This is a genomic window from Bacillus sp. G16, from assembly GCF_021282335.1.
GTDB classification, from domain to species: Bacteria; Bacillota; Bacilli; order Bacillales; family Bacillaceae; genus Bacillus; species Bacillus inaquosorum.
Genome location: NZ_JAJSOZ010000017.1, coordinates 1 through 56,995 on the forward strand (window position 1 = coordinate 1; position 56,995 = coordinate 56,995).

Here is a 56,995-nt window from a genome sequence, read left to right on the forward strand (position 1 = left end):
CACTTCAACCGGATAACTCACTCTTGTCCCCATAGAAAAAACACCTCCAAGTCTAATTTCGGATAACAATCATCCGTATTCAAACTTGAAGGTGTTTTTATTTGTCTCATCTTATGGGGTCAGTCCCTCCCAGCACCGCTTTTTTTATTTGCGCCCCCGCTGGACCGCTGAATACATAATGGATCGCTTTCCATTTGATGCCGTCCATTCGAACCGGTCTCCCGTCCCTTCGCTGCTGTAGTGATGCTGCACCGCGCATTGGGCGGTATCATTTGAAAAGTGATAAAAAGAAACACCCTGCTCCTCCGAAATATTCGAAAAAACGCCTTTATTATAAGAAAACACACAATCAAATACCGATAAGCCGAAGCTGTGCAAGTGCTGCAAAAATGCGAGAAAGGTTTCGTCATCAAGCGAATCTAAAAGCGCCATGAGCGGCCGCTTGACTGATTTTTCATAGCGGATGCGTTCCCCGCCGGAAAGGGAGATGTTTTCTTCACCGCATGCCAGAATCAATTGGTCCTGAAAGTCGGCCTGCTCCCACTTTCCTTTATGCTGTATCCAGATTGGGCTGTGATGGAGACTGTCCGCCAGCAGTATATCGCCTTCCTCGTTTTCGATTAAACAGTTGCCGTCTTCGATGAGGATGGTGCCGTACTCCCACTTTCGTTCCTCTGTATATATCAATTGTTTCCGTTTCATACATGCTGTCTCCTTTTCTTCTTTCCTCTCCTTTCTATCCAATTCAAGCCTGTCCCATACAACTCTTTTATGGACAAATCAACTATCTGCCTAAAGATGCATAAACTTACTAAGGTGCTGAAAGAAACGAAATTGTTACGAAAGAAACGGGATTGGAGCTGATATCACATGTGTGGAATTACGGGTTGGGTCGATTTTAAAAAGCAGCTCGTCCAGGAAAAACAAACGATCAACAGAATGACAGACACTCTTTCCAAACGGGGGCCTGATGATTCTAACGTTTGGGGAGAGCATCATGTTTTATTCGGACATAAAAGGCTTGCGGTCGTTGATATAGAAGGCGGGCGCCAGCCGATGGCATGCACCTTTAAAGGAAATACGTACACCATTATTTATAATGGCGAGCTGTATAACACGGAAGATCTGCGCAAAGAATTGCGGGCGCGGGGCCATCAGTTCGAGCGGACATCAGATACCGAGGTGCTGCTGCACAGCTACATTGAATGGCAGGAAGACTGTGTAGACCATCTCAATGGCATATTCGCTTTTGCTGTGTGGGATGAAAAGCGCGATCTGCTGTTTGCGGCGAGAGACCGTCTCGGTGTGAAGCCGTTTTTTTATACGAAGCAAGGCTCTTCTTTTCTCTTCGGGTCGGAAATCAAAGCGATCCTTGCACACCCTGATATAAAAGCGCGGGTGGACAGAACAGGACTTTCTGAAATTTTCGGGCTTGGGCCGTCCAGAACCCCGGGCACCGGCGTATTTAAAGGCATAAAAGAAGTCCGGCCGGCCCATGCGCTGACGTTTTCTAAAGACGGGCTGAACATTTGGCGTTATTGGAATGTCCAAAGCGAAAAACATACGGATGGCTTTGGTGATACTGTTGCCAATGTCAGATCGTTGTTTCAGGATGCGGTGACGCGGCAGCTTGTGTCGGATGTGCCGGTTTGCACATTCCTATCAGGCGGACTGGACTCAAGCGCCATTACTGCGATCGCGGCAGGCCATTTTGAAAAGGAAGGGAAAGCGCCGCTTCATACTTATTCGATTGATTACGAAGAGAACGATAAATTTTTTCAAGCGAGTGCCTTTCAGCCCAATGATGACGGACCATGGATTGAAAAAATGACAGAGGCCTTCGGCACGACGCATCACAAATGCGTGATCAGCCAAAAAGATCTCGTCGATCATTTGGAGGAAGCCGTACTGGTCAAAGACTTGCCGGGAATGGCTGATGTTGACTCGTCCCTGCTGTGGTTTTGCCGGGAAATCAAAAAGGACTTTGTCGTCAGCCTGTCGGGAGAGTGCGCGGATGAGATTTTCGGCGGGTATCCGTGGTTCCATATGGCTGACGTTGAGTCGGGCTTTCCATGGATGAGATCGACAGAGGAGCGGATCAAGCTGCTTTCTGATTCATGGCAGAACAAATTGAATCTCAAAGAATACGTAAATGCCAAATACGAAGAAACCTTGGCAGAAACGCCATTATTAGACGGAGAAACGGGTGTGGACAAAGCAAGAAGACAGCTGTTCTATTTAAATATGCTTTGGTTTATGACGAATCTTTTGGATCGCAAGGACCGGATGAGCATGGGGGCGAGCCTTGAAGTGCGGGTGCCGTTCGCCGATCACCGGCTCGTGGAATATGTCTGGAATATCCCGTGGGAAATGAAAATGCATGACAATCGGGAGAAAGGCATTTTTCGTAAAGCGCTCGAGGGCATTTTGCCTAATGACATTCTGTATCGCAAAAAAAGCCCATATCCGAAAACACACCACCCGGAATATACAAAAGGCGTCAGCGAATGGCTGAAAACGATCAGAAGCCAAAAGGACTCCGTGCTCCATACCCTGCTCGATAGAAAACAATTGGATCAGCTCTTAGAAACGGAAGGCTCCTCCTTCAAGGTTCCATGGTACGGGCAGCTCATGAAGGGGCCTCAGCTGATCGCCCACCTTGCTCAAATTCATACATGGTTTGAAGCGTATCGCATTGATATTGATGAGGGATAAAGAAAAAGCCGATTCTGCGCAAAGGAATCGGCTTTTTCTTCATATACAATTGCGAGAAAACATAATAGACTTGAAGAAGCAGTGATACATAGGAGTGAAAAGAAATGACAGAGATAAAAGAAGTCTATCAGCAATGCGGCCAGATCGTCAGCGCCCGCGAATCAGCCTGTTACAAAGCATTCTCGTTTCTCCCGCTGAAGCAAAGGCAGGCAGCTTGGGCGGTTATGGCGTTTTGCCATACGGCAGCCAATGCGGATGAGAAGGCGTTATCTGCCATTGAAGCTGAGGCTGAGCATGTTTTTTCCGGGACATATAACGGGAATCATGTTTTATGGAAGGCTTTCAGCCACGCGTATCAGACCTTTACATTGGACAGCGAGCCATTCCGTGAGTTCATTACCGCACAGAAAGCGGAAGATAAACCGTTCGAAAGCCTTGATGAACTGCTCATGCACGCATACCAGACGGGCGGCTCGGCCGGATTGATGCTTCTCCCGACTATGGCGCGCCGGAATCAGGAACAGCTTACACATGCAGCCGGCTCTCTCGGTTTAGCGATTCAGCTGATTCGGCTTCTGAGAGATATCGGCACGGACCAACAGCAAAAAAACCGCATCCCCCGGCAGGTGATGCAGCAATTTGGATATACAGAGGACGACCTTCAAAATGGCGTCGTGAATAAGGCGTTTACAATGACATGGGAGTATATCGCTTTTGAAGCGGAAGCCTATCTTGAGGAGTGTGTGGATGCATTGCCGCTATTTCCGTTATATTCACAAAAAACGGTGAAAGCCGCTCTTCATTTGTACCGGGCTGTTTTAGAAAAAATCCGGGCGGAGCAGTATGATGTATTTCAACATCAATACGCCCTCACAGAGAATGAAGTGAAGCGGATTCTGTCTGACATATAAAAAAACACCCGGCCTTATTGAGCCGGGTGTTACGCCATTCCTTTTTGAATCCAGATACGGGAGCGCCATCTTCTGTACATTAAGATTCCACGGACCCATTCGTCCGCAATAAAGGAAATCCAAACGCCGGCAAGACCGAAACCGAGGTGGATGCCGAATAGATAAGCAAGCGGGAGGCCGATGCCCCACATCGAAATCATTGCCATGTAAACCGGGAATTTCGCATCCCCCGCGGCACGCAGGGAGTTAATGATAATGACATTAAACGAGCGGCCCGGTTCAAGGATAATTGTCATGGCAATTAAAAGACTCGCAGTCGCAATAATATCAGGGCTTTGTGTAAAGATGCCGATCAGGTCTTTTGAAAAGATCGTCATCAAAACCGATGTAGCCGCAGCAATTCCGAGTGCCCAATATAAGCTCTTCATGCAGCGCTCATACGCGGCATCAAACTGTTTGCCGCCGATATAGCGGCCAATTAAAATTTGTGTGCCCTGGCTGATTGCAGTGCCGAACAGCAAAATAAACATCGTAATATTTTGCGTATACACTTTTGTTGTCAAAGCCTGTGCGCCCATGATGGCAATAAAATAAGTCACAATCATTTGCGAAAGGTTGTATGAAAGCTGTTCTCCCGCAGAAGGGATGCCGATTTTCAGCAGCTTGCGCAAATGCTCTTTATGCATATGAAAGACTTTTTTCAATGACATCTTCAGCTGGATGCGTTTGTTGACAATGACAATCATCGCGATTAATCCGATGACGCGGGCGATAGATGTGGACATGGCCACACCGGCGACGCCGAGAACAGGAAAGCCGAACAGACCGAAAATCACAACAAAGTTTCCGGCAATGTTTAAAATGTTCATGCCGATTGTGACAAACATTGTATCTTTTGTGTAGCCGTAGCTTTTTAAGATCGCGCTAAATGTCATGATTAAAGCCTGAATAAAGGACAGGCCTCCGACAACTTGTAAAAAGACCTTCGCATCAGGCATCAGCTCGTTTGATAATCCCATCATATGAAGCAGAGGGACAGCCGCGAAAAAGACGACGGCGCTGATGGCAAGGCTGATGAAGAAGTTGGCGCCGATTGACACATAAGCGACTTCCATGGCTTCTTTCTTTTGCCGTGACCCTAAAAATTGTGAAATGATCACAGTCGTTCCTGTTGCGATAAAGCTGAACATCACGATAATTAAATTCAAAATCTGGTTGCTGACACCGACCGCAGCCACGCTGTTATCTGAGTATTGGCTGAGCATGAGTGTATCGGCATTACCCATAAACATATATAATGAGACCTCAATAAAGATCGGCCAAGTAAGCGAAAATAATGAGAACGATTTGTCAGCGGGTTTTTTCAAAGCAGTTGATTTGAAGACAGCTTGTTTCATAGTGTCTAACCCCTTTCGTAAATAAAATCAACGTTTTAAAGTGTACCTCCATTTCCTTATAATAAAAAGGGAGAGAAACGATACTTCTTGCAAAAATCCGACTTAATAAGGAGGATGATCAAAATGCCTCGTATCCTGTTTACAGTCCCGCCTTTTCCGGTCTTTATCGCAGCCGGAGAAGGGGTTTTTAAAAGGGGAGAAACCCATGTGAAGCGCGTTTTTTCTGTATTTGATCTGATATACGTCAAGCAGGGAACGCTTTATATAACGGAAAATGAAAAATCATTCTCTGTTGAAGGCGGCGAGTACATCTTGCTTTCTCCCGGTCTTGAACACTATGGGACGAAGGGCAGTGATGAAGCAACCTCCTATTATTGGCTTCACTTTGATGAACATCGATATGAATTTACGGCAAAGGGAGGGAGCAACTGGTCTGAGCTTCAGCAGGAAAAAGGGAGCTTCGAGACGCCGGCCCGCTACGGCCTGGCTTTGCCGAGAAAAGGCAAGGTGCAGCGCCCGCAGTTTATGGCGCAGCAGTTTGAAAGGCTCATAGATTACTCTGCGGAAAACTCCGATTTGCCGCTTAGAAAGCAAATCTTATTTGAGGAGCTGATGCTGCATCTTCAAAAAGAGGCGTTTCAAATTCCGTCTGCGAAAGAGCGGGTTGCCTGGGAGGCGGCCCGGTACTTACAGGAGCATTTTAAGGAGAAGACGACAATCAAGGATCTCTCGCTCGCCCTTCACTATAATCAGGATTATGTGAGCCGCTGCATGCAGCAGGTGCTCGGCGTCACACCGGCGCAGTACACGAACCGGGTGAGAATGACGGAAGCGAAGCGCCTTTTATCCTCTACAAATGATAAAATGGGCGTCATTGCGGAAACGGTCGGAATGGAAGACCCGACATACTTTTCAAAACTCTTTAAGCAGATAGAAGGCATTTCACCAATTGAATACCGGAAAATTGTCAGCCGGAAAGTTCAATAACCAGACGAGGGATGAACATGAAAACAACAATCTACGATGTGGCAAGGGCGGCGGGGGTCTCGATCACAACTGTGTCGCGTGTCATTAACAATACTGGCAGAATCAGCGGCAAAACGCGGCAGAAGGTGATGAATGTCATGAAGGAAATGGCATACACGCCCAATGTCCACGCCGCGGCGTTAACGGGAAAACGGACGAATATGATCGCTCTCGTGGCGCCTGATATTTCAAATCCGTTTTACGGCGAACTTGCCAAAAGCATTGAGGAAAGAGCGGATGAGCTAGGTTTTCAAATGATGATTTGCAGCACCGATTACGATCCAAAAAAAGAAACGAAATATTTTTCAGTGCTGAAGCAGAAAAAGGTGGACGGGATTATTTTTGCGACAGGAATTGAGAATCATGGCAGCATGTCTGCTTTGGAGGAAATCGCCAGCGAGCAAATTCCGCTTGCCATGATTTCTCAGGATAAGCCGCTGCTTCCGATGGATATTGTCGTGATGGATGACGTTCGTGGCGGGTATGAGGCTGCCAAGCATCTTCTGTCACTCGGCCACACGAACATCGCCTGCATTGTGGGAGACGGGTCAACGACGGGTGAAAAAAACAGAATCAAAGGTTTCCGCCAGGCGATGGAGGAAGCGGGCGTGCCTGTCGATGAATCGCTTATCATCCCGACGCGATTTTCTTTGGAAAGCGGCAAGGAAGAAGCGGGAAAATTGCTGGACAGGAATGCCCCAACGGCTATTTTTGCCTTCAACGACGTATTGGCTTGCGCCGCCATACAAGCTGCGAGAATGAGAGGCATAAAAGTGCCCGATGACCTTTCCATCATCGGTTTTGATAACACGATACTTGCAGAAATGGCTGCCCCGCCCCTGACCACCGTGGCCCAGCCGATTAAAGATATGGGGCGGAGCGTCATCGAACTGCTGGCAGAAGCAATCGAAGGAAAACGAAATACGAAACAAAAAATAGTGCTGCCGCCTGAGCTTGTGGTCAGACATTCTACAGCACCACTCAAAACATGAGCCCGCAAATGAGCGGGTTCTTTTCATTTTGACAGTTGAAGCTAAAAAATATATTGCGTGTAAACAAGAGGCGGTGTAAAATGAAATCATCTTTTGAGAAAGCGCTTGCGCAATGTGTTAAAGCGGATTGAACCGCTGCTTTTTTAGCTGGTAAGAGAAAGCGCTTTCTCGAATCGATCCTGAAATGAGATAAAGGAGAGGATGGGACGTGGAACATCAAGTAAGATGCGCAGTATTGGGGTTAGGAAGGCTCGGTTATTATCATGCGAAAAATCTCGTCACCAGTGTTCCGGGGGCAAAACTGGTCATTGTCGGTGACCCGTTGAAAGGGAGAGCGGAGCAGGTGGCCAGAGAATTCGGTATCGAAGAATGGTCAGAGGACCCATACGAGTTGTTAGAAGATCCCGGCATTGACGCTGTCATTATCGTAACGCCGACAAGCACACATGGCGATATGATCATAAAAGCAGCGGAGAACGGTAAGCAAATCTTCGTTGAAAAACCGCTGACATTAAGCCTTGAGGAATCAAAAGCAGTTTCTGAAAAAGTGAAAGAGACAGGTGTCATTTGCCAAGTCGGCTTTATGAGGCGGTTCGATCCCGCGTACGCAGATGCCAAACGGCGGATCGACGCTGGGGAAATCGGCAAACCCATCTATTATAAAGGGTTTACGCGTGATCAAGGAGCGCCTCCCGCAGAGTTTATCAAACACAGCGGCGGGATCTTTATTGACTGCTCTATCCATGACTATGATATTGCCCGTTATTTGCTCGGTGCGGAGATCACTTCTGTTTCGGGACACGGCAGGATCTTGAACAACCCGTTTATGGAGCAGTACGGCGATGTGGATCAGGCGCTGACATATATAGAATTTGACTCCGGCGCAGCGGGGGATGTCGAGGCAAGCAGAACCTCTCCATACGGACATGACATCCGTGCGGAAGTTATCGGGACAGAGGGCAGTATTTTCATAGGGACATTGAGAAATCAACATGTGACCATCCTGTCGGCGAAAGGGAGCACCTATGATATTATCCCAGACTTTCAAACTCGTTTTCATGAAGCCTACTGCTTAGAGCTGCAGCACTTTGCCGAGTGTGTTCGGAATGGAACAACGCCGATCGTGACGGATGTCGATGCAACGATCAATTTAGAAGTCGGCATTGCCGCGACCAATTCGTATCGAAGCGGCAGGCCCGTACAGCTGGATGTGAAGCGTGCTTGCACCGGTTTGTAAGCGTTGTTAATTCTTATTCCGATCAAAAAAGCAAGGGCAGCTTAACCCTTGCTTTCTCTCTTTTCATATAAATAGTACATATAATCAGTAGGAACGCCTGAATGGCCAAGCTGTCTCAGCATTGCAGTCACGTTCCCTCTGTGATAAGTGCCGTGATTGACGACATGCAGGATGATGTCTGCATAGGTTGTTTCCAGTGTCCCGAGTTTCGGATGTTTCATTGAGAAGGTCTGTTCTAAGTCTATCTGTCGGCTGAAGAAATCATGATACTGTGCCTCCAACTCGGAAGCATGCTGTTTAATCGCTGCCATATCACCTTGCGCGGACTCGAATTTGCCTACGCTGTCTATGATCTCTTGGTAGGCAACTTCCGAAAGAACGTTCAGCCAAATGTAGTCAGCCCTGCACATATGAAGCAGCACGTCGCTGACAGAAGGGAATACGCTCTTTACTTCTTGATAAGCAGTTTCCTCCGGAAGTTTTTCGATATGGTTAAATATTCGCTTGTTTGCCCAAGAATGGTAGTCATAAAACTGTTTTGCATCAGTCATTAGCATTGCCTCCTTTTCTAAGACATTCGCTGTTTCAATTGTTTTTCCTTCAATTGCTGAAGAGCGATGCCCCGAAATATCCTGCTGCTGCCCACATCACCACAGCAGAGCATTTGTTTACAATCAGCATAAGCCTGCCGCTCGTATCTATCGTCTGAAACAGCCGGCCCGCTATCGCAAGACTGATAAACCAAAACCAAGAGACAGTGACACAGGCAGCCATAAAGAGCCATTTCTCAAGCCCAGAATATTGGAGTGAGCTTGCGCCGATGACACCGATCGTGTCCAGAATAGCGTGTGGATTTAATAGAGAAACGGCGGCCGCAAACGCAGCTTGTTTTTTAGCTGTGAACGTATTTTTCTCATTTTGGTTTGCTTTCGGACGGCTGTTCCATGTCACCCAGCCCATATAGAGAAGAAATAAAAATCCCCCGGCCATCATTACCGTTTCATACACAGGCACCTGCTGCACAATGACAGATACACCAGCAACCGCTGACACAATGAGCAGGGTATCGCAGACAGAAGCGCTGATGACGGCGGGGAGTGCCCGCCAAATATGCCTTTGCCACGCTCCTTGCTGAAAAATAAACACATTCTGCGCTCCCAGCGGCAAAATCAAGCCAAACGCTAGCACAACTCCGTGGATGATTGCATTCATGCTGAAAAAACTCCCCTCACATCTGTTGTTTCAATCATAAGGGAGATTTTCTATCAAGTCTCCGGCCATTTGGTTGGGTTTAGAACCAGCCAAATGTATAATGTGAAAAAAGGGGGCATGACTATGTTGCAATGGCAGCCAAGCCGAGATTCGGATATTCCGCTGCATCGGCAGATTGAACAATACATGAAAGACAAAATTCTTCACGGAGAGTGGGCTGTAGGGACGAAAATCCCTTCACAGAGAACGCTGGCCGACATGTTTCAAGTCAACCGCAGCACAGTGACAGCAGCCATTGATGAACTCACGTCTCAAGGCCTGTTAGAGGGGAGGAGAGGAGGCGGCACGAAGGTTGTAAACAGTACTTGGAGCGTGCTGGCCGCTGAGCCTCCGCTCGATTGGAGCGATTACGTCCGTTCAGGAATTCATCACCCTAATTCTTCTATCATTCAGGATATAAATGAAAACGAACCAAGAACGGATATCATCAGATTAGGCACAGGAGAGCTTTCACCGGATCTGCTGCCTGCTGATACAATGCGCCGGATGTTTCAGCAGATCAATCCGCACGCTCTGTCTTTAGGATACGAGCAGCCGAAAGGAAACCGTCAGCTGCGGGAGGCGGTGGCGGAGCATTTAAAAGGAAAGCAGATCCATGTGTCACCGTCAGCGATTTTAATTGTGTCCGGCGCGCTTCAGGCGCTTCAGCTCATCTCGATCGGGCTTCTGAAACGAGGTTCTGTCATTTTGACTGAAAAACCTTCTTATCTTCAATCTTTGCATGTGTTTCAATCAGCGGGGATGCGACTTCGCGGCTTGCCGATGGATGAAGCAGGTATCAAAGCGGGGCTTGTTTCTTCTTATCGAAAACAATACGGAGGACAGCTGCTTTACACGATTCCGTCGTTTCATAATCCGACAGGCATTGTCATGTCAGAACAGCGAAGGAAAGAGATCATCAGCCTTTCAAAAAAAGAGCAGCTGCCGATCATTGAGGATGATGCATACGGTGATATATGGTTTGAAGAAAAACCGCCGCAGCCCTTAAAAGCAATGGATCATGAAGGCAATATTCTGTATCTGGGCACTTTTTCAAAAACAGTGAGCCCCGGCCTTCGAATCGGCTGGCTTGTCGGACCGGAGCCGGTCATTGAAAGGCTGGCAGACATTAAAATGCAGACAGACTACGGATCGAGCGGCCTGTCCCAGTGGGCGGCTGCCGAGTGGCTGTCACAGGGGTATTATGAAGAGCATCTGACAAGGATACGGAGGGTGCTAAAACAAAGGAGAGACGCGGCGCTTCATTTTCTTAAGCAGTATGCAGGGGACATCGCGATGTGGCGAATTCCAGCCGGAGGCTTTTATATTTGGGTTACATTTCACAAAACCTTGCCTATCAGCCGTTTCTTTCATGAATTGCTGAAACAGCAGGTGCTGGTGAATCCCGGTTCCATTTATGACGGCGAAGACCGAAACAGCATCAGGCTGTCATATTCCTATGCATCCCTTGCGGATTTGGAAACAGGCATTAAAGCGGCAGCCGATACAGCCCGCCGCCTGATGTCCTAAGCTTTTGTTATACAATGGCAGCTCCCAGCGCCCTGGCGAAAGCAATCGCGTGCTCCGGCGCGATTTTGCAGCCTTTCAATTTGTCGAGGGAGACATGAAGCTGTTCAAAACGGCAGGTGCTGATGTCCATATTTTGAAGGGACGTGCCGGTAAAGCTGGCGCCTTCCAGTTCGCACCCGTCAAAGTGTGATTGCTGGAGCGCCATATTGCTGCACTCACTTTGCATAAGGGCACAGTGATCAAATCGAACTTGTTTCATATTTGAGTACGAAAATGAACTGAAATGTCCGTGGCATTCCTCGAATGAAACATTCCGCAGCGTTGATTCCGCCAAATTCATTCCAACCATTTTTGATTGCTTTACTGAAGTCCTGTGAATGACAGCCCCGCTGAAATCGGCGTTCGACAAATCACATTTTTCAAAGATCACATCGGTCAGTTCGATATGCTGGAAAGATACATCGATAAACACAACATTTCTGAATACCGTTTTTTCCACACAAAGTCTTTCAATATCTTCGCCACAGATTGTACAATCTTCAAACAAATGCATGCTGATCACATCATCCTTCGCCGCGGTTTCGTAAAAATCGGCGATTTGCAGGTTTTCCGGTATGTGCGGTTTTTGAATCACTGTTTTATTCATGTGATGACATCCTTTACTGCCCGGAAACCAGAGGCTTTCGGGATCAATTTAATAGATCGTTATGGAATTTGATACATATAGTAAATCGTGAAGAGCCTTTTCTTGGTACAGCAGCCCGCTTGTTTTGTAAGCATAAATGGAAAGCTTCCTGTACGTCAAGGCGGTTACAGGCCGGGAAAGAAAAGGGAACAGGAGGAATGCGGAATGGGGCATTACGTCAAAACCGAGGAGCATGTGACACTGTTTGTAGAGGATATCGGGCATGGAAGGCCGATCATCTTTTTGCACGGGTGGCCGCTGAATCATAAGATGTTTGAATATCAAATGAATGAGCTTCCGAAAAGAGGATTCCGTTTTATCGGCATTGATTTACGGGGATATGGGCAATCTGATCGTCCGTGGGAAGGCTACGATTATGACACGATGGCAGATGATGTGAAGGCAGTCATTTATACGTTGCAGCTTGAGAACGCGGTTCTTGCCGGTTTTTCGATGGGCGGCGCAATCGCCATCCGTTATATGACAAGGCATGACGGAGCTGATATTGGCAAGCTGATTTTATTGTCTGCAGCGGCGCCCGCATTTACAAAACGACCGGGTTATCCGTACGGGATGAGGAAGCAGGATATTGACGATATGATTGAACAATTCAAAACGGATCGGCCCAATACACTGGCTGATTTAGGGACACGGTTTTTTGAGAAAAACGTGTCTCCGGAGCTCAGACTTTGGTTTCTCAATCTGATGCTGGAGGCTTCCTCCTACGGGACGATTTACTCGGGCATTGCATTAAGAGACGAGGATCTCAGAAAGGATCTTGCATCAATCAAGGTGCCGGCACTGATCCTGCACGGGGGAAAGGATAAAATTGCGCCGTTTGATTTTGCGAAAGAATTGAAGCGCGGCATCAAACAGTCGGAATTGGTTCCGTTTGTAAACAGCGGGCACGGAGCTTTTAATGAAGAAAAAGAGAAGATCAACCGTTTGATTGCACAGTTTGCGGGAACATGAGAAAAAACCCGATATTGATCGGGTTTTTTTATATGATTCCTTTGCTTTGCAGTTCTGTAATGATCAGATCAGCTCCGTCGGAAATAGATGTCTGGTCTGTCTCAATGATGAAATCGGGTGAAAGCGGCGGTTCATACGGGGAATCGATCCCGGTGAAATGTTTGATCTCTCCGTTTCGCGCTTTTTTATAAAGACCTTTCGGATCGCGCTGTTCACAAACGTGCAGCGGGCACTTCACATAAATTTCAAAGAACTCTCCTTCAGGAAAGAGCGCTCTGACCATATCCCGGTCCTCTCTAAATGGAGAAATAAAAGCCGTTAAAATCATTTGCCCGCTGTCTACAAACAGCTTCGCCACTTCTCCGATCCGGCGAATGTTTTCAATCCTGTCTCCAGTCTGAAATCCAAGATCTTTGTTTAAGCCATGGCGGATATTATCGCCGTCAAGCACATAGCTCTGAATGCCCATGCGGTAAAGCTTTTCATCAACAGCATTGGCCAGCACCGACTTTCCTGAGCCAGACAGTCCGGTAAACCAGAGGGCGCAGCTTTTGTGTCCGTTTAAGGACTGTCTGTCAGACTTCGAGATTGCAGCGCGGTGCCAAATGATGTTTGGATTGTGTGTCATTGCAATCCCCCGCTGTTTTGCTGGATGGCAACGGGCTGTTGATGAAGACCCTTGATCAGCACGTTTGCGACCTCAGGTCGGCTGAATTCTTTAGGCGGCTTTTTGCCGTGGCGGAGAAGCTCTCTCACTTTTGTGCCTGATAAGTGGATGTGGTCTCTTGGGCTGTGCGGACATGTTTTCGAGGTGCCCATGTTTCCGCATTTCCGGCAGTAAAAGCTGTGCTCGAAAAACAGCGGCTTGATGCCCAGCTCCTCCTCTGTGAATGATTGAAAAATATTTTGCGCGTCGTATGTTCCGTAATAGCTGCCGACACCCGCGTGATCACGGCCTACAATAAAATGGGTGCAGCCGTAGTTTTTGCGGACGAGGGCATGGAAAATCGCTTCCCGCGGACCTGCATACCTCATGGCAGCAGGGAAAACCGATAACATGACCCGATCCTTTGGATAATAGTGATCAAGCAAAACTTGATAGCTCTCCATTCTGATATCGCTCGGAATATCGTCTGACTTCGTTTCTCCGACAAGCGGGTGAAGCAGCAGACCGTCGACCGTTTCTAACGCTGTTTTTTGAATGTATTCATGCGCTCTGTGAACAGGGTTCCTGGTTTGAAAACCGACAATCGTTTTCCAGCCGAGTTTGTTAAAGGCCGCTCTTGTTTCTGCGGGCGCTGCGTAAAACTGTTCGAAGGATTTGTCGGGAAGGCGGCTGACAACGATAGGCCCTCCGATATAGTAATCCGGACGCTCAAGCAATTTTTTTACGCCTGGGTGGGCAGGGTCGTTTGTTTTAAACACAGACAGTGCTTCCTGTGTTTTATCGGGCTGGTATATATCAATGACTGTGCTCATGCCGTAGGTGATGCCGTCTTTCACAAGCTTGACGCGATCTCCGGCGGACAGCTGTTTTGCTGTTTTTTCTCCGACAGGCAGCGTAATCGGCAGACTCCACGGTAAGCCGTTTGCCAGCCTCATCTCTTTCACAACAGAATGATAATCTTTTTCTCCCAAAAAACCTGTTAACGGGCTGTAGCCGCCGATCGCGATAAGCTCCAGGTCGCTCAGTGCAAGCTGATCCAGCTCCGCTTCGCACGTGCACCCTTCAAAATGGCATACGGGATCGCAGCGGTTGATTAACACCCCTCCGTGGGGCTCGTTTCCATTCAACGTGTTCAACCTCCATTTTTACGTTTCCTTTGTTTTCTTTTCTGCGCTGGCTGAAAACCTCGAGCAGCGCGTCAACATCATTCCATGGCAAGGGCATGCCGGACGCTATTCTTGATGCAGGCCGCATTCTGTTTTCTCCCGTCCGGCCCATCTTCCAGCTCTCTCATCGTTCGGGTCCGCGGAAGGCAATGTACACATTTCACAGCCTATGCTCGGGTAATGTTGATCGTGCAGTTTGTTATAAGGCAAATTGTGCAGGCGGATGTATGTCCAAACGTCATCCCATGTCCAGTGGATGAGCGGGCAAATTTTGATGAGCTTAAACTTTTGATCCAGATTCACGTATTGAATATGCTTTCTCGTAGGCGACTGCTCCCGGCGCAGCCCTGAAATCCAAGCTGACATGCCGGACAGGTGCTTTATCAGCGGTTCGATTTTCCGCAATTGGCAGCATAGATTCGGGTTATGCTTCCACAGCTCACCGCCGTATTGCGTCTCCTGTTCTTTTAAGCTCAGCTCGGGTTCGAGTAACTGGATTGTCAATCCCGGATATCGCTCTTTGACGGTCTCGATCAGCTCATATGTTTCTTGGAAATGCAGCCCTGTATCCAAAAATATGATGTGCGCGTTTTTGTTGATTTTTGATATGAGGTCGAGAAGTACCATCCCTTCTGCGCCAAAGCTGCACGCGTACACAATCTTTTCCCCATATGTTCGGTAAGCCCATTTCAACACATCGAGCTCATCGATCAATTGATCCGTTATCTGCTTGGACAGCGTGTCGTTCCATGTGTCATATGTGATGATTTGTTCGTTCAACGTTTTCCCCCCGTTTGCATCTGTCTGTTTTCTTATCTATTGATCGAGTTATAGGCAGACTATTCATTTTTCACATAAACGTTCAGGGTTTTTAGGGGCGGCGCCGCCTAAAATGAGGGAGCGGAACCATTAAGAGACCGGCTGAATATGCTTTTAAACAAAATGGTTTTATGCCCAAGGAGAGGTATTATGCCGATTACCATTTATCAGGGGCATCATCATTCGCTAGCCCCGGCGGATATTAACATCGTCATTGATGTCATCAGAGCCTTTACGGTCGCCCATTATGCGTTTATCGGCGGGGCGAAAGAGATATTATTGGCCGGAACAGCAGAGGAAGCCTTTGCGCTGAAAGAAACCTATCCGGATTACGTATTGACGGGAGAGGAAAAGGGGGTCGGTATCAGCGGATTTGATTTGGATAATTCTCCAAAACGGATGGCGATGCAGGGTATGGCGGATAAGCGCCTGATCCAGAAAACAACAAACGGCGTCACAGCGGCGTTAGGGGCGCTGAACGCCAAGCATCTGTTCGTGACCGGATTTTCCAACGCCAGAACAACAGCAGAGCATGTGAGAACGCTCGCCGCAAAGGATTGTGTCATGAACATTGTTGCTTCCCATCCGTCTGGTGATGACGACATGGCGTGTGCGGAGTATATCAAGGGCATCATTGAAGGGACAAATGCGGTAACCGCTGCGGAGACGATCGAAAGAATAAAACGCTCTTCTGTTGCGGAGAAATTTTTTGACCGCTGCCAGCCATTGTTTGATCCGGAAGACATCGCGTACTGTACAAAAGAATTAACAGGCGACTTCGTGATGAAAGTGAAACAAGAAAGAGAAGTTCCAACGATAGAGAGGGTCATGATATGAATGATTTTTCACTAGAATTGCCAGTGAGAACAAGCAAGCCGAGAGAAACCGGGCAGACCATTTTAATAGATAACGGCTATCCCTTGCAATTTTTCAAAGATGTGATAACCGCATCGGCCGACTATATTGATTTTGTGAAATTCGGCTGGGGCACATCATTACTTACGAAAGATCTTGAAGAAAAGATCAGCGCGCTGAAAGAGCATGACATTAAATTTTTCTTTGGCGGCACACTGTTTGAGAAGTATGTAAGCCAGAAAAAAGTGAATGAATTTCATCGGTATTGCACCTATTTCGGCTGTGAATATATCGAGATTTCAAACGGTACGCTCCCGATGACGAATAAAGAGAAAGCGGCTTACATTGCCGATTTTTCTGATGAATTTCTTGTGCTCAGTGAGGTGGGCAGCAAGGATGCGGAATTATCAAGCCGGCAAAGCTCTGAGGAATGGCTAGAGTATATCGTTGAGGATATGGAAGCGGGCGCGGAAAAAGTGATTACGGAGGCAAGGGAAAGCGGAACAGGAGGAATATGTTCCAGCAGCGGCGATGTCCGGTTTCAAATTGTCGATGACATCATTTCCTCGGATATTGATATCACCCGGCTGATTTTTGAAGCGCCGAACAAAACGCTCCAGCAAGGATTTATTCAAAGGATCGGGTCGAATGTGAATTTGGCCAATATCCCATTTCATGATGCGATCGCGTTAGAGACGCTGCGTTTAGGGCTAAGATCCGATACGTTTTATTTGTAAAACAGCGGCTGCGGGGCTCTCGTCGTGAAGAGAGCCTCTGCCTATTATTTTTTATGGCGGTACATAGGCGTGAGATAGGGGAGTGAAGTCAGACGGATGTTATAGATGAAGTCGATGACTCTTGTCGATATCACTTGGCATATCAGGGCTTGAATGACGATGCCCCATGCAATAATAGACGCGGTCACCATAAAAATGATGCAATTCATGATGAGCAGGATTGTTCCGGGATTCCCGCCGCGGTAAATGGAAATCATCAGCGCAAGAGCTCCAAATCCTCCGTTTGAAATTTTGTATTTGTATAAAAGTCCGATGCCGAGTCCCAATAACACAGCGCCGCTTGCCAGATCAAGCCACAGGTTTGATGTGATATCCGGAAAAATCGCATCAAAGATCAATACCGAGACAGAGGTGACGGTAATCGAAGCGAGGGTGCCGGTGAATGTTCTCATTTCCAGCCATTTTAAAGCGGTAAAAAGCATCGACACATTCACAGCCCACACTGAAAAACCATGGGGAATTTGAAACAGATAATGCAACAGCACCGCAATACCTGCTGCCCCGCCTGTCGGAATATCATGCGGAAATAAAAACAAGGACATGCCGAGTCCCTGCAGTACGCCTCCTACGACAATCATAAACGTGAGTTTTGCTTTCGTCAGCAGTTCAGCCATTAAGTCATTTACTCCTTTATGAAAAGACTTGTCCGCTGTTTCCATTTTATGAGGCTGTCCATTATTTATGTCTGCAAATAAAGAAATGGCCCAGTTTAATATGCTGAGCCATCCCACTTGTAGCGATTGACGATCTCCATATTGATTTCTGTTCCAATGCCTTTTCCTTTCGGGATGTGAACCGCTCCTTTTGAAGGCTGAAGGCTGACGAGATCTGTAAAAGGATTCTTCATGACGTCCCACTCGATCGGTTCAATTTGATCGTTCTCCATTTTAGACCACGGAGAAAGACAGGCTTGCGCAAATAAAGCATAGAGCCGTGAAAGAGAACCATCATATGCATGGGCGGACGCTCTAACGCCGAAATAACGTGCGAGCTGGAGGCAGTCCCGAAATTCATCAATTCCGTTGACATGCATGACATCGGGCTGAATGATATCCAAACACCGCTGTGAAAGGAGAGGCACAAATTGTGCCGCGCCTTTCATATTTTCTCCACCGGCAACAGGAACAGATAAACGGCTGCGCAGCAAAGCGTAATCCTGCTGCTGATCAAAGGGCAAAGGCTCTTCAAGCCAGCCGATGTTCGTCCATGTTGAGAAATAACGTTCCCATTTCAAAGCGGCTGCGGCGTCGTAGCTTTGGTTTGCGTCCAGAATCATCGTAATGGAGCTGCCGGCCGTATGCTGCAGGGCATTGATGTGACGGACATCTTCCTTAAATGAAGTCCCGCCGATTTTGACTTTAATTTGCTTAAAGCCCTTGTTTAATTGGGTTTCGACACTGGAAACCGAATGGCTGATCCATTGCGGCTGTTCAGAATACGATTGAAAAGAGGCGTATACAGGAATCTCTTCTCTGTACCGCCCGCCCCATAGTTCGCAAACCGAACAATCCGCAGCTTTGGCCGCAATCTCTGTCAGCGCCATGCTCACAGCAGAGGCCGCCCGCTGATGCCATTTTTGAATCGTGCGGACTAATGGCAGTCGGCTGCCGGCCTGTTTTCCTACAAGGTACGGGATGATCCGTTTGGTAAAACCGACATGGAGAGCCGGGAGCCAATCAACGCATTCTCCCCAGCCGTCAATCCCGCTTTCTGTGACAATTCTGATGAGATAGCAAGTTCGATATCGTTTAAACCCGTTTGCGTCGCCGTACGGCTCTTCTAATCGATGCAAAAGCGGAAAGGTCTCAACCCGTTCGATTTTCAAATGGGATGCTACCTTTCCTCAGCTGGCTGAAGCCGATTGCCAGCCATTTTAGGATCTTCTTTTTCTTTTGTTTCTTCTTTGTTTTGATTCACATGGATCAGCAACATCACGAGAATGCCGACAACAAGCGTCAATCCCGCAATGCTCAAAAACATGCCGGGTCTGGACCATTGCATCAGGCGGCCGAAAATCGGAGGCCCGATGGCAACCCCTAAGAAACGAACCGATCCGTACAGCGAGGTCACAAATCCCCGTCTTTCTTTGCCGACAGCTCCGGTAATAAAACTGTTCACACAAGGAAGGACAAGGCCGGAGCCTATACTGCTCAGCACGAGAACGCTGATAAAGAGCACAAGATTCTCAATGAAAGACAATGCCGCATAAGAAACAGTCATAAACGCCAATCCGAGTACGATCAGCTTTTTCATTAATGATTGCTTTTGGCCGATTTTGCTTCCGGTTGTATAAGACGTCACACACATAACCAAAAGCGGGATTGCCAAAATCAAGCCTTTTTTGACGCCGTCGGTATCGTATGTTTTTTCTAAGACATCTGATAGATAAAACAGGATGCCGAATAAAGTAAACAAACAAGTTGCCCCTGCTAAATAAGCTGTAAACAGCCATCTGCCTTCATGTTTAAAAACACTTAACAGCCCTTTCGCATATTTTCCGATCGGGGGCGGTTCTTTTTCCTTTTTCTTTTCTTTAATAAAAATCCACGTCAGCACGATCGAAATGATACAAAACACTGGGAAGGCAAAAAACGCGCCATACCAGACAAGCAGGGCGATAAGCGAGCCAATGATCGGCGAAAGCACTTTCCCCATGCCGTTTGAAGCTTCAACGAGGCCGAGCACCTTGCTTTCCTGGGCGCCTTTAAACAGATCCCCCGTCAGTGCCATCGCAATCGGGCCGGTCCCGGCTGCCCCGATTCCCTGAAGCGCCCGTCCTGCCATGATCCAAGGGTATGCATTATCAAAAAAACCCGCCGCAAACCCGGCTAATAAGCCGCCGGCACCGTACAAAATTAAGCAAGGGATAATGATGATTTTCCTTGAGAATCTGTCAGCGAGATAACCGACAATCGGAATGGCAAACGCCGCAATCAAGGAAAATACTGTGATCACGAGACTGACTTGAAATTGTGATAAATGAAGTTCAGATTTCATTTTTGGCAAAATCGGAATAAGCATCGAGTTTCCAAGTGTTAATATTAAAGGGATTGAACCGATTGCAACAATCGTCATTCCGTTATTTTGTTTTGATGATTCCATCTCAGAGCACACTCCTTTTCTTCTGCTTAGAATGTCCCTGCTGGCTTCGTTTATTCAACGTTCAGACAGCAAAAAACCGAACAGAAAATACCTGTTCGGGAAAAAGGAGGGTTAACCGAGTGCCTGTGAAATTAACGAATATAGGTGTCCATTTTGGTCAGGTAGCCTCTTTTTCTGGTAAAGCATAAGCGGCGGCTCTGCGTCTGCGTGAAATCCCATTTCAATCAGTCTGTCATGAAGAGATGTGTGTTCACCCGGTATATCGATTCGCATCGGACTTTGTTTCCCGGCGGCCAGCCTGTTGATTATTCGTGCAGCAATGTCTGATGACGGAGCGACGATGGGGCCGAATTTCAGATTGGCCGGTGTCTGTACAGACAGGCCGTAGCCAATCAGCTGTCCCTTCTTGTTTCTGATGATGACACATTCTTCCGAAGTGGAAATAAGCTGCTGAAGAAGGTTTGATCGATCTCCGCCAAAAGCTGCCAGATCCGCTGCTGCTAAGTCTTGAAAGTCTTGTTCTCTAAAGGATGTCAGTTCAGCGTCAAGGTGCTTTGCAAAAGGTTGAAAACTGTGGCAGCTGTACTTTCGGACTGAACCCGCTTTATGAAAACCTGCTTTTTCATAAAGCGGCAAACCTTCTTTTGTGGCGCAAAGCCTGATGGCGGTGCTTTCATCCGTTTGGGTGATACACGCGTTTACCATCCGCCGCCCGAGACCGAGCCGTTTGTATTCTTTGTCGACGATGACGAGGCCGATAGAAGCAAGACGGCCAAACAAAAACAAGCCGATGCAGGAGATGATCTCCCCGCGGATGTTTTGATAACCGAAAAAGCGCCCTTGCTGGACCAGCAGTGCCAGCTCTTGTTCACCATAATCCGGCCACCCGGCCTGCTTGCAAAGCCGCAATAAGCCGGGGACATGTTCTTCATGAAGCTCAATCAGCTCATCCATTACGTCCATAAGATCACCTGCTTGTTCCGAGTTTTTTGCACATGACGATATGAGTGCCAATGCCGGGAATCTCAAACGGTTCGCCGCGTTCTTCCCAGCCAAGCTTTGCGTAGTAGCCTTTGACATGTTGTCTTGCATTGCACCAGACCGCCTGCACGCCTTTCTCTACCAGTTTCTGCTCCGCGTGTTTGATCAGCATGCTCCCGGCTTTTTGATCGCGATATCCTTCAAGCGTCGCCATGCCTCTCAGCCGATACGCAGGGGATTCCGTTAATAATGGCTGATTTTGAGGGGAGAAAGAAGCAATGCTGATCAGCGTTCCTTCAAAAAACGCGCCGAGATGAAAAGAGCCTTTCGCATGATCCTGTTCATATTGGCATTGTTCGATGGATTGATGGGGGCGTAGGATACGGTGCCGGATTTCGTAAGTATCTTCCGCGGAAATGGTTTTAACTTTGAGCATGATGTTCCTCCTCATAAACCGATTTTTTATATCGTAACATGAATGCGGTAAAAAAAGACCGCCCGATTGGCTCAGGCAGTCATCTAGGTATTAATGCAAATAGATATTTTGGCGCTGCTCATCTTTTTGCTGGATATACGAAGTGAGCTCAGCGGTTAAGTCAGATCTGAGAAAAGGCGTAATCAAGTAGATGCCGTTAAACAGCTCGCATGCCGTGTCCAGCAGGGAGCGGGCAATCGCAAGGCCTTCCGCTTTTTGCTTCTCTTTATCTTCACCGGCGAGGGCCATTGTTTCGCGAATAGAGTCAGACAGCTTAATGCCCGGAATTTCATTGTGGATGAATTCAGCATTTCGGCTGCTTGTGAGCGGCATAATGCCGATATAGATCGGCGTCTTCAGATGCTTTGTTTCGTTATGGATATCGACAAGCTGCTGCTCGGAATAGACAGGCTGTGAAACAAAATAATCGGCCCCGCAATCTATTTTTTTCTCCAGCCGTTTTACCGCTTTATCCAGATGTCGGACGTTCGGATTAAATGCAGCGGCGACTGAGAAATTCGTTTTCTTGCCAAGCGGCTTTCCAGACAGGGACAGTCCTTCATTGAACTGTTTGATCAGCCTGATTAAATCAAAGGATGTTAAATCATAAACAGACGTTGCACCCGGAAAATCCCCGATTTTAGAAGGATCACCAGTAATGGCCAGCACGTCATTCAGCCCTAATGTATCAAGGCCCATTAAATGTGACTGTAAGCCGATAATATTTCGGTCACGGCATGTAATATGGACAAGGGACCGCATATCGAGCTGCTGCTTCACAAGGGCGCCGCAGGCAACATTGCTGATCCGCGGGGTAGCCAGTGAATTGTCAGCGAGCGTCAGGGCATCAATTCCCGCTTCTTTTAATTCAGCAGCAGCGGACAGAAATTTGTCAAAGCTCAATTTTTTCGGCGGGTCCAGCTCTACGATGATGGAGCGTTTTTCCGCCGCGATCTCATTCAGGCCGGGCTCTGTCCGCTCGTGCTGAACGGAAATGAATTCCTTCGCCCGGGTTTTGACTTCTTTTTCCGTAATCGGAGCCAGCCCGCCAACTGCTTCCGCCATCGCCCGGATGTGATTCGGTGTGGTGCCGCAGCAGCCGCCGATAATCCGTGCGCCTTGCTTGCGGAATTCTGATGCGCTGTTTTGAAAATACGTGTCATCTGTTTCATAGACGAGCCGTCCCTCTTCAAGCGAAGGAAGACTGCTGTTCGGATAAACTGATAAGAACACGTCGTCAAAAATAGGCACTTCGCTGAGCGCTTCAATCATATGATAAGGACCGAGCCGGCAGTTAATGCCGACGATATCAGCCCCGAGATCAGCAATCGATCGCAATGCTTCAGAAAGCGGCGTTCCGTCCTGCAGTACGCCTTGCTCGTGCATCGATACATTGAGCATAATCGGAAGGCTAGTCTCTTTGCGCGCGATTTTCAGCACTTCACGGGCTTCTTCCAAATCATAATACGTTTCTAACAGCAAGCCATCCGGTTCTTCATGCAGCAGCAGGTACAGCTGCTCGCGAAAGCTGCGTTTGATTTCGTCAAGGCTGTACGCGTTTTTATTAAATGTGCGGATGCCGCCCATCGTCCCAAGCACGTATGCATCGCCTGCTGAAGCCCGCGCGATTTTTACTGCCTCTTGATTCATTTTTTTAATGTCATCCTCAAGGCCGTGTCTCGATAATTTAATATAATTGGCCCCGTACGTATTCGTTTGAATAATGTTGGCTCCTGCCTCAACGTACGCTTTATGTATGCGCTGAATTTCCTCCGGCTTCGAAATGTTGAGCTCCTCAAAACACCTGTCAATGCCATAGGAGTAGAGGAGCGTCCCCATGGCGCCGTCACCGATTAACACCTGTTTTTGCAAATCTTCTAAAAGTCCCATTGTCTGCCTCCTTTATTCACATTCAGCAAGGAAAAAAAGAGAAATAAAAAAAGTCCTCTTAAGAAGAAGACTTTGTCAGTGATTTTGTCTCTTCTTATCTTCCAAGCTGTTCGAGCTTGCTGGATTTAGCACCTTGGTCATGGCTGATCGCCATTTACACCGGTTGCTGAAGCTTCGTCGGGCCAGTCCCTCTGCTTCTCTTGATAAGAACGGATATGAAGTTTTCGTATTCAGGAAATGCCAAAAGATGCCGGGCTTTTTCCCTTTCTCCAAATTTACCGAAAATAAAGACAATAATCAATAGGATTCAGAAAATTTATCTGAAATTTATAAATTGAACGTCAATCGGCAGATCTGCACCCCGCACAGCTGTAATAATCTGCTGCAGGTCATCCTTGTTTTTTCCAGTGACGCGCACTTGATCATCCTGCACCTGAGACTTTACTTTCAGTCCGGAGTTTTTGATGATCGTATTGATTTTTTTGGCGTTGTCTTTGTCAATGCCTTGAACAAGCTTTGCGCGCTGGCGTACCGTTCCCCCTGATGCGTTTTCAACCTTGCCGTAATCAATGTTTTTTGTCGGTACATTTCGTTTTATTAATTTACTGACCAGCACATCTTTCAGCTGGCTTAATTTGAATTCGTCATCAGAAACGAGGACAAGCTCCTCTTTATCTAAAGAAATGTCGCTTTTGCTTCCTTTAAAGTCATAGCGTGTGCTGATTTCCTTCAGTGCGATTTGGATCGCGTTTTGCACTTCAGGCAATTCCACCTTAGATACAATATCAAATGAACTTTCTTTTGCCATACGAAAACCTCCATAACATTTAACTTATGAGTTGATTATAGTAGAATAAAGAGAAACTTCCAACAGAACAAAGAATCAATTTGTGATGATTGGAAAAAATGTTAACAGAATCCGCAGAAAAATAAGCGGAACAGGAAGGACGATAGCATGAGACCAGGGCAGCAATTAACCTTGAGTATAGATCACCAAACTGACTTCGGTTACTTTTTAACCGACGGAGAAGACACGATTCTCTTACATAACAGTGAAATAACTGAGGATATCGAGGACAGAGACGAAGTAGAGGTCTTTATATACGTCGATCAGCAGGAAAGGCTTGCGGCCACGATGAAAATTCCGGTCATCAGCGCTGATGAGTATGGCTGGGTCGAAGTGGTGGATACAGTGGAAGATATGGGCGTTTTCGTTGATGTCGGTTTATCTAAGGACGCGCTTGTCGCAACCGAGCATTTGCCTCCGTACGAAGATGTCTGGCCGCAAAAAGGGGATAAGCTTTACTGTATGCTGAAGGTGACAAACCGGGGACGCATGTTCGCGAAACCAGCGCCGGAAGATATCATCAGCGACCTGTTTACCGACGCCACAGAAGATATGATGAATAAAGAGCTGACAGGTACGGTGTACAGACTGATCGCAACAGGTTCATTCGTCATCACGGACGACGGTATACGCGGTTTTATCCATCCTTCAGAAAGAAAAGAGGAGCCAAGACTCGGCTCAAGAGTCACGGGACGGGTGATTCAAGTCAAAGAAGACGGTTCAGTCAACATGTCGCTGCTTCCGAGAAAACAGGATGCAATGTCTGTTGATGCTGAGTACATTCTGACGTATATGAGAACAAGAAACGGCGCCATGCCGTACAGCGACAAAAGCCATCCTGACGATATCAGAGAACGTTTTAACATGAGCAAGGCCGCCTTTAAACGCGCGCTCGGCCATTTGATGAAAAACGGAAAAGTGTATCAGGAAGACGGATGGACATACGAGAAAAAATAGCATGAAAAAGGCTCGCCTGCAGCAGGACTGCAGAGCGAGCCTTTTTTTATTTCTAGTTTAATTCATCAACCAGCGTTCTGATTGCCATTTCGCGATCGACATTGTCTGAAATCGCAATCGGCGTAATATCAATGGCAAGAATGATCAGAATCAGGGCACCGGCTGCAGCAACATAAGAAACATAATAGAAATAGTTAGCGGTATCGACCGTGTTGACGAGCTCGGCCTGAACTCTGGACGTATCATCCTTGGAAGCGGCGATTTCCTTTGCGGCTTCCACTTTTTCTTCAACGATTTGACCCGCTTTTTTCAGCAGTTCATCCACTTTCAATGCATCTTTGCTGTAAACAGCTTTCTTCAGGTTATCAAAGAAGTCAGCATCCTCTTTTTTAATATCAGCGACAACCTGATTGGCAAATGCTTTTGCCTCTTTTGTGTTGAGTTTGTCAGTCATGGCTTTATTGAAGACCTCTGGAAGCTGTTTGCCTACTTCCCCCTGAGCAAATACAAACCCTTTAAAAATTTCCTCACCTGAATACTCGAGCTGCTTTGCCTGTGCCACACTTTCTTGCTGCTTCACCAAAAACACAGTCGTCACCAATACAACCGACAAAAACACTAGAAACGCCTTCTTCAAACTGAAACCTCTCCCTTCTTTTGTTTTTTATTCCACAACAGTCTTCGAATATATGTAAATTGAATCGTGGAATCGATAGGAGTGAGATACAATATCAAAATGCCGGCCATGATAAGCGAGAAACTGATGAGGCCCAGCATGACTGCAAAAATCTCATGCATAAAAACAGCGATGATCAAAATCAATCTCCAATGCTTCTTCGGCGCGAACAGCGCCGCAAAGATGACAATCTGAACCAACAGCGTCCCCCATGTCGGAATCACAACGAACGGACTTGTCACAAAAGGCTTCGTTAACGCCTGAAAAAAGCCGTTAAAGCCGATGGTTTTTTCCTGGGCGAAATAATAGACGGCTGTTCCGTCCACCCATTCCTGCTGAGACAGCTTAGCGACGGTAGAATGAAAATAAAGCACCGCCACTTGGATTCTGATCACAAAATAAGAAATAAAAGCTGTAATTTTTCCAAGTGTTCTTTTGCCCTCTAGAGGACTCGTGCTCCAATGCCATTTTCTCGGATCAGTCAGCGTGATGGGGAGCAATAAAAAGGTCATGACAGCTGCTGCCTGCTCGCCTCCATCGATGACGATTAACGATGACTGCAAGCTGTAACTGACATACCAATGGAGAACCCCGGTGATTCTAGGGCGCCAGCCAATGACGACAAGCACCAGAATGACAATGCAGACCCATCTGAGAAGATTTAACATCATATAGTTATTTTCGCCGAGGCAAAAGAGACTGAGATTCATTTTACAAGCAGGATAACTGCTGATTCCGCTGGCTGGCTTCATGATGAGACTCGGATGATTGACGAGCAGCGTCAGCAGGCTGGATAGCGCAATGATGCTTCGCGCGAGGCCGTATACATTTGTCCACGGGTTTCTTTCGTCCCATCCGGTGATGGTCTGTTTTATGTTTTCGAGCATGAGATCACAACCTTGACTATGCTTTTTACCTGATAAGACGAAGGGGTGTATTTAGAATAGCTCCAAGGAACAATATCCTCTTTCGTCAAAAAGTAGCTGCCGCAAAGCAGCGGGCGGGGAGCGGGTGTTTTTAATTGCACGGTTTTGGCTTTGCTTTTGCAGGCGCCGAGGTCCTTTTCTTTACATGCTGTCCACTGTTCCTTGCCGACTTGGCTGTAGATGACGCCCATTTCAACGCCTTGAGATCTCCCATACCGATACAGGCCGAATAGATTATCAGCCCTCATATTGGGCCAGCTGACCTTGGCACTTTCTTCGCCATCCTCATATAATCCGATCGCAGTATCACGCGGATTTTTGCTGAAAAAGCCCCAGCCCTGAGGAATGACGCTGGACATAAGAAATTTGGCGTCCTTTGTCAGCGGAATAGGGGTTGTCCCTAAGCTGCCAATAATAGAAAACAGAAATAACGAGCCCCAAAGGACTGAAAAAATGACGAAAAATGATATCGATTTCTGCATTCGACTGCTCCTTTTAACCTCAAGAATCGTTTTTTCACTTTTCATAATATAAAAACATTTATGTAATAAAAAGGTTAAAAAGTATGAGAAATTCCATTTTTGTTAAATGAAAAAACAGGACCTTTTTCACTGCTATATGTGATTGATATATAGTGGTTTTTTCGATATATTTAAACCATGAAAACGAATCAAGTTAATGACCGCTGGATTGTTCAATTTCGAAAAGGGATTTTCGAGCTGGCCATCCTTTCCCTGCTGCGCTCTAAACCGATGTACGGTTATGAGCTGACGTCATCTTTAAAAACAACCTCGGCACTGGCTATTTCAGAGGGAGCGATTTATCCGATTCTGAAACGAATGACCGAGAAGGGATGGATCGAATTTTTTTGGGAGGATTCATTGGACGGCCCGAAAAGAAAGTATTACAAAATGACGCAAAAAGGAGAAGAAATGTTAAAAGAACGGCTGGAGAAATACCTGGAAACCCATCAAGCCTTACTGTCTTTATCGGAGGATTTGCTATGAATGCACAGCACATCATTGACAGGTACATGGAGGAACTAAATGCAGAGCTGGCGAATATGCCTGATGTAGAGAGAGAAAACGCCATCTGCGAATTAAAGGGACATATAACCGCTTTCGTACAAGACAGAATCAAAGCCGGCCTTAGTGAAGAGGAACTGCAGGAAGCTGTTGAAACCGAATTTTCTCATCCGAAGGAGCTTGCCGAAGCGATGAGGGGTGATGGAGGAGAGATGAAAAGGAGGGGGTCTTTATTGGGCAAAAGCTGGCTTTCGGTCCTTCTCATTGCCGTGATTATCGCCCTGCCGCTGCTGCCGCCCGATTACAGACATCTGCCGCTGGTTGTTTATTTAACGGTGCTCGCCGGATATGTGTGGAAGCGGAAAAAACTGATGATGTTTGCTGGCGTCAGAAAAAACAAATTGCGCTCTCAAAAGGAGATTGTCACGATTTCGCGAGTCGGTGCGGCTTATTTGCTGTTTTTGGCTGTGCTGCTTCTTTTGCAGCCGTTCCTCAATGCATCCGTCGTCCTGCTGCTGATTGCAGTAAGCTGCGCCGCTTTTTTTCTTTTTCTAAACGTCAAGTAATGTTGTAGGAGGCTCAAATATGGAAATCGGCATTAATTATCTGTTAATAGTCATCGCGCTTTTATTCTTTGTAGTTGCCTATTTTGTCGGGATCAAAAAACAAACGTGGATGCTGGCCGGATTTAATGAGGCCCGTATCCGGGATAAAGATCGGCTGGCCAGAATAGCAGGCTACTTTTTCTTGAATTCCGGTTTGTTCATTTTGCTGAATAGCTTTATCTCGTTTCAAGGCCAGGAGCAGCTCATTCCGCCGCTTATTTTGGCATATGGAGCAGGGGTTATTATTTATGTCAATAAAAAATTAGTAGAGTAGAAAAAGAAGGGCAGAGTGAAATATCTCTGCCCTTCTTTTTTGGGGAAAATAAGAACGAAGCACCACATACAAGTATTTGTTTTTTTGATAGGATGAAGAAAAATGATAGATTCCAAAACAGGAAGGATGTGGTGTTTTGCGCAACCTAGCCAAGACGTCTCTATTGCTGGCCGGCTTATGCACGGCGGCCCAAATGGTTTTTGTAACACAGGCCTCAGCTGATCAAAGCATCAAATATGACAATACGTATCAAACCCCTTCATACATCATCGAAAAGTCATCACCGAAGCAAGCACAAAACACAACCCAAAAAGAATCGCTATTTTCCTATCTTGACAAGCATCAAACGCATTTTAAGCTCAAAGGGGATGCGAACAGCCATTTTCGCATTTCAAAAACAATAAAGGATCCAAAGACAAAACAAACGTTTTTTAAATTAACGGAAGTTTACAAAGGAATTCCGATTTACGGCTTTGAACAAGCGGTCGCAATGAAGGAAAACAAACAGGTGAAAAGTTTCTTTGGAAGGGTGCATCCGCAAATAAAAAACGTATCCGTCACACCGTCCATTTCTGAAGAAAAAGCAATACATACAGCGCGACGTGAGCTCGAGGCTTCCATAGGGAAAATCGAATATATTGACGGGGAACCGAAAGGCGAATTATATATCTATCCGCACGACGGGGCATATGATCTTGCCTACCTTGTGAGAATCTCGACATCTGAACCTGAGCCTGGCTATTGGCATTATTTCATCGATGCCAAAAATGGAAAGGTTATTGAGTCTTTTAACGCCATTCATGAAGCGGCAGGTACAGGAATCGGCGTCTCAGGCGATGAAAAAAGCTTTGAAGTCACTGAACAGAATGGGCGCTTTTATTTGGCGGACGAAACAAGGGGAAAAGGGATCAATACGTTTGACGCGGAGAACCTGAATGAAACCTTGTTTACGCTTTTGTCTCAATTGATCGGGTATACGGGCAAAGAAATAGTCAGCGGCACATCTGAATTTAAAGAACCGGCGGCTGTGGACGCACATGCAAATGCGCAAGCCGTTTACGACTATTACAGCCAGACATTTGGCCGAAATTCTTTTGATCAAAACGGAGCAAGGATTACGTCTACCGTGCATGTCGGTAAACAGTGGAACAATGCGGCGTGGAACGGTGTGCAGATGGTATACGGTGATGGAGACGGCTCAACATTTAAGCCGCTGTCCGGATCGCTCGACATTGTCGCACATGAAATCACACACGCAGTCACGCAGTATTCCGCCGGTCTTTTATATCAAGGAGAACCCGGTGCATTAAACGAGTCCATTTCCGACATTATGGGGGCGATGGCAGACCGTGATGATTGGGAAATCGGCGAGGATGTCTATACCCCGGATATTGCGGGAGATTCATTACGGTCATTAGAGGACCCATCCAAGCAAGGAAATCCCGATCATTACTCGAACCGTTACACAGGAACAGAGGATTATGGCGGAGTCCATATCAATTCGTCCATCCACAATAAAGCAGCTTACCTTCTGGCAGAAGGAGGCGTGCACCACGATGTACAGGTTGAAGGGATTGGGCGTGAAGCATGTGAACAAATTTACTATCGGGCTTTAACATATTATGTAACGGCGTCTACAGATTTCAGCATGATGAAGCAAGCGGCAATCGAAGCGGCCAATGATTTATACGGTGAAGGCTCGATGCAATCCGCTTCAGTCGAGAAAGCGTATAAAGCTGTCGGAATTCAATAAGCAAACAAAAACAGTCAGGACATATGAGTCTGACTGTTTTTGTTTGCTTATTTTCTTAAAAAGAATATCGCCAATGTGCCGGGGCCGGCGTGCGAGCCGATTGCAGAACCGATCGAATGCATGATGATCTCTTTCGGCTTGAACGCATCCTCAATCAAGTGTTTCATGTCAGTGGCTTTTTCTTCGTTCGCGGCGTAGCTGATCCCTACGGTTTGATTGCTCCAATCATCCCCGCGCTCTTTCATGAGTTCGATGATCCGTTTGAAAAGTTTTTTCTGTCCGCGGATTTTTTCCAGAGGCACAAGCTTGCCGTCCTCCATCTGAAGCAGCGGTTTAATATTCAGCAGACCGCCGACAAAAGCGGATGTTTTTGAGATGCGGCCGCCTCTTGCAAGATATGTGAGATCATCCACGGTAAAAATGTGCTCAAGCTGTTCACAAAAGTTCTTTACAGACGTTTCAATTTCTTGTATTGTATTCCCGTTGATACAGAGATCGGCGGCATGCCGGACGGCCAAACCGTATCCTAATGAAGCACATTTGGAATCAATGACCCGCAAATCGAAATCGGGGAATTCCTCCTTCACTTCATTGGCGATCATCACAGCCGTCTGATACGTGCCTGAGAGGCCTGAGGAAAAGGCAATGTAAAGAGCGGGATCACCTGTTTCGGCATATTGCAAAAACACATTTTTAATCGTTTGCGGTGAGGCTTGGGACGTCTTAGGCGTTTCTCCATTTTGCATCGCTTCAAATATTTGATCCGCATCAATCGTGACTGCATCTTCGAATTCTTTATCTCCGAGAGAAACTCTGAGCGGAATAAAGCCGATGCCGTTTTCTTCAAAATAAGAACGGGGCAGATCGGCGGCGCTGTCAGCGATAAGATGAACTGTCATATTGCTTCCCTTCTTTCCGTTATCGTTCGTTATCAAGAGAGTTAAGCCAACTATATCATATTAATTTGCCAAAATCGTGTTCAAATATTTGTTTTTAGGGAAAACATAAAAGAAGAAAGAGCGGAGGAACATGCCATGGTTCTAGATCAAACAAAAAAATTACTCATCGTCATCATCGGCGCTTTACTCAATGCGGCCGGGCTGAACTTATTTTTGATTCCGGCAGATGTATATGCCAGCGGATTTACGGGTGTCGCCCAGCTTTTATCAAGCGTCATTGTGCAATACGCCCCCTTTTACATATCGACAGGAACGCTCTTGTTCCTCTTAAACATTCCGGTCGGTATTTTAGGGTGGCTGAAGGTCGGCAAATCGTTTACGGTATACAGCATTCTAAGTGTCGCACTGACTACTGTGTTTATGGGGATCCTGCCGGAAACAAGCCTGTCACATGACATTTTGCTGAACGCGGTGTTCGGCGGCGTCATTTCCGCTGTCGGTATTGGCTTAACATTAAAATACGGCGCTTCGACAGGCGGGCTTGATATCGTCGCCATGGTGCTTGCAAAGTGGAAGGATAAACCCGTCGGCACGTATTTCTTCATTCTGAACGGGATTATCATCTTGACGGCAGGATTATTGCAAGGTTGGGAGAAAGCATTATATACCCTGGTTACACTGTATGTGACAACGAGGGTGATCGACGCTATTCACACCCGCCACATGAAGCTTACGGCAATGATCGTGACGAAAAAAGCGGACGAAATCAAAGAAGCCATTTACGGAAAAATGGTGCGCGGCATCACAACTGTTCCGGCCAAAGGCGCCTTTACGAACGAACAGAAAGAAATGATGATTATCGTCATCACAAGGTATGAACTGTACGATTTAGAGAAGATCGTCAAAGAAGTTGATCCGAAAGCATTTACGAACATTGTTCAAACGACTGGGATTTTTGGTTTCTTTAGAAAAGACTGACGAAAGCAGGTGGAAGTCGTGAAACGGCTGCTTGTGATGCTCCTGCCCGTGCTGCTTTTGATAGGCTGCGGGAAAGATGAGCAGACAGAACCCGATAAGGAGGTATCAGGCGGAATGGAGAATCAAGAGGTTGTTTTATCTGTTGACGCAATTCAGGAGCCTGAACAAATCAAGTTTAACATGTCGCTGAAGAACCAAAGCGAACGTGCTGTCGAGTTTCAATTCAGCACAGGACAAAAATTTGAACTTGTCGTGTATGATTCTGAGAACAAAGAAAGATACCGTTATTCGAAAGACAAAATGTTTACGCAGGCTTTTCAAAACCTGACGCTTGAGCCTGGAGAAACATATGATTTCTCTGATGTGTGGAAGGAAGTCCCTGAGCCCGGAACCTACGAGGTGAAGGTGACATTTAAGGGCAGAGCGGAGAATCTGAAGCAGGTTCAGGCTGTTCAGCAGTTTGAAGTCAAATAAGAGGCTATGGCGAATCGCCATAGCCTTTTTTTATTGAAGTTTGTCCAGCTGATCCTGAAATTGATGGAGCTGGCGACGTTCCGCATCTGTCGAGTTGGCATACGCAGAAGACACAGCGTTTTTGGCTCTCAGAATCGCTTGCTCCTGATCGCCTTCCTCAAAGCCGTTTGTCACCATGACAGCCTGTTGAACAAATGATTTTGCCTGCTGAAACAGTTCGTTTCTCATTTAATATTCAACCTGTCTTTCGGCCGAGTCTCGTGCCGCGGCATGCTGGTGAGCTTCTTCTAATGTAGACCGATATGGAAATCTAGCGGCGTGTAGCCCGATGGAGTCTTTACCCTGCTGAATAAACCTTCTGGATTTGCTTCGTTTACCCATTTTGAGACTGCCCCCTTCCATACTTTGACGAGATGAGTCGTCTTCAATAGTATGGTGGGGCGAAGTAAGGTTTATGAGTGGGAAAAATTAATACGGACCGGCCTTTAAAGTGAGAAATATTCTTTCAAAAACCTTGCCACGCCGTCTTCTTCATTTGCAGCTGTTGTTCGGTTGGCAATCTGCTTGACAGCGTCAATTCCATTTCCCATGGCAACGCCGCAGCCGGCGAATTCAAGCATCTCTAAATCGTTATCCTCATCGCCAAAAGCAATGATCCGTTCCCTCGGCACGCCGTAATAATCGCTGATTTTCTGCAGGCCGACCGCTTTGTTCATACCGCTTTTAATAATTTCAATGACGTGCCACGGCGCGGCCCATCTTCTATGATCGATCACCTCGGCATGCACATCCGATAAATAGGAGCGTATTGCCGGAACATCTTCTTCTTTTGCGTGAATGAGTACGGATGTAACATCCTCACCGAGATTTTCCCGCAAGTCTCCGACCGTCACCTTCGTTGTGTTCATGTTAAAGGCATCAATCAGGTGCTCATCATGGTAATGAAAGTACACGTCGTCAATGACTTCAGCAAGCACATTATGTACGTTGTAGTTCTCGCTGATATCCACCAGCTGTTTGACAACATTAAGCGGCAGCGAGGTATGATACCGTCCCCAGCTGTCGTCCTGCGGATGATGGACAAACGCTCCGTTAAAATTGACAATCGGCGTTGTCAGCTCCATCTGCTGGTAGTACATGGAGCTTGAACGGTACGGACGGCCTGTTGCGATGCAGACATAATGCCCGTCATCTTTTAGGCGCTGTATCGTCCGAAGGGTGTTTTCAGATATGGTTTTATCATCCTTTAATAACGTTCCATCTAAGTCTAATGCGATTAAATAAGGTTTTGTCTCCATGAAAAGCTCCTTTTACCTTAGATTTTGCTTGTTTTGCCTTACTTACAGTGTAGCTTTTTACCATCTTTATTGTCTACATGTTACACTTATGATTATGGTTATCCTAAGGAGGTGCACATTGTGATTCAAATTGAAAATCAAACCGTTTCCGGTATTCCGTTTTTACATATTGTAAAGGAAGAGAACAGACACCGCGCTGTTCCTCTTGTGATCTTTATACATGGTTTTAGAAGCGCGAAGGAACACAACCTTCATATTGCTTACCTGCTTGCGGAGAAGGGCTTCAGAGCTGTACTGCCGGAGGCTCTGCACCATGGTGAACGGGGAGAAGAAATGGCTGTTGAAGAGCTGGCCGGCCATTTTTGGGACATCGTTCTCAACGAGATTGAAGAGATCGACGTACTAAAATCCCATTTTGAAAAAGAGGGCCTGATAGACAGCGGCCGCATCGGGCTTGCAGGCACGTCGATGGGTGGCATCACAACGCTTGGCGCATTGACTGCTTATGATTGGATAAAAGCCGGCGTCAGTCTGATGGGGAGCCCGAATTACGTGGAACTGTTTCAGCAGCAGATTGACCATATTCAATCTCAGGGCATTGAGATCGATGTGCCAGAAGAAAAGGTGCAGGAGCTGATGGAGCGTCTTGAATTGCGTGATCTCAGCCTTCAGCCGGAGAAACTGCGCCAGCGCCCGCTATTATTTTGGCATGGCGTAAAAGATAAAGTCGTGCCTTACGCGCCGACCCGGAAATTTTATGACACGATCAAATCCCACTATAGCGAGCAGCCGGAACGCCTCCAATTTATCGGAGATGAGCACGCCGACCATAAAGTCCCGCGGACAGCTGTGTTAAAAACGATTGAATGGTTTGATACGTACTTATAAAGCACTAAGTTATTAACAAGAGCTGAATTTACGTTATACTGTAGAAAAAAAGGAGTGAAGGAACATGGAAGAGGCATTAAAAGAAAACATCATGGGCGCCCTGGAACAGGTTGTCGATCCTGAGCTTGGCGTTGATATCGTGAACCTTGGTTTGGTATACGATGTTGACATGGATGAAGACGGCTTAACGCACGTGACGATGACACTGACATCAATGGGCTGCCCTTTAGCGCCAATTATCGTTGATGAAGTGAAAAAAGCGTTAGCGGACATTCCGGAAGTAAAAGAGACGGAGGTTCACATTGTGTGGAATCCGCCTTGGACAAGAGATAAAATGTCCAGATACGCGAAAATCGCGCTTGGCATTCAATAAAACAAAACAAAAGAGGACAGCCTGACATGTGAGGCTGTCTTTTTTACAGCTGAAAGGAGTGAAAGGAAATGATGTACCTGCTTGCTGTCCTATGCCCGCCGCTCGCTGTTTTGTTTTCGGGAAAACCGTTTCAGGCATTGCTAAATCTCATATTGACCTGTATCTTTTGGCTGCCGGGCGCGATTCATGCCTGCTTTATCGTCGCCGACCGCCGTGCCGAAAAACGGGCAAGAAGATAATCTGGAAAAAATGAGGGCGCGGACATGGTATAATGGTCATAAAAAACAGCAGGGAGAGCGCCATGAAAAAGAAATTGCTTGCATTCGCGCTTTGTACAGGCGCGTATGCGGCCCTGTTTGCGTACTCTGTGCATTCAGATCAAAAAACAGACACAAGCGAGATGACGGATGTCAGCCGCCTGATGCCTGTGAAAATTAAGCAGACAGTGAAAGGGCAGGAAAAGGAAACGCTCATTGACACAGTCAAAGAAGCAAATCGAAAAAACATAAAGATCTCAATCGCCGGGGCACAGCACTCCATGGGCGGCCATACATATTATGAGGACGGCATCGTTCTCGACATGACAGGCTACAACAAAATCCTGTCACTCGATCAAGAGAAGAAAACCATCAGAGTGCAAAGCGGTGCGACGTGGAATGACATCCAGAAATACGTGAATCCATACGGACTTGCGGTAAAAGTCATGCAGTCACAAAATATTTTTACAATTGGGGGATCTCTCAGCGCCAATGCCCACGGACGTGATATCCGCTACGGCTCGCTGATTGATACAGTCAAATCATTTCGGCTTTTAAAAGCGGACGGAACGATCGTCACCGTCACTCCAAAAGATGATTTGTTTACGGCAGTCATCGGAGGATACGGTCTTTTTGGCGTGATTCTTGATGTAACACTTGAGCTGACGGATGATGAGCTGTATGTCATGCAGACTGAAAAAATGAATTACAGCGCATACGCAGACTATTTTACAAAGCACGCAAAAGGCGATCCGGATGTCCGAATGCATTTGGCGCGCATTTCAACAGGGAAAAAAGGATTTCTGAAAGACATGTATGTCACGAATTACATATTGGCTGATCATCAGGATGAGCTGTCATCATACAGCGATCTTAAAAAAGACGAGTATACGGGAGTCACAAAGTTTGCACTCGGTTTGTCAAGACGGTATGAATGGGGCAGAAATTGGCTGTGGGACACGCAACAATCCTATTTCCTGAGCCAAAACGGCACAATGATCTCACGCAATAACGTCATGCGGTCCGAATCAAAATTTCTCGAATATGAAAACAATGACAACACAGATGTCCTGCAAGAATACTTTGTGCCGGTAAAGGAGTATGCGTCCTATATTGACGACCTGAGACAAACGCTGTCGGCCGAGGACTTGAACCTGCTGAACATTACGCTCCGCTACGTGCAGAAAAATGAAAAAGCCGACCTTTCTTATGCGAAGGATGATATGTTTTCGCTCGTGCTTTTAATAAACGAAGGCTTTTCAAAAGAAGACCAGGCAGACACTGCCCGGATCATCAGGCGCATGACCGACGCTGCCATCAAGCACGGCGGCAGCTATTATCTGCCGTATATGACTTATCAGACAAAAGCGCAAATGAGGCAGGCGTATCCGAAAAGCGAAGCGTTTTTTCAGAAAAAACGTATGTATGATCCGGATGAGCGCTTTATGAATTATTTTTATCAGAGGTATAAATAATGGGGAAAAACAAATTAAAGTGGCTGACATTATCACAAAGCAGCGTGTTTTTCGCAAGCAGCTTAATCTTTCCGTTTTATATTCTGTTTGTGAAAAACATCGGCTCAAGCTACACACAGTTCGGTTTTTCCTACGGATTGTTCGGGCTGAGCGGGGCGCTCATTTATCCGCTGCTCGGACGGCTGTCTGAAAGGCTCGACAGCCGCTATTTTCTGCTTGCGAACTCTTGGGGCATGGCTGTGCTGCTTTTGTATGTCCCGCATATCGGAAGCATCGTTCAAGTGTATATCGTCCAAGTGCTGTTAGGGCTCTTTGGGGCGATGCAGAAGCATGGAGAAAAAGTGTTGATCGCCGATTTTACAGACAGCGGAGAGCGCGGAAAGAAGATTGGGAATTATCATTTTTGGACGGCTGTCTTTTCAGCGGCAGCCATTATGCTCGGCGGCTTTCTCGCCGACTTTTTTACGGTGCAAATGATTTTTTATGCAAGCTCTATTCTTTATTTCTTGAGCGGATTAATGATGATGAAAACAGGCTGACGCGGTCAGCCTGTTTTTTTATGCGGTTGAGAAAAGCGGGAGATCAACGTTTTCTGCTGCAATAGCACCGTTTTTTTAGAGCGAATTTTTTGTTGAACAGAAAATTTACAAATGAATAAAAATATTAAATATACGATTGAATTAATTTTTATTCATGTTATAATGTTAAATAATTTCACAAAGACCAAGAAGGTGAACTTGTTTTGAAAATAGGAATTGTAGGCGCTACAGGTTATGGAGGCACCGAACTTGTCAGGATTCTCTCACATCACCCTCATGCAGAGGAATGTATACTTTATTCATCCAGCGGTGAAGGGAATGTCTATAGCGAGGTTTATCCTCATCTTACCGGCTTAGCCGATCAGAAGCTGAAGCCCATTGATATGAATACGATCAAACACGAAATAGATATCATGTTTCTTGCTGCGCCGCCCGGGGTATCAAGTGAATTGACTCCGCAGCTGGCAGATGCGGGAATTTCGGTTATTGATCTGTCAGGTGATCTGAGGATACAAGAGCCGGCTGAATATGAAAAGTGGTATAAACGGACAGCGGCACCGAAGAAAGTGATTCATGAGGCGGTTTACGGCCTGGCGGAACTGAATCAAAAGCAAATTCAACAGGCGAAACTCATCGCTAATCCGGGCTGTTTTCCAACTGCTGTTTTGCTCGGCCTCGCGCCATTGGCTCGAAAGAAGCTGCTCAATGAGTCTTTCGTTATCGTTGACGCGAAGACTGGTGTTTCCGGGGCGGGAAGAAAAGCATCTATGGGAACTCATTTTTCAGAGCTGAACGACAATTTTAAAATTTATAAAGTCAATGAACATCAGCACACGCCGGAAATTGAACAGGCGCTGAATGAATGGCAGCCGGGGCTCGGGCCTATTACATTTTCGGCTCACTTGGTTCCGATGACAAGGGGCATCATGGCGACGATGTATACGCAATTAACAACTTCTGATGTATCGGCAGATGACCTGCATGATTTATATTCGGAATTTTACCAAGATTCATATTTTGTGAGAGTGAGGCCAAAAGGGCAATATCCGCAAACGAAGGAAGTGTACGGCAGCAATTTCTGTGATATCGCTGTTACCCTCGACGAGAGAACGAACAGAGTCACGATCGTCTCGGTAATCGATAATTTAATGAAGGGTGCCGCCGGTCAGGCTGTGCAAAACTTTAATTTGATGAATGGCTGGAATGAAGAGACTGGGCTCACCATGACGCCAATTTATCCATAGAACGGGAGAGAATCGAACCATGATTCAGTTAAGTGAAGATCAAATTGTAAAAGTAACAGGTGATGTATCCTCGCCAAAAGGGTTTCAGGCAAAGGGTGTGCATTGCGGGCTGCGCTACTCGAAAAAAGACCTCGGCGTCATTATCAGCGAGACACCGGCAGTAAGTGCCGCAGTTTATACCCAAAGCCATTTTCAGGCTGCTCCGATCAAAGTCACACAAGACAGCTTAAAGCATGGATCAGCATTGAAAGCCGTCATCGTCAACAGCGCCATTGCCAATGCCTGCACGGGAGAACAGGGCTTAAAGGATGCATACGCAATGCGGGAGAGCCTTGCTTCACAGCTTGGCATTGAGCCGGAGCTTGTCGCTGTTTCATCAACGGGCGTCATCGGCGAACATTTAGACATGGAAAAGATTCAGGCAGGCATCGAGCTGCTGACACAAACACCTGCGGGATCAGGAGATTTTGAGGAAGCGATTTTAACAACCGATACGGTGATCAAGCAGACGTGCTATGAGCTGACAATCGGCGGTGAAACAGTCACGATCGGCGGAGCGGCTAAAGGCTCCGGAATGATTCACCCGAACATGGCAACGATGCTGGGGTTTGTGACAACAGATGCGGCAATCGAAGAAAAAGCGCTGCAAAAGGCGCTTCGCGAAATCACTGACGTTTCATTTAACCAAATCACAGTTGACGGTGAAACATCCACGAACGACATGGTCTTGGTCATGGCAAACGGCTGCGCGGAAAATGAGTGCCTGACGGAAGATCATCCAGACTGGCCGGTCTTTAAAAAAGCACTCTTGCTGACTTGCGAGGATTTGGCTAAAGAGATTGCCAGAGACGGAGAAGGCGCGACCAAGCTAATCGAAGCGCAAGTGAAAGGTGCAAAAAACAATCTTGATGCAAACGTGATTGCCAAAAAAATAGTCGGCTCAAGTCTCGTGAAAACGGCGGTCTACGGAACAGATGCCAACTGGGGACGCATTATCGGAGCCATCGGGCACAGCGCAGCTCAGGTGACGGCAGAAGAAGTAGAGGTTTATCTCGGGGGCCAATGCCTGTTTAAGCATAATGAACCCCAGCCATTCTCTGAATCTCTCGCCAAGGAATACCTTGAAGGAGATGAAATCACCATTGTCATCAAGATGGATGAAGGTGACGGGAACGGTAGAGCGTGGGGCTGTGACCTGACCTACGACTATATCAAAATTAACGCGAGCTATCGCACGTAATAAAGGGGAGCGCAATGAAGAAAACAATCGTTTTTAAATGTGGGGGAAGTGTCATCCGTGAGCTGTCGGAGGAATTTTTTCATAACCTGAAAGAACTGATGGCGTCAGGATGGAAACTGGCGATCGTGCACGGCGGCGGCCCGGAAATCACAAATATGCTGAAACGGTTAAATATCAAAACCGAGTTTTCGGGAGGGCAGCGAAAAACAACGAAGCCGGTGCTGGAAGTGGCTGAAATGGTTTTATCCGGTTCTGTGAATAAATTTTTCGTTGCCGAGCTTGCCAAACACGGACTGCGGGCCGCAGGCATCTCTGGTAAAGACGGCGGTCTTTTGGAGGCGGATTATCTCGATCCGGAAACATACGGGGAAGTCGGAGAAATCAAAAAGGTCGATGCATCCATGGTGAACGCGCTGATGGAAAAGGGCATCATTCCTGTTATTGCGCCGCTGTCTATGACGAGTGACTGCAAGACGCTGAATGTGAATGCCGATCTGGCTGCTTCAGCAGTCGCCGGAGCGCTTGAAGCTGATAAGCTGATGTTCGTCACTGATGTCGATGGGATCATGAAGGAAAAGCAGCGTCTCGACGTCCTGACCCCTGAGGAGGTTCAAGTGCTGATCAAACAGGAAGTAATCACAGGGGGAATGATTCCGAAGGTCAATTCAGCCTTGTCGGCTTTATCAGATCAGGTGTCTGAAGTCATGATTGTAAACGGAAAAGGATCATTCTTCACAGACCAAACCTTTCAAGGAACAAAAATCGTCAAAGCAAAGGAGGCTGTTTCATGAGCAGCTTATTTCAAACCTACGGCCGCTGGGATATTGATATCAAAAAAGCAAAGGGGACGTACGTTGAGGATCAAAACGGCAAAAAGTACCTCGATTTCATTCAGGGGATTGCGGTATCTAACCTAGGCCACTGCCATGAAGCGGTCACAGAAGCAGTCAAAAAACAGCTCGACAGCGTATGGCACGTATCCAACCTGTTTCAAAACAGTCTCCAAGAGCAAGCGGCACAGAAGCTGGCGGCGCACAGTGCGGGAGATCTCGTTTTTTTCTGCAACAGCGGTGCGGAAGCGAATGAAGGCGCGATCAAGCTCGCCCGAAAAGCAACTGTAAAAACGAAAATCATCACTTTTCTTCAGTCGTTTCATGGCCGCACGTATGCAGGAATGGCTGCGACCGGACAGGATAAAATCAAAACAGGCTTCGGCCCGATGCTGGAAGGCTTTCACTATCTGCCATACAACGATCCTTCCGCTTTTGAGGCTCTTAGGGAGGAAGACGGAATAGCCGCGGTGATGCTTGAGACAGTGCAGGGAGAAGGCGGAGTCAATCCGGCGAGCGTTGAATTTTTAACAGCTGTACAGTCGTTTTGCAAGGAAAAGAAAGCTCTTCTGATCGTTGATGAAATACAGACCGGCATCGGACGGACGGGAAAGGGCTTCGCATACGAGCACTTCGGACTCTCGCCGGATATCATCACAGCCGCAAAAGGATTGGGAAACGGCTTTCCAGTCGGCGCTGTCATCGGAAAGAAACAGCTGGGAGAAGCGTTTACCCCTGGTTCTCACGGAACGACTTTCGGAGGAAATATGTTGGCGATGGCTGCTGTGAATGCCACATTGCAAATTGTATTCCAGCCTGACTTTCTGCAAGAGGCTGCTGACAAAGGGACATTTTTAAAAGAACAGCTTGAGGCTGAGCTAAAGAGCCCGTTTGTCAAACAAATACGCGGGAAAGGATTAATGCTTGGAATTGAGTGTGATGGCCCGGTTGCTGACATTATTACTGAATTGCAGACATTAGGCTTGCTTGTATTGCCGGCCGGCCCGAACGTCATTCGGCTGCTGCCGCCGCTCACCGTGACAAAGGATGAAATAGCAGAAGCTGTCAGCAAGCTGAAACAGGCAATCACTCATCATTCCGCTGTAAACCAGTAATTTTTTTTCGGTATGAAAGTATAAAAATTCATTTTTATAATTAATTATTCATCAAGAGGTGGGCTGTTAGATGGAAGGTTATTTAGTGTTAGAAGATGGAACAGCGTTCAGCGGCGAGTTGGACGGTCATGAAAATTGCACGGGAGAAGCTGTTTTTTTTACAGGAATGACAGGCTACCAGGAAGTGCTGACAGATCCATCATATAAAGGACAGATTATCGTATTTACCTACCCGCTGATTGGCAACTATGGCATTAATGAAAAGGATTTTGAAAGCAAGAAACCGCAAGTGAAAGCCGCTGTTGTCTACGAGGCGTGTGATCATTTTTCTCATCATGAAGCGGTATACAGCCTCAAAGAGTATTTGCAGAAATGGAACATTCCGCTGTTGACCCATGTTGATACGAGGGCTGTCGTGAAAAAAATCCGGGCAAACGGAACGATGGGTGCGACTGTCACAGCCTCTAAAGAAGCAGCTGAGATCGGCCTTCAGCCAGAGAACGTGGCAGAACAGGCATCCGCACAGGAAATCAGCACATTCGGCGACGGACATAAACATATCGCCCTCATCGATTTCGGCTATAAAAAGTCAATCGCATCATCACTTGTCAAACGAGGCTGCAAGGTCACCGTGGTGCCATATCAGCAAATGGAAGCTGTATACGACATGAAGCCGGACGGCATTGTGTTATCGAACGGACCTGGAGACCCGAAAGCCATTCAGCCGTATTTAGGAAAGATCAAAAGCATCATCAGCCGTTATCCGACTCTCGGCATCTGTCTCGGCCATCAGCTGATCGCGCTCGCGTTCGGAGGGAATACATTCAAGCTGCCATTCGGACACAGGGGCGCAAATCATCCGGTCATCGACCGTGAAACGAAACGCGTCTTCATGACAAGCCAAAATCACAGCTATGTGGTTGATGAACAGTCCATTAATGAAGAAGAGCTCACGATCAGGTTTCATCATGTCAATGATACGTCAGTTGAAGGGCTTGCCCATAAAAAACTGCCTGTCATGAGTGTCCAATTCCACCCGGAAGCCCATCCCGGACCTGCGGAAAGCGAATGGATTTTTGATGATTATCTAAAGAATGTGATACCAGCAAGGAGAGAAATCGCGCATGCCTAAAGACACCAGTATTTCAAGCATATTAGTAATCGGCTCAGGCCCGATCATCATCGGCCAGGCGGCAGAATTTGATTATTCAGGCACTCAAGGGTGCATCGCGCTGAAGGAGGAAGGCTATCGGGTGATCCTCGTCAACAACAATCCGGCGACAATTATGACCGATGAAGCCTTCGCTGATGAAATTTATTTTGAGCCGCTGACAGCAGAAAGCCTGACAGCCATCATTAAGAAAGAACAGCCTGATGGACTTCTTGCCAATTTAGGCGGGCAGACCGCGTTGAATTTAGCAGTGGAGCTTGAAGAAACAGGTGTTTTAAAAGAGAACGGCGTCAAACTTCTCGGCACATCCGTTGAGACGATACAAAAAGGAGAAGACCGGGAAAAATTCCGTTCGTTAATGAATGAATTGAACCAGCCCGTGCCAGAGAGTGAAATTGTTGATAACGAGGCCGACGCCCTCCGTTTTGCGGAATCCATCGGTTTTCCTGTCATTATCAGGCCTGCATACACATTAGGCGGAAAGGGCGGAGGCATCGCCCCTGATAAAGAAGCCTTTACAGCCATGATTAAGCAGGCGCTGTTAGCAAGCCCGATCAATCAATGTCTTGTGGAAAATAGCATTGCCGGCTTTAAAGAAATCGAATACGAAGTCATGCGTGACAGCCATAACACATGCATTACCGTCTGCAATATGGAAAACATCGATCCGGTCGGTGTGCATACAGGTGATTCCATTGTTGTGGCACCCTCACAAACTTTGACGGATGAAGACTATCAAATGCTGCGGACGGCAAGCCTGACGATCATCTCAGCACTTGATGTCGTAGGCGGCTGCAACATTCAATTCGCGCTTGATCCATTCAGCAAGCAATATTACGTCATCGAAGTCAATCCGCGGGTAAGCCGGTCATCGGCTCTCGCGTCTAAAGCCACCGGTTATCCGATTGCAAAGATGGCTGCGAAACTGGCAGTCGGATACACCCTTGATGAGCTGAAAAATCCGCTCACAGGCTCGACTTACGCTAGCTTTGAACCAGCGCTGGACTATGTGATCGTCAAATTTCCGCGCTGGCCGTTTGATAAATTCAAAAATGCAGACCGCAAGCTTGGCACAAAAATGAAAGCCACCGGTGAAGTGATGGCGATTGAACGGAATTTAGAAGCGGCGATACAGAAGGCAGCAGCGTCCCTTGAACTGAAAAATGTCGGTACGCACCTTCCAGAGCTCAGCGGCTTGTCGATTGAAGCGCTTTGGGATTTGGCAGTCACTCCGGACGACCGCAGATTTTTCGTTGTCATGGAGCTGTTGAGCCGAAGCGTGACGATTGATGACATTCATGCGAAAACAAAAATTGATCCGTTTTTCCTGCATACCTTTGACAACATCATCAAACTGGAGAACCGCATGATGGAAGCGGGCAGCGATCTCTCTTTTGAATTATTGAAAAAAGCAAAGAAAAAAGGATTTTCAGACGCAACGATTGCCTCGCTGATCGGCAAAACAGAAGAAGAGGTACGTACGCTTCGCAAGGAGATGGGTATTACGCCTTCCTTCAAAATTGTAGATACATGCGCGGCTGAATTTGATGCGAAAACAAACTACTTTTACTCCACCTATTTCGGAGAGACTGATGGGGACATCAGCCGCAAAGAGAAAAAACGCGCGCTGATTATCGGATCAGGCCCGATTCGGATCGGCCAAGGCGTTGAATTTGATTACAGTGCTGTACACGGCGTGCTGACACTGCAAGAGCTTGGGTTTGAGACCATCATGATCAACAATAACCCGGAAACGGTCAGCACCGATTATGAAATTGCGGACCGCCTGTATTTTGAACCGATGACAACTGAGCACATTTTAAACGTGGCGGAGCAGGAAAACATTGATTTTGCAATCGTGCAATTCGGCGGCCAAACCGCGATCAATGCTGCTGAAGCGCTCGAAAAAGCCGGCATTACCCTTCTCGGCACCTCGTTTGAAACGCTCGATGTGTTAGAGGATCGGGATCAATTCTATCAGCTTCTTGATGAGCTTGAATTGAACCACGCAAAAGGAGAAATCGCTTATACAAAAGAAGAGGCCGCTGAAAAAGCAGATGAGATCGGCTATCCGGTGTTAATCCGCCCATCTTACGTTATCGGCGGAATGGGCATGATCATTGTTGATTCGCAAGCTCAGCTTTCTCAGCTTCTGAACGGTGAGGACAGCATGCCGTACCCGATTTTAATTGATCAGTATGTGTCAGGAAAGGAAGTCGAAATTGATTTGATTTCCGACGGCGAGGATGTCTTTATCCCGACATATACCGAGCATATTGAACGGGCAGGTGTCCATTCGGGAGACAGCTTTGCCATCCTTCCTGGACCGTCCATCACAAGCGGGCTGCAGCAGGGCATAAAAGAGGCCGCGCAAAAAATTGCCCGAAAGCTTTCATTTAAAGGCATCATGAACATCCAATTTGTGATCGACAATGGAAACATTCTGGTTCTTGAAGTCAATCCGAGAGCGAGCCGAACGGTTCCTGTTGTCAGCAAAGTAATGGGCGTTCCGATGATCCCGCTCGCTACACGTCTGCTGGCGGGGGCGTCTTTAAAAGATGTAAACCCTGCAGTTCAAAATCATCATGGGGTTGCCGTGAAGTTCCCTGTTTTTTCTTCTCATGCGATCCAGGATGTGGATGTCAAGCTTGGACCGGAAATGAAATCAACGGGAGAAGGCATGTGTGTTGCATATGATGCCGACAGCGCCTTGAAAAAAATCTATACGCGTGTCTGGAATCAAAAAGGCAGCATTTATTTGCAAAACGGGCCGGAAGATGTCAAGGAGTTAGCGGAAAAAGCCGGTTTTACAGTTCATGAAGGGACATTTGCCTCATGGATGGAACAGGAAGGAAAAGCGCTCCACATCAATCTGAGCGCCTCTGAAGAAGCGCGCAAAGAACGTTTGGAAGCCATGACGCACGGCATCACCGTCTTTACAGAAGAAGAAACCGTGCGGGCGTTTTTACAAAGCGGTTCAGGCCATCCGCAGCCTGTATCTCTCAAAGATCTCTATAAAAAGGAAGTGGCATCATGCACACAGTGACGCAAACCAATTTATACGGAAAAGATTTATTAACGTTAAAGGATCTTAGTGAACAGGATATAAACGCCTTGCTCGCAGAAGCCGGTGAACTGAAACAAAACAAAATCCAGCCTATTTTTCAAGGCAAAACCTTGGCGATGATTTTTGAAAAGTCATCAACGCGAACCCGTGTTTCATTTGAAGCCGGCATGGCGCAGCTGGGCGGGAGTGCCCTCTTCTTAAGCCAGAAAGATCTGCAGCTGGGGCGCGGTGAGACTGTTGCTGATACGGCTAGAGTGCTGTCAGGCTATGTGGATGCCATCATGATTCGGACCTTTGAGCATGAAAAGGTGGAGGAGCTTGCCAAAGAAGCTGACATTCCAGTCATCAACGGACTTACGGATAAATACCATCCATGCCAGGCGCTGGCGGATCTTTTGACGATTAAGGAAATGAAAGGGAAGCTTAAAGGCGTGAAAGTCGCGTACATCGGTGACGGAAATAACGTGGCGCACTCATTAATGATCGGCTGCGCGAAAATGGGCTGTGATATCTCGATCGCTTCGCCAAAGGGGTATGAAGTGTTAGATGAAGCAGTTGAAGCGGCAACATCAGCTGCACTTCAATCCGGTGCTTCTATCACGCTTACGGCTGATCCAATTGAAGCTGTAAAAGACGCGGACGTGATTTATTCTGATGTGTTTACCAGCATGGGGCAGGAAGCGGAAGAACAAGAGCGTCTCGCTGTCTTTGCGCCTTATCAGGTGAATGCAGCGCTTGTCAGCCACGCCAAGCCTGACTATACATTTTTACATTGTCTCCCTGCGCACCGTGAGGAAGAAGTGACTGCGGAGATTATTGACGGGCCGAATTCAGCAGTATTCCAGCAGGCGGAAAACCGTCTCCATGTGCAAAAAGCATTGCTGAAGGCCATTTTATACAAAGGAGAATAATCAAAAAAACTGCTGAGCCGCACTCAGCAGTTTTTTTGATGGCAACATATTCACAGCCGCTTAGGCGCATACTACAGCAAAAAGGAAAAGGAGGAAAAACAGTGGGACAGCAGCATCAATTCCGGCCCGGACAAAAAGCGCCCAACAATGGCATCTACGTTGAAATCGGCGAGACGGGGAGTATGGTTAAAAACCCTCAAAAGGTCCATCTCTCAGCAGGGGATATGTTTCCTGAAACATCAAATCACAACCGGCTGTGGACATATAAAAGAAAGCCGTGATCAAGAAAAAACCCAAAACAATGAATTGTTTTGGGTTTTTGGCTTTTAATGCTGGCTTGCATTTTTGTTCATAGGCATGATTTCTGCTAAAACCATGATTAAGACATACAGTACAACAGCAATTACAGATGATGTTTTGAAATTATACGCAGCGCTGTTCATGCTGGCAATCAAGTAGCATGCCATATGTGATAAAAGGAACGTCCAAATAAAGGCAATAATATATCGCACGTTTCCACCTCGTCCTTCTCATTCTATTCTAGAAGCTATCATACCATACAAAAAGCGAAGGGGGAATCCAATTTTAGAAGAAAGTGAGGTGACAAAAGAGTCTGATTCGTCACATTTTAATGGTAAAATATAAAAAATCGTCAATCGGTATAATAGCCAAAACTGTAAAAGGCTAGGACTTTACCTTATTCGTTTCTTTTCTTTCTACATATGATAGCGTGAGATGAAGTGTGAAAGGAGGCGGGCAAGCGATGGGAATAACGGAAAGGTATTTTCAATTGGGAACGGAGCATAACGTCATTCATCTGCCCTATCGCCCGAACGGCTTCGGCATCTTTATCTTAGGGGACAGAACCCACTTTGTCGGGAATGATTCAAGCTTTTGGCTTCAGCATTACGGCCGAAATCAGCTTCTGAACATGCTGAGGAATGAAGGATATACCCTTTTTAACAGCAATCTGTTCGGAAGGCATTGGGGTGCGGAAAAAGCGGTCACCTATGCCAAACAGCTCATACATTCCGTGCTGAAGCAGGAAATCCTCAATCCGAAGATTCATATTTTAGCAGAAGGCATGGGTGCTCTCGTGGCCGATGAACTGCTTCGTTTTTCCCCGGATCATATCCGCTCAGCCGCAATGTTGAATCCTTGTCTCGATCTTCATGCACATTATGAATCGGAGAAAGAAAATAAATTTTTCTATAAACAATTTTTGAGAGAAGTATCGGAAAGCTACGGAATTTCTGAAAAAGAAGCGGAAGCGCTGTGTTACAAAAAAATTGATAGCTATCCGAGCGGCGTGCCGGTTCATATATGGCAGCGAATGACCGGAGCTCCCTATCCGTACAGCGTACATGCCGAAGTATTCAAGGAAAAACAGCAGAAGCAAGGCTCACCGGTCGACATGACATTTCACTTATTTGAGCATCCAAGCAGAATATATGCATCAATCTGCAAATTCTTTCACAGTCATGAAAAAGAGTTATAGAGAATACAATAACAACAGCCTTCTCTTTTGCGGAGGCTGTTTTGCTTTGGGAAATGAAAAACCGGAAGGGCGGCAGATGCAATGGAATCAACGCTGATTGTAGGTGCGGACGAATTTTTCGGCCTTTCATTATGCGAGCGAATGATGGATGAAGGCATACATGTTGACGTTATTCTGGCTGAAACAGAAGATGAAATGAGGCAAATGTACCTAGAAGAAAGACTCATGTGGCTTGGGAGAAATGGACTCTTTCGCCAGCTTGAACGTATTGGAGATCAAAAATATGATACAATTTGTATCCAGTTCGGCGGCTTGCCCTTAGACCAATATGATTCTCCCTATGTATTAGTATATGAACAAGACCGAACAGAATGGGAAAAAATGAAAAAGACAGGTTCAGAAAAAGCGGTGATCCTTCCGAAAATGTATGGGCCTTGGAAAGAAGAAACTGAGGAAGACGGCTTTTACACAGACGATGTGGCAGACGAACTGCTGAGGTTTCTGCTTGAACCAAGCCGTGATAAAAGCAATAATCAGATTTTTAAATTGCAAGTCACACAAAAAACCTCGAAAGAAGAAGCAAAAACAAAAATTGTCGAGTGGAAAAGACAATTTTCATCAATTTTCGACAAATATTAAGAAAAACCTTCCATGTTTCGAGGTTTCTAGATACAATAAACGTATAAAAATAATACATGTTATAGCTTGTCAAAAGGAGTTGAACATGACTTGATCACAAGGCTTGTCATGATCTTTTCTGTCCTCCTTTTATTGAGCGGATGTGGACAAACTCCGTTTAAAGGAAAAATTGAGAAGGTCGGCATGCTCTTTCCTGATACGATTAATGACCTCGTATGGGGCACAAAAGGGTATAAAGGATTACTGAATATACAATCAAAATACAATGTGGACGTCTACTATAAAGAAGGCGTTAAAACAGATGAAGATATCATAAATGCGATTGAGGATTTTCATAAGCGGGGCGTCAACCTTCTCTATGGCCATGGAAGTGAATATGCAGAGGTATTTAACTTGGTCAGCGAAGATTATCCAGATATGGAATTTGTCATTTCTAATGCGGAAGCGAAAGGTGATAATGTGACGAGTGTCCATTTCAGCGGCGAAGCAATGGGCTTTTTTGGAGGAATGACAGCTGCCCATATGTCGAAAACGAATCAGGTCGGCGTGATTGCTTCCTTTACGTGGCAGCCAGAGGTTGACGGTTTTATCAAAGGTGCCAAATATGAAAACCCTGATATAGAAGTAAACACGAAATATACGGATCATTGGGATGATGATTCGACGGCAGTAAAGCTTTATCAGAAAATGAAGAACGAAGGCGCGGATGTTGTGTATCCCGCCGGAGACGGGTATAATGTTCCTGTCATTCAGCAAATCAAAAAAGACGGCCTTTATGCCATCGGCTATGTAACAGATCAATCAGATCTGGGCGAGAATACCGTATTAACCAGCACGGTGCAAAATGTGGACAAGGCCTATGAAATCATCGCTGAGCAATTCAACAAAGGCACCCTTGAAGGCGGAGATCATTACTACGACCTGAAAACGGGAGTTGTTGAAATGGGAACATTCAGTCCGCTTGTCGATAAAGACTTTCAGCAAAGAATCGCCAAGCTGATCAAAACGTACAACAAAACAGGCGAACTGCCAAAAAATGAGTAATGGAGTGACTTCACATGCAGCACGAAAAATCACTGAAGTTCTTGCAAATTGCCATGAAATATCTGCCTGAAGCGAAAGAACAGCTTGAAAAATCAGGCATTGAGCTGTCAATGGAGGCCATCCAGCCGTTTATGAATCTATTTACAACGGTAATGGCGGAAGCTTATGAGCTTGGCAAGTCTGACGCGAAATCTGAAACCGAATAAGAAAAAGCCACTTTTTTGAAAGTGGCTTTTCACATGATTTTCTTTTTAATAGCGGAAATCATCGGTGCAAGCTCCTTTAAAGCGGGCTTGATTTGATCAAGAGAGTTCATAATTGAACCGATTTGGTCCATAATATGCATGTAATTAATCGTCTCTTCTTCGTTTGTCTGGGAAACCTCCTCTTGCTGTTCTTCCTTCTCTGCTGTTTGTTTTGCGGAATCGCCGAACATCATCTTTGAAAACACATCCAACTGCATACGCCTCCTTTCCATATACCATACTCTATGAGTAAGATGAACTGATAGTTTAGACGAATATATTGCCATGTGAAAAAAAATAGGATAGAATTAGTACCTGATACTAATAATTGATCACAACCGATTGATCTTCTAAATTTACGATATAAAGGAGTCTTCCCTTATGAAAGCTGGAATACTTGGTGTTGGACGTTACATTCCTGAGAAGGTTTTAACAAATCAAGATCTTGAAAAAATGGTTGAAACTTCTGACGAGTGGATTCGTACACGAACAGGAATAGAAGAAAGAAGAATTGCCGCAGATGATGTGTATTCATCACATATGGCTGTTGCAGCAGCGAAAAAGGCGCTGGAACAAGCTGAAGTGGCAGCTGAGGACCTGGATATGATTCTGGTTGCAACTGTTACACCTGATCAGGCTTTTCCTACGGTCTCTTGTATGATTCAAGAACAGCTCGGCGCGAAGAAAGCGTGTGCTATGGATATCAGCGCGGCTTGTGCAGGCTTCATGTACGGGGTTGTAACCGGTAAGCAATTTATTGAATCCGGAACCTACAAGCATGTTCTTGTTGTCGGTGTAGAAAAGCTCTCAAGCATTACAGACTGGGAAGACCGCAACACAGCCGTTCTGTTTGGAGACGGAGCGGGCGCTGCGGTAGTCGGGCCAGTCAGTGATGACAGAGGAATCCTTTCATTTGAACTAGGAGCAGACGGCACAGGCGGTCAGCACTTGTATCTGAATGAAAAAGGACATACAATCATGAATGGACGAGAAGTTTTCAAATTTGCAGTCCGCCAAATGGGCGAATCATGCGTAAATGTCATTGAAAAAGCCGGACTCTCAAAAGAGGACGTCGACTTTTTGATTCCGCATCAGGCGAACATCCGTATTATGGAAGCCGCTCGCGAGCGTTTAGAGCTTCCTGTCGAAAAGATGTCTAAAACCGTTCATAAATATGGAAATACTTCTGCCGCATCCATTCCGATCTCACTTGTAGAAGAATTGGAAGCTGGTAAAATCAAAGACGGCGATGTGGTCGTTATGGTAGGGTTCGGCGGAGGATTAACATGGGGCGCCATTGCAATCCGCTGGGGCCGATAAAAAAAGGTGAGGTGCACACAAGATGAGTAAAAAGAGAGTAGTTGTTACAGGACTTGGAGCATTATCTCCGCTTGGCAACGACGTCGATACAAGTTGGAATAACGCAATCAACGGTGTGTCCGGAATCGGTCCGATCACTCGTGTTGATGCTGAAGAATATCCGGCAAAAGTAGCCGCTGAGTTAAAAGACTTCAATGTTGAAGATTATATGGATAAAAAAGAAGCTAGAAAAATGGACCGCTTTACTCAATATGCGGTTGTAGCTGCGAAAATGGCAGTTGAAGACGCAGATCTCAACATTACCGATGAGATCGCACCGAGAGTCGGTGTTTGGGTAGGCTCCGGAATCGGAGGACTTGAAACACTAGAGTCTCAATTTGAAATTTTCTTAACAAAAGGCCCAAGACGTGTAAGCCCGTTTTTCGTGCCAATGATGATTCCTGATATGGCGACAGGCCAGATTTCTATTGCATTAGGAGCAAAAGGGGTTAACTCTTGTACCGTTACAGCATGTGCTACAGGAACGAATTCAATCGGTGACGCGTTTAAAGTCATTCAGCGCGGCGATGCAGACGTTATGGTCACAGGCGGAACAGAAGCGCCGCTGACAAGAATGTCATTCGCGGGCTTTAGCGCCAACAAAGCGTTGTCTACTAATCCAGATCCGAAAACAGCAAGCCGCCCATTCGATAAAAACCGTGATGGCTTTGTCATGGGTGAAGGTGCAGGGATTATCGTTCTTGAAGAACTTGAGCATGCCCTGGCCCGCGGCGCTAAGATTTACGGAGAAATTGTCGGCTACGGCTCAACGGGAGACGCTTATCATATCACAGCACCGGCACAAGACGGTGAAGGCGGAGCGAGAGCGATGCAAGAAGCCATTAGAGATGCGGGCATTGCCCCTGAAGAAATTGATTATATCAATGCTCACGGGACAAGCACGTATTACAATGACAAATACGAAACAATGGCGATTAAAACCGTCTTCGGCGAGCATGCGCATAAACTTGCGGTAAGCTCTACAAAATCGATGACAGGCCACCTCTTAGGAGCAGCTGGCGGTATTGAAGCGATTTTCTCTGTCCTTGCCATTAAAGAAGGTGTGATCCCACCGACAATCAATATTCAAACACCAGACGAAGAATGCGATCTAGATTATGTGCCTGATGAAGCCCGCAGACAGGATCTCAATTATGTTCTCAGCAACTCATTGGGATTCGGCGGACACAATGCAACATTAATCTTTAAGAAATATCAATCATAATCACGCCAAACCGGCTGCCCTTAAAGGGTAGCCGGTTTTTTTTGTGCGCATAGGATAAAAAAGAGGAGGCGATCACATGAGTGTGGAACAAACATATAGCTGGCTCGGGAAGGCTGCTTCAATAGATGATTTGGCGCATTACATTGTACCGCTTTTTTCAGGTGTGGAGCAAAAGAACTGGAAAGGCATTCTGGGCCACCTTCAGCATCATGGGATGTTTAAAAACATAAAAGAAGGAATTCATACTGCTTCCAAGCTGAAAGAAAAAGGTTTTTACGAGCATATTCAAAAGGAAGAACAGTACCTGAAAAACAAATGGCAAGGTCCTGATGTACCAATTGTCACGCTGCCGGTTGATGAACGAAACAGGAGAATTCGCTTAGAATTTGGATCAAAATCAGGACTCGCCTTTCAAGACAAAATGTTCCTCTTTCTCTCGTCAGATTTGGATTTTGCATCGGTATCTGCCCTGATGACACATGAATATCATCACGTTTGCCGGTTAGATCATCTGACAAAAGAGGAAAAGGATGTCACATTACTTGATACAATCATCATGGAAGGGCTTGCAGAATATGCTGTATATGAGAGGTTCGGCCGAAGTCAAATGGCTGAATGGACGTCTTGGTATACCCCGGAGCAGCTGCAAGCTTTATACGAAAAAAAGATTGCCCCCCATCAGGATATCAAACGGGATAATCGATTATTCTCCCAGCTGTTATTCGGCAAAGGATATCAGCCGAAAATGCTTGGATACGCAGTCGGATTCAATATTGTAAAAAAATATTTAACAGCCAACAAGGCAAACACGGCAGACGGGCTGTCCATTCCTGCTGAAACCTTTCTGGATGCAACGCTTTAAAAGAATAAAATAATGGAATTCCATTAATAATATTACATTTATCCTAAAAAATTCTTGATTTTGCAAAATGATTGTAATAATATACAACTATAAAATTTTTCGATAATTCAATATTATTTATTATTTCTGAATAAAGGGATTGCTTTCTCTTGAAAACGTTTGAAACAAGAGGGGGAAGGGGAGCTAGCATGAGCACACTTTTAGAAGTGAATAATTTAAAGACTTATTTTTTTAGAAAAAAGGAGCCGATCCCTGCGGTTGACGGAGTCGATTTTCACATCAGCAAAGGCGAAACCGTCGCGCTTGTAGGTGAATCGGGCTCCGGAAAAAGCATTACTTCTTTATCAATTATGGGCCTCGTCCAAAGCTCAGGCGGAAAAATCATGGACGGCTCTATTAAACTCGAAGACAAAGACCTCACCTCATTCACTGAAAACGACTATTGCAAAATCCGCGGAAACGAAGTATCCATGATCTTTCAGGAACCAATGACCTCCCTTAATCCGGTGCTAACAATCGGAGAACAAATTACCGAAGTGCTGATTTACCATAAAAACATGAAGAAAAAAGAAGCCCGTCAGAGAGCTGTTGAACTCTTACAGATGGTCGGTTTCTCCCGGGCCGAGCAAATTATGAAGGAGTACCCGCACCGGCTGTCGGGCGGAATGAGACAGAGGGTGATGATTGCCATCGCACTCAGCTGTAACCCTAAACTGCTCATTGCCGATGAACCGACGACAGCGCTTGATGTGACAATACAAGCCCAAGTTCTGGAGCTGATGAAAGATCTCTGTCAGAAGTTCAATACTTCAATTCTTCTTATCACACACGACTTAGGTGTTGTATCGGAAGCAGCCGACAGAGTGATTGTCATGTACTGCGGACAAGTCGTAGAAAACGCTACAGTTGACGATTTATTTTTAGAGCCGCTTCATCCTTATACAGAAGGCCTGCTTACATCGATTCCTGTCATAGATGGAGAGATTGATAAATTAAATGCGATTAAAGGCAGCGTGCCGACACCAGATAATCTGCCGCCGGGGTGCCGTTTTGCTCCAAGGTGTCCGAAAGCAATGGATAAATGCTGGACACATCAGCCTTCGCTTTTAACGCACAAAAGCGGAAGAACAGTGAGATGCTTTTTATATGAGGAAGAGGGTGCCGAACAATCATGACAGCAGCTAATCAAGAAACAATCTTAGAGCTTCGTGACGTAAAAAAATACTTCCCGATCCGCTCAGGCCTTTTTCAAAGAAAAGTCGGCGATGTAAAAGCGGTGGACGGTGTTTCATTTTCGTTAAAAAAAGGAGAAACACTCGGAATCGTTGGAGAGTCCGGCTGCGGAAAATCGACTGCCGGCAGGACGATGATCAGGCTGTATAAACCAACTGAAGGCCAAATCCTTTTTAAAGGGCAGGATATTTCCAACCTGTCAGAGGAGAAGCTGCGGAAAAGTGTCCGCAAAAATATTCAAATGGTTTTCCAAGATCCATTTGCCTCTTTGAATCCAAGAAAAACGCTGCGTTCTATCATAAAGGAGCCGTTTAATACGCACCACATGTATACGATGCGTGAACGAAACGAGAAAGTCGAAGAACTGCTTACGAGAGTAGGTCTTCACCCATCGTTTGCCAGCCGTTATCCCCATGAATTTTCCGGCGGACAGCGTCAGCGGATCGGCATCGCCAGAGCGCTCACTTTGAATCCAGAGCTGATCATTGCAGACGAACCGGTTTCCGCACTTGATGTATCCATTCAGGCCCAAGTGATTAACTTAATGGAAGAATTGCAGGAAGAATTTAATCTGACGTATCTATTTATCTCTCATGATCTAAGTGTCGTCCGCCATATCAGCGACAGAGTCGGAGTTATGTATCTTGGCAAAATGATGGAACTGACCGGCAAGCATGAGCTTTACGACAATCCGCTTCATCCATACACCCAAGCACTTCTATCGTCCGTCCCGGTTACAAGAAGAAAAGGTTCTGTCAAACGGGAACGCATCGTCTTGAAGGGAGAACTGCCAAGTCCGGCCAATCCGCCAAAAGGCTGCGTTTTCCACACAAGATGTCCTGCCGCAAAGCCGATATGCAAGGAACAAATACCAGAATTCAAAGAAGCTGCTCCCAGCCATTTTGTGGCTTGTCACCTTTATAGCTAATTATTGCCCGCACAGCTTTGAGAGGGGGTATGCGCACTACATAAACAACAGCTGAGAAGAACGAACATTTCAAGAGGGGGAATATCTAATGAAAAGACGGAAAACCGCACTGATGATGCTAAGTGTATTGATGGTTTTGGCCATCTTCTTATCGGCCTGCTCGGGATCAAAATCGAGCAGCAGCAGCGAGAAAAAATCAGCAGGCAAACCGCAGCAAGGCGGGGATTTGGTTGTTGGTTCAACTGGGGAGCCAACTTTGTTTAATCCACTCTATTCTACAGATGTCGCCAGTTCAGATATTGAAGGGATGATCTATAGTACATTATTAGAAACAGATGAAAAACTAAATGTGAAGCCTGCGCTAGCCGAGAAAGTGACAGAATCCAAGGATGGTCTGACTTATAATGTCAAGATTAGAAAAGGTGTAAAATTCCATGATGGGAAGGAACTTACAGCGGATGATGTTGTTTTCACATACAGCATCCCCATAAACAAGGATTATAATGGTGAACGCGGCTCTGGTTTTGAGTCACTTAAGTCAGTGACGAAAAAAGGTGATTATGAAGTTGAATTTAAATTAAAGAAAAAGGATGCGTATTTTTACAATGTTGTTTTAGATAGTTACGGTATTCTGCCCAAACACATTTTAGGGAAAGTACCAGTTTCAGATCT

59 protein-coding genes, 4 pseudogenes and 1 riboswitch (1 of these 64 cut by a window edge) are annotated in these 56,995 nt (G+C 46.3%); of the genes and pseudogenes, 39 read left to right on the plus strand and 24 right to left on the minus strand.

Going from position 1 to position 56,995, the window contains the following annotated elements; translation table 11 throughout:
* Positions 1-144: 144 nt before the first annotated feature.
* Positions 145-702 carry a DUF2777 domain-containing protein gene (locus tag LWH95_RS17450; protein ID WP_232920071.1) on the minus strand — a complete coding sequence of 186 codons (558 nt, stop codon included), beginning with the start codon at positions 700-702 and terminating at the stop codon, positions 145-147.
* A gap of 168 nt (positions 703-870) precedes the next feature.
* Between LWH95_RS17450 and asnB the strand changes: the two genes are divergently transcribed.
* A complete protein-coding gene (gene asnB / locus LWH95_RS17455; RefSeq protein ID WP_232920072.1) occupies positions 871-2,715 on the plus strand; it encodes an asparagine synthase (glutamine-hydrolyzing) in 1,845 nt (614 codons plus the stop codon).
* Between the two features lie 81 nt (positions 2,716-2,796).
* Positions 2,797-3,626, plus strand: a pseudogene (locus LWH95_RS17460) (phytoene/squalene synthase family protein).
* 29 nt (positions 3,627-3,655) lie between these two features.
* Here the strand turns inward: LWH95_RS17460 and LWH95_RS17465 are convergent.
* Positions 3,656-5,023: an MATE family efflux transporter gene (locus LWH95_RS17465; RefSeq protein ID WP_088111177.1), complete on the minus strand. Its 1,368-nt coding sequence runs from the start codon at positions 5,021-5,023 to the stop codon at positions 3,656-3,658.
* 123 nt (positions 5,024-5,146) lie between these two features.
* Here LWH95_RS17465 and LWH95_RS17470 point away from each other — a divergent pair, with 123 nt between their 5' ends.
* From LWH95_RS17470 to iolX, 3 genes are all read left to right on the plus strand, one after another.
* The gene (locus LWH95_RS17470) at positions 5,147-6,010 is read left to right on the plus strand and encodes an AraC family transcriptional regulator (protein WP_100275019.1); all 864 of its coding nucleotides are present in this window, start codon (positions 5,147-5,149) and stop codon (positions 6,008-6,010) included.
* A gap of 17 nt (positions 6,011-6,027) precedes the next feature.
* Entirely contained in the window at positions 6,028-7,041 is a 1,014-nt protein-coding gene (gene degA, locus LWH95_RS17475; protein WP_232920073.1) for a transcriptional regulator DegA, read from the plus strand.
* A 208-nt stretch (positions 7,042-7,249) separates the two neighbouring features.
* Positions 7,250-8,278, plus strand: a complete 1,029-nt coding sequence (gene iolX, locus LWH95_RS17480) for a scyllo-inositol 2-dehydrogenase (RefSeq protein ID WP_232920074.1) — start codon at positions 7,250-7,252, stop codon at positions 8,276-8,278.
* A gap of 41 nt (positions 8,279-8,319) precedes the next feature.
* On the opposite strand, the gene LWH95_RS17485 is transcribed toward iolX, so the two are convergent.
* Together LWH95_RS17485 and LWH95_RS17490 are read right to left on the minus strand one after the other, a co-directional pair.
* Positions 8,320-8,829 carry a DinB family protein gene (locus LWH95_RS17485; RefSeq protein ID WP_133487985.1) on the minus strand — a complete coding sequence of 170 codons (510 nt, stop codon included), beginning with the start codon at positions 8,827-8,829 and terminating at the stop codon, positions 8,320-8,322.
* A 49-nt stretch (positions 8,830-8,878) separates the two neighbouring features.
* Positions 8,879-9,528: pseudogene (locus tag LWH95_RS17490) on the minus strand (LysE family transporter).
* 79 nt (positions 9,529-9,607) lie between these two features.
* Between LWH95_RS17490 and pdxR the strand changes: the two are divergent.
* Positions 9,608-11,059, plus strand: a complete 1,452-nt coding sequence (pdxR, locus tag LWH95_RS17495) for a MocR-like pyridoxine biosynthesis transcription factor PdxR (protein ID WP_232920076.1) — start codon at positions 9,608-9,610, stop codon at positions 11,057-11,059.
* Between the two features lie 7 nt (positions 11,060-11,066).
* Here pdxR and LWH95_RS17500 read toward each other — a convergent pair whose 3' ends face one another.
* Entirely contained in the window at positions 11,067-11,705 is a 639-nt protein-coding gene (locus LWH95_RS17500) for a pentapeptide repeat-containing protein (protein ID WP_232920077.1), read from the minus strand.
* 204 nt (positions 11,706-11,909) lie between these two features.
* Here LWH95_RS17500 and LWH95_RS17505 point away from each other — a divergent pair, with 204 nt between their 5' ends.
* Positions 11,910-12,716: an alpha/beta fold hydrolase gene (locus LWH95_RS17505; RefSeq protein ID WP_232920078.1), complete on the plus strand. Its 807-nt coding sequence runs from the start codon at positions 11,910-11,912 to the stop codon at positions 12,714-12,716.
* Positions 12,717-12,744: 28 nt separating this feature from the next.
* On the opposite strand, the gene cysC is transcribed toward LWH95_RS17505, so the two are convergent.
* The 3 genes from cysC to LWH95_RS17520 all read right to left on the minus strand — a co-directional run bounded on the left by cysC (position 12,745) and on the right by LWH95_RS17520 (position 15,329).
* Positions 12,745-13,344: an adenylyl-sulfate kinase gene (cysC, locus tag LWH95_RS17510; protein WP_019258017.1), complete on the minus strand. Its 600-nt coding sequence runs from the start codon at positions 13,342-13,344 to the stop codon at positions 12,745-12,747.
* Positions 13,341-14,510 carry a sulfate adenylyltransferase gene (gene sat / locus LWH95_RS17515; protein ID WP_232920079.1) on the minus strand — a complete coding sequence of 390 codons (1,170 nt, stop codon included), beginning with the start codon at positions 14,508-14,510 and terminating at the stop codon, positions 13,341-13,343. The genes cysC and sat overlap by 4 nt, the downstream gene beginning before the upstream one ends.
* 105 nt (positions 14,511-14,615) lie before the next feature.
* Complete coding sequence (locus LWH95_RS17520) at positions 14,616-15,329, minus strand: phosphoadenylyl-sulfate reductase (RefSeq protein ID WP_232920080.1); 714 nt, start codon at positions 15,327-15,329, stop codon at positions 14,616-14,618.
* A gap of 189 nt (positions 15,330-15,518) precedes the next feature.
* On the opposite strand from LWH95_RS17520, the gene LWH95_RS17525 reads away from it, so the two are divergent.
* Positions 15,519-16,205, plus strand: coding sequence for a 2-phosphosulfolactate phosphatase (locus tag LWH95_RS17525; RefSeq protein WP_060398347.1), 687 nt, complete (start codon positions 15,519-15,521; stop codon positions 16,203-16,205).
* Positions 16,202-16,960, plus strand: coding sequence for a phosphosulfolactate synthase (locus tag LWH95_RS17530; protein ID WP_133487974.1), 759 nt, complete (start codon positions 16,202-16,204; stop codon positions 16,958-16,960). Before LWH95_RS17525 ends, LWH95_RS17530 begins: the two co-directional genes overlap by 4 nt.
* 44 nt (positions 16,961-17,004) lie before the next feature.
* Here LWH95_RS17530 and LWH95_RS17535 read toward each other — a convergent pair whose 3' ends face one another.
* The 7 genes from LWH95_RS17535 to LWH95_RS17565 form a co-directional block, all read right to left on the minus strand.
* The gene (locus LWH95_RS17535; RefSeq protein ID WP_029316808.1) at positions 17,005-17,634 is read right to left on the minus strand and encodes a YitT family protein; all 630 of its coding nucleotides are present in this window, start codon (positions 17,632-17,634) and stop codon (positions 17,005-17,007) included.
* A 95-nt stretch (positions 17,635-17,729) separates the two neighbouring features.
* Positions 17,730-18,845 carry a mandelate racemase/muconate lactonizing enzyme family protein gene (locus tag LWH95_RS17540; RefSeq protein WP_133487972.1) on the minus strand — a complete coding sequence of 372 codons (1,116 nt, stop codon included), beginning with the start codon at positions 18,843-18,845 and terminating at the stop codon, positions 17,730-17,732.
* A gap of 8 nt (positions 18,846-18,853) precedes the next feature.
* Positions 18,854-20,122 (minus strand): MFS transporter, encoded by a 1,269-nt coding sequence (locus LWH95_RS17545; RefSeq protein ID WP_060398350.1) that lies wholly within the window; start codon positions 20,120-20,122, stop codon positions 18,854-18,856.
* A 111-nt stretch (positions 20,123-20,233) separates the two neighbouring features.
* Positions 20,234-21,085, minus strand: a complete 852-nt coding sequence (locus LWH95_RS17550) for a GNAT family N-acetyltransferase (RefSeq protein WP_133487970.1) — start codon at positions 21,083-21,085, stop codon at positions 20,234-20,236.
* 4 nt (positions 21,086-21,089) lie between these two features.
* Positions 21,090-21,539, minus strand: a complete 450-nt coding sequence (locus LWH95_RS17555; protein WP_232920081.1) for a GNAT family N-acetyltransferase — start codon at positions 21,537-21,539, stop codon at positions 21,090-21,092.
* Between the two features lie 90 nt (positions 21,540-21,629).
* Positions 21,630-23,468 carry a bifunctional homocysteine S-methyltransferase/methylenetetrahydrofolate reductase gene (locus LWH95_RS17560; protein WP_119913659.1) on the minus strand — a complete coding sequence of 613 codons (1,839 nt, stop codon included), beginning with the start codon at positions 23,466-23,468 and terminating at the stop codon, positions 21,630-21,632.
* 91 nt (positions 23,469-23,559) lie between these two features.
* Positions 23,560-23,678: riboswitch (SAM riboswitch) on the minus strand.
* A gap of 106 nt (positions 23,679-23,784) precedes the next feature.
* Positions 23,785-24,276, minus strand: a complete 492-nt coding sequence (locus LWH95_RS17565) for a YajQ family cyclic di-GMP-binding protein (RefSeq protein ID WP_003239368.1) — start codon at positions 24,274-24,276, stop codon at positions 23,785-23,787.
* A gap of 98 nt (positions 24,277-24,374) precedes the next feature.
* Between LWH95_RS17565 and LWH95_RS17570 the strand changes: the two are divergent.
* A pseudogene (locus LWH95_RS17570) lies at positions 24,375-25,272 on the plus strand (CvfB family protein).
* Positions 25,273-25,324: 52 nt separating this feature from the next.
* Here the strand turns inward: LWH95_RS17570 and LWH95_RS17575 are convergent.
* From LWH95_RS17575 to LWH95_RS17585, 3 genes are read right to left on the minus strand one after another with little or no spacing between them, the layout of a single operon-like run.
* Positions 25,325-25,909: a sporulation delaying protein family toxin gene (locus LWH95_RS17575; RefSeq protein ID WP_003239365.1), complete on the minus strand. Its 585-nt coding sequence runs from the start codon at positions 25,907-25,909 to the stop codon at positions 25,325-25,327.
* Positions 25,906-26,835: a sporulation-delaying protein SdpB family protein gene (locus LWH95_RS17580; protein WP_019258031.1), complete on the minus strand. Its 930-nt coding sequence runs from the start codon at positions 26,833-26,835 to the stop codon at positions 25,906-25,908. Before LWH95_RS17580 ends, LWH95_RS17575 begins: the two co-directional genes overlap by 4 nt.
* Entirely contained in the window at positions 26,820-27,356 is a 537-nt protein-coding gene (locus LWH95_RS17585; protein ID WP_133487964.1) for an SdpA family antimicrobial peptide system protein, read from the minus strand. The genes LWH95_RS17580 and LWH95_RS17585 overlap by 16 nt, the downstream gene beginning before the upstream one ends.
* A gap of 177 nt (positions 27,357-27,533) precedes the next feature.
* On the opposite strand from LWH95_RS17585, the gene LWH95_RS17590 reads away from it, so the two are divergent.
* The 4 genes from LWH95_RS17590 to nprB all read left to right on the plus strand — a co-directional run bounded on the left by LWH95_RS17590 (position 27,534) and on the right by nprB (position 30,531).
* Positions 27,534-27,881 (plus strand): PadR family transcriptional regulator, encoded by a 348-nt coding sequence (locus tag LWH95_RS17590; protein ID WP_003239360.1) that lies wholly within the window; start codon positions 27,534-27,536, stop codon positions 27,879-27,881.
* Entirely contained in the window at positions 27,878-28,465 is a 588-nt protein-coding gene (locus LWH95_RS17595) for an HAAS signaling domain-containing protein (protein ID WP_133487960.1), read from the plus strand. The genes LWH95_RS17590 and LWH95_RS17595 overlap by 4 nt, the downstream gene beginning before the upstream one ends.
* Before the next feature lie 19 nt (positions 28,466-28,484).
* The gene (locus LWH95_RS17600; RefSeq protein ID WP_003239356.1) at positions 28,485-28,778 is read left to right on the plus strand and encodes a DUF3784 domain-containing protein; all 294 of its coding nucleotides are present in this window, start codon (positions 28,485-28,487) and stop codon (positions 28,776-28,778) included.
* Between the two features lie 136 nt (positions 28,779-28,914).
* Positions 28,915-30,531 (plus strand): neutral protease NprB, encoded by a 1,617-nt coding sequence (gene nprB, locus LWH95_RS17605; RefSeq protein WP_232920082.1) that lies wholly within the window; start codon positions 28,915-28,917, stop codon positions 30,529-30,531.
* 47 nt (positions 30,532-30,578) lie between these two features.
* On the opposite strand, the gene LWH95_RS17610 is transcribed toward nprB, so the two are convergent.
* Positions 30,579-31,430, minus strand: coding sequence for a DegV family protein (locus tag LWH95_RS17610; RefSeq protein ID WP_225515769.1), 852 nt, complete (start codon positions 31,428-31,430; stop codon positions 30,579-30,581).
* Positions 31,431-31,565: 135 nt separating this feature from the next.
* Here LWH95_RS17610 and LWH95_RS17615 point away from each other — a divergent pair, with 135 nt between their 5' ends.
* Both LWH95_RS17615 and LWH95_RS17620 read left to right on the plus strand, forming a co-directional pair.
* Positions 31,566-32,408, plus strand: a complete 843-nt coding sequence (locus LWH95_RS17615; protein ID WP_003224514.1) for a YitT family protein — start codon at positions 31,566-31,568, stop codon at positions 32,406-32,408.
* 18 nt (positions 32,409-32,426) lie between these two features.
* Positions 32,427-32,882 (plus strand): BsuPI-related putative proteinase inhibitor, encoded by a 456-nt coding sequence (locus tag LWH95_RS17620; RefSeq protein WP_003239350.1) that lies wholly within the window; start codon positions 32,427-32,429, stop codon positions 32,880-32,882.
* Between the two features lie 30 nt (positions 32,883-32,912).
* Here the strand turns inward: LWH95_RS17620 and LWH95_RS17625 are convergent, their stop codons facing one another.
* From LWH95_RS17625 to yitU, 3 genes are all read right to left on the minus strand, one after another.
* Positions 32,913-33,110, minus strand: coding sequence for a DUF3813 domain-containing protein (locus LWH95_RS17625; protein ID WP_003239348.1), 198 nt, complete (start codon positions 33,108-33,110; stop codon positions 32,913-32,915).
* Positions 33,111-33,263: a hypothetical protein gene (locus LWH95_RS17630; RefSeq protein WP_003239346.1), complete on the minus strand. Its 153-nt coding sequence runs from the start codon at positions 33,261-33,263 to the stop codon at positions 33,111-33,113. It abuts the gene before it with no gap.
* A 104-nt stretch (positions 33,264-33,367) separates the two neighbouring features.
* The gene (yitU, locus tag LWH95_RS17635; protein WP_232920083.1) at positions 33,368-34,180 is read right to left on the minus strand and encodes a 5-amino-6-(5-phospho-D-ribitylamino)uracil phosphatase YitU; all 813 of its coding nucleotides are present in this window, start codon (positions 34,178-34,180) and stop codon (positions 33,368-33,370) included.
* 120 nt (positions 34,181-34,300) lie between these two features.
* On the opposite strand from yitU, the gene LWH95_RS17640 reads away from it, so the two are divergent.
* The 13 genes and pseudogenes from LWH95_RS17640 (at position 34,301) to LWH95_RS17700 (ending at position 47,571) form a co-directional block, all read left to right on the plus strand.
* Complete coding sequence (locus LWH95_RS17640) at positions 34,301-35,068, plus strand: prolyl oligopeptidase family serine peptidase (RefSeq protein ID WP_232920084.1); 768 nt, start codon at positions 34,301-34,303, stop codon at positions 35,066-35,068.
* 64 nt (positions 35,069-35,132) lie between these two features.
* On the plus strand, positions 35,133-35,441 hold the full coding sequence (locus tag LWH95_RS17645; RefSeq protein WP_003224525.1) for a metal-sulfur cluster assembly factor: 309 nt from the start codon (positions 35,133-35,135) through the stop codon (positions 35,439-35,441).
* Between the two features lie 68 nt (positions 35,442-35,509).
* Positions 35,510-35,680: a YqaE/Pmp3 family membrane protein gene (locus LWH95_RS17650; protein ID WP_003232996.1), complete on the plus strand. Its 171-nt coding sequence runs from the start codon at positions 35,510-35,512 to the stop codon at positions 35,678-35,680.
* 62 nt (positions 35,681-35,742) lie between these two features.
* Positions 35,743-37,173, plus strand: coding sequence for an FAD-binding oxidoreductase (locus LWH95_RS17655; RefSeq protein ID WP_232920085.1), 1,431 nt, complete (start codon positions 35,743-35,745; stop codon positions 37,171-37,173).
* Entirely contained in the window at positions 37,173-37,712 is a 540-nt protein-coding gene (locus LWH95_RS17660; RefSeq protein WP_003239335.1) for an MFS transporter, read from the plus strand. The genes LWH95_RS17655 and LWH95_RS17660 overlap by 1 nt, the downstream gene beginning before the upstream one ends.
* Before the next feature lie 203 nt (positions 37,713-37,915).
* Positions 37,916-38,956 (plus strand): N-acetyl-gamma-glutamyl-phosphate reductase, encoded by a 1,041-nt coding sequence (gene argC, locus LWH95_RS17665; RefSeq protein ID WP_232920086.1) that lies wholly within the window; start codon positions 37,916-37,918, stop codon positions 38,954-38,956.
* Positions 38,957-38,975: 19 nt separating this feature from the next.
* Complete coding sequence (gene argJ, locus LWH95_RS17670; protein ID WP_133487944.1) at positions 38,976-40,196, plus strand: bifunctional ornithine acetyltransferase/N-acetylglutamate synthase; 1,221 nt, start codon at positions 38,976-38,978, stop codon at positions 40,194-40,196.
* Between the two features lie 14 nt (positions 40,197-40,210).
* Positions 40,211-40,987 carry an acetylglutamate kinase gene (gene argB / locus LWH95_RS17675; RefSeq protein WP_003239329.1) on the plus strand — a complete coding sequence of 259 codons (777 nt, stop codon included), beginning with the start codon at positions 40,211-40,213 and terminating at the stop codon, positions 40,985-40,987.
* Positions 40,984-42,141 (plus strand): acetylornithine transaminase, encoded by a 1,158-nt coding sequence (locus LWH95_RS17680; protein ID WP_232920087.1) that lies wholly within the window; start codon positions 40,984-40,986, stop codon positions 42,139-42,141. Before argB ends, LWH95_RS17680 begins: the two co-directional genes overlap by 4 nt.
* A gap of 70 nt (positions 42,142-42,211) precedes the next feature.
* Positions 42,212-43,273 (plus strand): carbamoyl phosphate synthase small subunit, encoded by a 1,062-nt coding sequence (locus tag LWH95_RS17685; protein WP_232920088.1) that lies wholly within the window; start codon positions 42,212-42,214, stop codon positions 43,271-43,273.
* A complete protein-coding gene (locus LWH95_RS17690) occupies positions 43,266-46,358 on the plus strand; it encodes a carbamoyl phosphate synthase large subunit (RefSeq protein WP_232920089.1) in 3,093 nt (1,030 codons plus the stop codon). Before LWH95_RS17685 ends, LWH95_RS17690 begins: the two co-directional genes overlap by 8 nt.
* Positions 46,346-47,306 (plus strand): annotated as a pseudogene (argF, locus tag LWH95_RS17695) (ornithine carbamoyltransferase). Before LWH95_RS17690 ends, argF begins: the two are co-directional and overlap by 13 nt.
* A gap of 85 nt (positions 47,307-47,391) precedes the next feature.
* On the plus strand, positions 47,392-47,571 hold the full coding sequence (locus LWH95_RS17700) for a YjzC family protein (RefSeq protein WP_003239319.1): 180 nt from the start codon (positions 47,392-47,394) through the stop codon (positions 47,569-47,571).
* 45 nt (positions 47,572-47,616) lie between these two features.
* Here the strand turns inward: LWH95_RS17700 and LWH95_RS17705 are convergent, their stop codons facing one another.
* Positions 47,617-47,802: a YjzD family protein gene (locus LWH95_RS17705; protein WP_003224551.1), complete on the minus strand. Its 186-nt coding sequence runs from the start codon at positions 47,800-47,802 to the stop codon at positions 47,617-47,619.
* Between the two features lie 251 nt (positions 47,803-48,053).
* Between LWH95_RS17705 and LWH95_RS17710 the strand changes: the two genes are divergently transcribed.
* The 4 genes from LWH95_RS17710 to comZ all read left to right on the plus strand — a co-directional run bounded on the left by LWH95_RS17710 (position 48,054) and on the right by comZ (position 50,677).
* The gene (locus LWH95_RS17710) at positions 48,054-48,788 is read left to right on the plus strand and encodes a hypothetical protein (RefSeq protein ID WP_133487936.1); all 735 of its coding nucleotides are present in this window, start codon (positions 48,054-48,056) and stop codon (positions 48,786-48,788) included.
* A gap of 81 nt (positions 48,789-48,869) precedes the next feature.
* A complete protein-coding gene (locus tag LWH95_RS17715; RefSeq protein WP_232920091.1) occupies positions 48,870-49,427 on the plus strand; it encodes a hypothetical protein in 558 nt (185 codons plus the stop codon).
* 90 nt (positions 49,428-49,517) lie between these two features.
* On the plus strand, positions 49,518-50,471 hold the full coding sequence (gene med, locus LWH95_RS17720; RefSeq protein WP_019258048.1) for a transcriptional regulator Med: 954 nt from the start codon (positions 49,518-49,520) through the stop codon (positions 50,469-50,471).
* 14 nt (positions 50,472-50,485) lie between these two features.
* Positions 50,486-50,677, plus strand: a complete 192-nt coding sequence (comZ, locus tag LWH95_RS17725) for a ComZ family protein (RefSeq protein ID WP_232920092.1) — start codon at positions 50,486-50,488, stop codon at positions 50,675-50,677.
* A 29-nt stretch (positions 50,678-50,706) separates the two neighbouring features.
* Here comZ and LWH95_RS17730 read toward each other — a convergent pair whose 3' ends face one another.
* Complete coding sequence (locus LWH95_RS17730; RefSeq protein ID WP_080010764.1) at positions 50,707-50,934, minus strand: hypothetical protein; 228 nt, start codon at positions 50,932-50,934, stop codon at positions 50,707-50,709.
* Positions 50,935-51,097: 163 nt separating this feature from the next.
* Here LWH95_RS17730 and fabH point away from each other — a divergent pair, with 163 nt between their 5' ends.
* The 6 genes from fabH to LWH95_RS17760 all read left to right on the plus strand — a co-directional run.
* Positions 51,098-52,036 (plus strand): beta-ketoacyl-ACP synthase III, encoded by a 939-nt coding sequence (fabH, locus tag LWH95_RS17735; RefSeq protein ID WP_060398369.1) that lies wholly within the window; start codon positions 51,098-51,100, stop codon positions 52,034-52,036.
* A 22-nt stretch (positions 52,037-52,058) separates the two neighbouring features.
* Positions 52,059-53,300, plus strand: a complete 1,242-nt coding sequence (fabF, locus tag LWH95_RS17740) for a beta-ketoacyl-ACP synthase II (RefSeq protein WP_100274989.1) — start codon at positions 52,059-52,061, stop codon at positions 53,298-53,300.
* 76 nt (positions 53,301-53,376) lie between these two features.
* Complete coding sequence (locus tag LWH95_RS17745; RefSeq protein WP_019258051.1) at positions 53,377-54,162, plus strand: DUF2268 domain-containing protein; 786 nt, start codon at positions 53,377-53,379, stop codon at positions 54,160-54,162.
* 188 nt (positions 54,163-54,350) lie between these two features.
* Positions 54,351-55,337 (plus strand): oligopeptide ABC transporter ATP-binding protein AppD, encoded by a 987-nt coding sequence (gene appD, locus LWH95_RS17750; RefSeq protein WP_003239306.1) that lies wholly within the window; start codon positions 54,351-54,353, stop codon positions 55,335-55,337.
* Positions 55,334-56,323, plus strand: a complete 990-nt coding sequence (gene appF / locus LWH95_RS17755; protein ID WP_003239305.1) for an oligopeptide ABC transporter ATP-binding protein AppF — start codon at positions 55,334-55,336, stop codon at positions 56,321-56,323. Before appD ends, appF begins: the two co-directional genes overlap by 4 nt.
* A gap of 88 nt (positions 56,324-56,411) precedes the next feature.
* Positions 56,412-56,995, plus strand: the start of a protein-coding gene (locus tag LWH95_RS17760) for a peptide-binding protein (protein WP_133487930.1). It continues 1,045 nt past the right edge of the window; 584 of the gene's 1,629 nt are visible here — the first part of the coding sequence; its start codon is at positions 56,412-56,414; its stop codon lies off the right edge, out of view.

Excerpts from the sequence above, each read along its gene's own strand:
- LWH95_RS17470 (WP_100275019.1), top strand. The coding sequence starts at position 5,147 with ATGCCTCGTATCCTGTTTACAGTCCCGCCTTTTCCGGTCTTTATCGCA.
- LWH95_RS17550 (WP_133487970.1), bottom strand. The coding sequence starts at position 21,085 with ATGGACGTAATGGATGAGCTGATTGAGCTTCATGAAGAACATGTCCCC.
- LWH95_RS17560 (WP_119913659.1), bottom strand. The coding sequence starts at position 23,468 with ATGGGACTTTTAGAAGATTTGCAAAAACAGGTGTTAATCGGTGACGGC.
- LWH95_RS17615 (WP_003224514.1), top strand. The coding sequence starts at position 31,566 with ATGGTTCTAGATCAAACAAAAAAATTACTCATCGTCATCATCGGCGCT.
- LWH95_RS17585 (WP_133487964.1), bottom strand. The coding sequence starts at position 27,356 with ATGCAGAAATCGATATCATTTTTCGTCATTTTTTCAGTCCTTTGGGGC.
- LWH95_RS17595 (WP_133487960.1), top strand. The coding sequence starts at position 27,878 with ATGAATGCACAGCACATCATTGACAGGTACATGGAGGAACTAAATGCA.
- LWH95_RS17530 (WP_133487974.1), top strand. The coding sequence starts at position 16,202 with ATGAATGATTTTTCACTAGAATTGCCAGTGAGAACAAGCAAGCCGAGA.
- asnB (WP_232920072.1), top strand. The coding sequence starts at position 871 with ATGTGTGGAATTACGGGTTGGGTCGATTTTAAAAAGCAGCTCGTCCAG.
- LWH95_RS17645 (WP_003224525.1), top strand. The coding sequence starts at position 35,133 with ATGGAAGAGGCATTAAAAGAAAACATCATGGGCGCCCTGGAACAGGTT.
- LWH95_RS17485 (WP_133487985.1), bottom strand. The coding sequence starts at position 8,829 with ATGACTGATGCAAAACAGTTTTATGACTACCATTCTTGGGCAAACAAG.
- LWH95_RS17565 (WP_003239368.1), bottom strand. The coding sequence starts at position 24,276 with ATGGCAAAAGAAAGTTCATTTGATATTGTATCTAAGGTGGAATTGCCT.
- LWH95_RS17715 (WP_232920091.1), top strand. The coding sequence starts at position 48,870 with ATGGAATCAACGCTGATTGTAGGTGCGGACGAATTTTTCGGCCTTTCA.
- LWH95_RS17650 (WP_003232996.1), top strand. The coding sequence starts at position 35,510 with ATGATGTACCTGCTTGCTGTCCTATGCCCGCCGCTCGCTGTTTTGTTT.
- LWH95_RS17730 (WP_080010764.1), bottom strand. The coding sequence starts at position 50,934 with ATGCAGTTGGATGTGTTTTCAAAGATGATGTTCGGCGATTCCGCAAAA.
- LWH95_RS17580 (WP_019258031.1), bottom strand. The coding sequence starts at position 26,835 with ATGCTCGAAAACATAAAACAGACCATCACCGGATGGGACGAAAGAAAC.
- LWH95_RS17625 (WP_003239348.1), bottom strand. The coding sequence starts at position 33,110 with ATGAGAAACGAACTGTTTCAGCAGGCAAAATCATTTGTTCAACAGGCT.
- pdxR (WP_232920076.1), top strand. The coding sequence starts at position 9,608 with ATGACTATGTTGCAATGGCAGCCAAGCCGAGATTCGGATATTCCGCTG.
- LWH95_RS17500 (WP_232920077.1), bottom strand. The coding sequence starts at position 11,705 with ATGAATAAAACAGTGATTCAAAAACCGCACATACCGGAAAACCTGCAA.
- LWH95_RS17555 (WP_232920081.1), bottom strand. The coding sequence starts at position 21,539 with ATGCTCAAAGTTAAAACCATTTCCGCGGAAGATACTTACGAAATCCGG.
- LWH95_RS17610 (WP_225515769.1), bottom strand. The coding sequence starts at position 31,430 with ATGACAGTTCATCTTATCGCTGACAGCGCCGCCGATCTGCCCCGTTCT.
- LWH95_RS17655 (WP_232920085.1), top strand. The coding sequence starts at position 35,743 with ATGAAAAAGAAATTGCTTGCATTCGCGCTTTGTACAGGCGCGTATGCG.
- fabH (WP_060398369.1), top strand. The coding sequence starts at position 51,098 with ATGAAAGCTGGAATACTTGGTGTTGGACGTTACATTCCTGAGAAGGTT.
- LWH95_RS17745 (WP_019258051.1), top strand. The coding sequence starts at position 53,377 with ATGAGTGTGGAACAAACATATAGCTGGCTCGGGAAGGCTGCTTCAATA.
- LWH95_RS17545 (WP_060398350.1), bottom strand. The coding sequence starts at position 20,122 with ATGGAATCATCAAAACAAAATAACGGAATGACGATTGTTGCAATCGGT.
- appF (WP_003239305.1), top strand. The coding sequence starts at position 55,334 with ATGACAGCAGCTAATCAAGAAACAATCTTAGAGCTTCGTGACGTAAAA.
- LWH95_RS17685 (WP_232920088.1), top strand. The coding sequence starts at position 42,212 with ATGGAAGGTTATTTAGTGTTAGAAGATGGAACAGCGTTCAGCGGCGAG.
- fabF (WP_100274989.1), top strand. The coding sequence starts at position 52,059 with ATGAGTAAAAAGAGAGTAGTTGTTACAGGACTTGGAGCATTATCTCCG.
- comZ (WP_232920092.1), top strand. The coding sequence starts at position 50,486 with ATGCAGCACGAAAAATCACTGAAGTTCTTGCAAATTGCCATGAAATAT.
- degA (WP_232920073.1), top strand. The coding sequence starts at position 6,028 with ATGAAAACAACAATCTACGATGTGGCAAGGGCGGCGGGGGTCTCGATC.
- LWH95_RS17590 (WP_003239360.1), top strand. The coding sequence starts at position 27,534 with ATGAAAACGAATCAAGTTAATGACCGCTGGATTGTTCAATTTCGAAAA.
- LWH95_RS17660 (WP_003239335.1), top strand. The coding sequence starts at position 37,173 with ATGGGGAAAAACAAATTAAAGTGGCTGACATTATCACAAAGCAGCGTG.
- LWH95_RS17710 (WP_133487936.1), top strand. The coding sequence starts at position 48,054 with ATGGGAATAACGGAAAGGTATTTTCAATTGGGAACGGAGCATAACGTC.
- LWH95_RS17535 (WP_029316808.1), bottom strand. The coding sequence starts at position 17,634 with ATGGCTGAACTGCTGACGAAAGCAAAACTCACGTTTATGATTGTCGTA.
- yitU (WP_232920083.1), bottom strand. The coding sequence starts at position 34,180 with ATGGAGACAAAACCTTATTTAATCGCATTAGACTTAGATGGAACGTTA.
- LWH95_RS17465 (WP_088111177.1), bottom strand. The coding sequence starts at position 5,023 with ATGAAACAAGCTGTCTTCAAATCAACTGCTTTGAAAAAACCCGCTGAC.
- LWH95_RS17690 (WP_232920089.1), top strand. The coding sequence starts at position 43,266 with ATGCCTAAAGACACCAGTATTTCAAGCATATTAGTAATCGGCTCAGGC.
- cysC (WP_019258017.1), bottom strand. The coding sequence starts at position 13,344 with ATGACACACAATCCAAACATCATTTGGCACCGCGCTGCAATCTCGAAG.
- LWH95_RS17505 (WP_232920078.1), top strand. The coding sequence starts at position 11,910 with ATGGGGCATTACGTCAAAACCGAGGAGCATGTGACACTGTTTGTAGAG.
- argB (WP_003239329.1), top strand. The coding sequence starts at position 40,211 with ATGAAGAAAACAATCGTTTTTAAATGTGGGGGAAGTGTCATCCGTGAG.
- argJ (WP_133487944.1), top strand. The coding sequence starts at position 38,976 with ATGATTCAGTTAAGTGAAGATCAAATTGTAAAAGTAACAGGTGATGTA.
- LWH95_RS17680 (WP_232920087.1), top strand. The coding sequence starts at position 40,984 with ATGAGCAGCTTATTTCAAACCTACGGCCGCTGGGATATTGATATCAAA.
- LWH95_RS17630 (WP_003239346.1), bottom strand. The coding sequence starts at position 33,263 with ATGGGTAAACGAAGCAAATCCAGAAGGTTTATTCAGCAGGGTAAAGAC.
- LWH95_RS17600 (WP_003239356.1), top strand. The coding sequence starts at position 28,485 with ATGGAAATCGGCATTAATTATCTGTTAATAGTCATCGCGCTTTTATTC.
- LWH95_RS17525 (WP_060398347.1), top strand. The coding sequence starts at position 15,519 with ATGCCGATTACCATTTATCAGGGGCATCATCATTCGCTAGCCCCGGCG.
- appD (WP_003239306.1), top strand. The coding sequence starts at position 54,351 with ATGAGCACACTTTTAGAAGTGAATAATTTAAAGACTTATTTTTTTAGA.
- LWH95_RS17450 (WP_232920071.1), bottom strand. The coding sequence starts at position 702 with ATGAAACGGAAACAATTGATATATACAGAGGAACGAAAGTGGGAGTAC.